This window comes from Micromonospora sp. 15K316 (genome assembly GCF_004348525.1).
GTDB lineage: Bacteria > Actinomycetota > Actinomycetes > Mycobacteriales > Micromonosporaceae > Micromonospora.
Map to the genome: position 1 here is coordinate 1 of NZ_SMKG01000018.1, position 56,456 is coordinate 56,456.

At 72.2% G+C, this 56,456-nt stretch carries 54 protein-coding genes, 1 tRNA gene and 2 pseudogenes (1 of these 57 running past the window's edge); 31 read left to right on the plus strand and 26 right to left on the minus strand.

Going from position 1 to position 56,456, the window contains the following annotated elements; translation table 11 throughout:
• The 3 genes from E1211_RS32360 to E1211_RS06910 all read left to right on the plus strand — a co-directional run.
• A partial coding sequence (locus tag E1211_RS32360) for a hypothetical protein (protein WP_165947193.1) occupies window positions 1-1,101 on the plus strand: 1,101 nt, incomplete at its 5' end.
• A gap of 296 nt (window positions 1,102-1,397) precedes the next feature.
• Entirely contained in the window at window positions 1,398-3,245 is a 1,848-nt protein-coding gene (locus E1211_RS06905; RefSeq protein ID WP_132346584.1) for a 2-oxoacid:acceptor oxidoreductase subunit alpha, read from the plus strand.
• Window positions 3,238-4,272: a 2-oxoacid:ferredoxin oxidoreductase subunit beta gene (locus tag E1211_RS06910; protein ID WP_132346586.1), complete on the plus strand. Its 1,035-nt coding sequence runs from the start codon at window positions 3,238-3,240 to the stop codon at window positions 4,270-4,272. Before E1211_RS06905 ends, E1211_RS06910 begins: the two co-directional genes overlap by 8 nt.
• 470 nt (window positions 4,273-4,742) lie before the next feature.
• On the opposite strand, the gene E1211_RS06915 is transcribed toward E1211_RS06910, so the two are convergent.
• Complete coding sequence (locus tag E1211_RS06915) at window positions 4,743-5,390, minus strand: FMN-dependent NADH-azoreductase (RefSeq protein WP_132346588.1); 648 nt, start codon at window positions 5,388-5,390, stop codon at window positions 4,743-4,745.
• A gap of 90 nt (window positions 5,391-5,480) precedes the next feature.
• Here E1211_RS06915 and E1211_RS06920 point away from each other — a divergent pair, with 90 nt between their 5' ends.
• A complete protein-coding gene (locus E1211_RS06920) occupies window positions 5,481-5,948 on the plus strand; it encodes a MarR family winged helix-turn-helix transcriptional regulator (protein WP_132346590.1) in 468 nt (155 codons plus the stop codon).
• A gap of 10 nt (window positions 5,949-5,958) precedes the next feature.
• Here the strand turns inward: E1211_RS06920 and E1211_RS06925 are convergent, their stop codons facing one another.
• Window positions 5,959-6,972, minus strand: coding sequence for a TrkA family potassium uptake protein (locus tag E1211_RS06925; protein WP_132346592.1), 1,014 nt, complete (start codon window positions 6,970-6,972; stop codon window positions 5,959-5,961).
• Window positions 6,973-7,134: 162 nt separating this feature from the next.
• On the opposite strand from E1211_RS06925, the gene E1211_RS06930 reads away from it, so the two are divergent.
• From E1211_RS06930 to E1211_RS06960, 7 genes are all read left to right on the plus strand, one after another.
• On the plus strand, window positions 7,135-7,647 hold the full coding sequence (locus tag E1211_RS06930) for a SigE family RNA polymerase sigma factor (RefSeq protein ID WP_243709385.1): 513 nt from the start codon (window positions 7,135-7,137) through the stop codon (window positions 7,645-7,647).
• Window positions 7,648-7,658: 11 nt separating this feature from the next.
• Entirely contained in the window at window positions 7,659-8,774 is a 1,116-nt protein-coding gene (locus E1211_RS06935) for a hypothetical protein (RefSeq protein WP_132346594.1), read from the plus strand.
• A 151-nt stretch (window positions 8,775-8,925) separates the two neighbouring features.
• A complete protein-coding gene (locus E1211_RS06940; protein WP_132346597.1) occupies window positions 8,926-9,417 on the plus strand; it encodes a helix-turn-helix domain-containing protein in 492 nt (163 codons plus the stop codon).
• A 132-nt stretch (window positions 9,418-9,549) separates the two neighbouring features.
• Window positions 9,550-10,152, plus strand: coding sequence for a ClpP family protease (locus E1211_RS06945; RefSeq protein WP_132346599.1), 603 nt, complete (start codon window positions 9,550-9,552; stop codon window positions 10,150-10,152).
• A gap of 507 nt (window positions 10,153-10,659) precedes the next feature.
• Complete coding sequence (locus E1211_RS06950) at window positions 10,660-11,130, plus strand: hypothetical protein (RefSeq protein WP_132346601.1); 471 nt, start codon at window positions 10,660-10,662, stop codon at window positions 11,128-11,130.
• Between the two features lie 66 nt (window positions 11,131-11,196).
• Entirely contained in the window at window positions 11,197-11,823 is a 627-nt protein-coding gene (locus E1211_RS06955; protein ID WP_132346603.1) for a Type 1 glutamine amidotransferase-like domain-containing protein, read from the plus strand.
• Between the two features lie 150 nt (window positions 11,824-11,973).
• Window positions 11,974-12,378, plus strand: coding sequence for a RidA family protein (locus E1211_RS06960; protein WP_132346679.1), 405 nt, complete (start codon window positions 11,974-11,976; stop codon window positions 12,376-12,378).
• Window positions 12,379-12,525: 147 nt separating this feature from the next.
• Here E1211_RS06960 and E1211_RS06965 read toward each other — a convergent pair whose 3' ends face one another.
• From E1211_RS06965 to E1211_RS06995, 7 genes and pseudogenes are all read right to left on the minus strand, one after another.
• Entirely contained in the window at window positions 12,526-12,990 is a 465-nt protein-coding gene (locus E1211_RS06965) for an NUDIX hydrolase (RefSeq protein ID WP_243709386.1), read from the minus strand.
• A 69-nt stretch (window positions 12,991-13,059) separates the two neighbouring features.
• Window positions 13,060-13,132, minus strand: a tRNA-Arg gene (locus tag E1211_RS06970).
• Between the two features lie 354 nt (window positions 13,133-13,486).
• The gene (locus E1211_RS06975; protein ID WP_132346605.1) at window positions 13,487-14,656 is read right to left on the minus strand and encodes a Dyp-type peroxidase; all 1,170 of its coding nucleotides are present in this window, start codon (window positions 14,654-14,656) and stop codon (window positions 13,487-13,489) included.
• 71 nt (window positions 14,657-14,727) lie between these two features.
• Entirely contained in the window at window positions 14,728-15,267 is a 540-nt protein-coding gene (locus tag E1211_RS06980; protein WP_132346607.1) for a hypothetical protein, read from the minus strand.
• Window positions 15,268-15,330: 63 nt separating this feature from the next.
• On the minus strand, window positions 15,331-16,620 hold the full coding sequence (locus tag E1211_RS06985) for an RHS repeat-associated core domain-containing protein (protein WP_132346609.1): 1,290 nt from the start codon (window positions 16,618-16,620) through the stop codon (window positions 15,331-15,333).
• Between the two features lie 69 nt (window positions 16,621-16,689).
• Window positions 16,690-16,917 (minus strand): annotated as a pseudogene (locus E1211_RS33865) (hypothetical protein); the annotation flags it as partial.
• 216 nt (window positions 16,918-17,133) lie between these two features.
• Window positions 17,134-17,448 (minus strand): CHY zinc finger protein, encoded by a 315-nt coding sequence (locus E1211_RS06995; protein WP_207915285.1) that lies wholly within the window; start codon window positions 17,446-17,448, stop codon window positions 17,134-17,136.
• A 381-nt stretch (window positions 17,449-17,829) separates the two neighbouring features.
• On the opposite strand from E1211_RS06995, the gene E1211_RS07000 reads away from it, so the two are divergent.
• The 5 genes and pseudogenes from E1211_RS07000 to E1211_RS07020 form a co-directional block, all read left to right on the plus strand.
• The gene (locus tag E1211_RS07000; protein ID WP_132346611.1) at window positions 17,830-20,835 is read left to right on the plus strand and encodes a family 16 glycoside hydrolase; all 3,006 of its coding nucleotides are present in this window, start codon (window positions 17,830-17,832) and stop codon (window positions 20,833-20,835) included.
• A 145-nt stretch (window positions 20,836-20,980) separates the two neighbouring features.
• On the plus strand, window positions 20,981-21,313 hold the full coding sequence (locus E1211_RS07005) for an amphi-Trp domain-containing protein (protein ID WP_165947196.1): 333 nt from the start codon (window positions 20,981-20,983) through the stop codon (window positions 21,311-21,313).
• A 91-nt stretch (window positions 21,314-21,404) separates the two neighbouring features.
• Window positions 21,405-22,463, plus strand: a complete 1,059-nt coding sequence (locus E1211_RS07010) for an ion transporter (protein ID WP_132346615.1) — start codon at window positions 21,405-21,407, stop codon at window positions 22,461-22,463.
• A 62-nt stretch (window positions 22,464-22,525) separates the two neighbouring features.
• Entirely contained in the window at window positions 22,526-22,747 is a 222-nt protein-coding gene (locus E1211_RS07015) for a hypothetical protein (protein WP_132346617.1), read from the plus strand.
• Window positions 22,748-22,816: 69 nt separating this feature from the next.
• A pseudogene (locus E1211_RS07020) lies at window positions 22,817-23,041 on the plus strand (response regulator transcription factor); the annotation flags it as partial.
• A gap of 27 nt (window positions 23,042-23,068) precedes the next feature.
• On the opposite strand, the gene rpsN reads toward E1211_RS07020, so the two are convergent.
• The 3 genes from rpsN to rpmB are packed head-to-tail and all read right to left on the minus strand — an operon-like array spanning window position 23,069 to window position 23,777.
• A complete protein-coding gene (rpsN, locus tag E1211_RS07025) occupies window positions 23,069-23,374 on the minus strand; it encodes a 30S ribosomal protein S14 (RefSeq protein ID WP_132346619.1) in 306 nt (101 codons plus the stop codon).
• On the minus strand, window positions 23,374-23,541 hold the full coding sequence (gene rpmG / locus E1211_RS07030) for a 50S ribosomal protein L33 (protein ID WP_120673546.1): 168 nt from the start codon (window positions 23,539-23,541) through the stop codon (window positions 23,374-23,376). Before rpmG ends, rpsN begins: the two co-directional genes overlap by 1 nt.
• Entirely contained in the window at window positions 23,541-23,777 is a 237-nt protein-coding gene (gene rpmB, locus E1211_RS07035; RefSeq protein WP_132346621.1) for a 50S ribosomal protein L28, read from the minus strand. Before rpmB ends, rpmG begins: the two co-directional genes overlap by 1 nt.
• Before the next feature lie 167 nt (window positions 23,778-23,944).
• On the opposite strand from rpmB, the gene E1211_RS07040 reads away from it, so the two are divergent.
• Window positions 23,945-25,270 carry a GTP-binding protein gene (locus tag E1211_RS07040; protein ID WP_207915286.1) on the plus strand — a complete coding sequence of 442 codons (1,326 nt, stop codon included), beginning with the start codon at window positions 23,945-23,947 and terminating at the stop codon, window positions 25,268-25,270.
• The gene (locus tag E1211_RS07045) at window positions 25,267-25,530 is read left to right on the plus strand and encodes a type B 50S ribosomal protein L31 (RefSeq protein WP_132346625.1); all 264 of its coding nucleotides are present in this window, start codon (window positions 25,267-25,269) and stop codon (window positions 25,528-25,530) included. Before E1211_RS07040 ends, E1211_RS07045 begins: the two co-directional genes overlap by 4 nt.
• Window positions 25,531-25,560: 30 nt before the next feature.
• Here E1211_RS07045 and E1211_RS07050 read toward each other — a convergent pair whose 3' ends face one another.
• Window positions 25,561-26,226, minus strand: a complete 666-nt coding sequence (locus E1211_RS07050) for a TetR/AcrR family transcriptional regulator (RefSeq protein ID WP_132346627.1) — start codon at window positions 26,224-26,226, stop codon at window positions 25,561-25,563.
• A 378-nt stretch (window positions 26,227-26,604) separates the two neighbouring features.
• Here E1211_RS07050 and ileS point away from each other — a divergent pair, with 378 nt between their 5' ends.
• Window positions 26,605-29,727 carry an isoleucine--tRNA ligase gene (gene ileS, locus E1211_RS07055; protein WP_132346629.1) on the plus strand — a complete coding sequence of 1,041 codons (3,123 nt, stop codon included), beginning with the start codon at window positions 26,605-26,607 and terminating at the stop codon, window positions 29,725-29,727.
• 51 nt (window positions 29,728-29,778) lie between these two features.
• Here the strand turns inward: ileS and E1211_RS33795 are convergent, their stop codons facing one another.
• Window positions 29,779-33,129, minus strand: coding sequence for an AfsR/SARP family transcriptional regulator (locus tag E1211_RS33795; protein WP_132346631.1), 3,351 nt, complete (start codon window positions 33,127-33,129; stop codon window positions 29,779-29,781).
• A gap of 147 nt (window positions 33,130-33,276) precedes the next feature.
• On the opposite strand from E1211_RS33795, the gene E1211_RS07065 reads away from it, so the two are divergent.
• The 3 genes from E1211_RS07065 to E1211_RS07075 all read left to right on the plus strand — a co-directional run bounded on the left by E1211_RS07065 (window position 33,277) and on the right by E1211_RS07075 (window position 35,942).
• Window positions 33,277-34,149, plus strand: a complete 873-nt coding sequence (locus tag E1211_RS07065) for an alpha/beta hydrolase (RefSeq protein WP_132346633.1) — start codon at window positions 33,277-33,279, stop codon at window positions 34,147-34,149.
• Window positions 34,150-34,332: 183 nt separating this feature from the next.
• Window positions 34,333-34,668 carry a YciI family protein gene (locus tag E1211_RS07070; RefSeq protein ID WP_132346635.1) on the plus strand — a complete coding sequence of 112 codons (336 nt, stop codon included), beginning with the start codon at window positions 34,333-34,335 and terminating at the stop codon, window positions 34,666-34,668.
• Between the two features lie 11 nt (window positions 34,669-34,679).
• Complete coding sequence (locus E1211_RS07075) at window positions 34,680-35,942, plus strand: RNA polymerase sigma factor (RefSeq protein WP_132346637.1); 1,263 nt, start codon at window positions 34,680-34,682, stop codon at window positions 35,940-35,942.
• 56 nt (window positions 35,943-35,998) lie between these two features.
• Here the strand turns inward: E1211_RS07075 and E1211_RS07080 are convergent, their stop codons facing one another.
• A complete protein-coding gene (locus tag E1211_RS07080) occupies window positions 35,999-36,907 on the minus strand; it encodes an LLM class flavin-dependent oxidoreductase (RefSeq protein WP_132346639.1) in 909 nt (302 codons plus the stop codon).
• Complete coding sequence (locus tag E1211_RS07085) at window positions 36,904-39,198, minus strand: LLM class flavin-dependent oxidoreductase (RefSeq protein WP_132346641.1); 2,295 nt, start codon at window positions 39,196-39,198, stop codon at window positions 36,904-36,906. The genes E1211_RS07080 and E1211_RS07085 overlap by 4 nt, the downstream gene beginning before the upstream one ends.
• A 134-nt stretch (window positions 39,199-39,332) precedes the next feature.
• Here E1211_RS07085 and E1211_RS07090 point away from each other — a divergent pair, with 134 nt between their 5' ends.
• Genes E1211_RS07090 through E1211_RS07100 form a run of 3 tightly spaced genes read left to right on the plus strand, consistent with a single transcriptional unit; the run spans window position 39,333 to window position 41,064 of the window.
• Window positions 39,333-39,812 (plus strand): MarR family winged helix-turn-helix transcriptional regulator, encoded by a 480-nt coding sequence (locus E1211_RS07090; RefSeq protein WP_132346643.1) that lies wholly within the window; start codon window positions 39,333-39,335, stop codon window positions 39,810-39,812.
• Between the two features lie 41 nt (window positions 39,813-39,853).
• The gene (locus E1211_RS07095) at window positions 39,854-40,111 is read left to right on the plus strand and encodes a hypothetical protein (protein ID WP_132346645.1); all 258 of its coding nucleotides are present in this window, start codon (window positions 39,854-39,856) and stop codon (window positions 40,109-40,111) included.
• Complete coding sequence (locus E1211_RS07100) at window positions 40,108-41,064, plus strand: anti-sigma factor RsbA family regulatory protein (protein ID WP_132346647.1); 957 nt, start codon at window positions 40,108-40,110, stop codon at window positions 41,062-41,064. Before E1211_RS07095 ends, E1211_RS07100 begins: the two co-directional genes overlap by 4 nt.
• A 117-nt stretch (window positions 41,065-41,181) precedes the next feature.
• Here the strand turns inward: E1211_RS07100 and E1211_RS07105 are convergent, their stop codons facing one another.
• The 3 genes from E1211_RS07105 to E1211_RS07115 form a co-directional block, all read right to left on the minus strand.
• Entirely contained in the window at window positions 41,182-41,400 is a 219-nt protein-coding gene (locus E1211_RS07105; RefSeq protein ID WP_120673560.1) for a hypothetical protein, read from the minus strand.
• Window positions 41,401-41,480: 80 nt separating this feature from the next.
• Window positions 41,481-41,939, minus strand: coding sequence for a hypothetical protein (locus tag E1211_RS07110; RefSeq protein ID WP_132346649.1), 459 nt, complete (start codon window positions 41,937-41,939; stop codon window positions 41,481-41,483).
• Between the two features lie 3 nt (window positions 41,940-41,942).
• On the minus strand, window positions 41,943-44,381 hold the full coding sequence (locus tag E1211_RS07115) for a molybdopterin oxidoreductase family protein (RefSeq protein ID WP_132346651.1): 2,439 nt from the start codon (window positions 44,379-44,381) through the stop codon (window positions 41,943-41,945).
• 140 nt (window positions 44,382-44,521) lie between these two features.
• On the opposite strand from E1211_RS07115, the gene E1211_RS07120 reads away from it, so the two are divergent.
• Both E1211_RS07120 and E1211_RS33700 read left to right on the plus strand, forming a co-directional pair.
• The gene (locus E1211_RS07120; RefSeq protein WP_132346653.1) at window positions 44,522-45,046 is read left to right on the plus strand and encodes a DUF421 domain-containing protein; all 525 of its coding nucleotides are present in this window, start codon (window positions 44,522-44,524) and stop codon (window positions 45,044-45,046) included.
• A 121-nt stretch (window positions 45,047-45,167) separates the two neighbouring features.
• Entirely contained in the window at window positions 45,168-45,299 is a 132-nt protein-coding gene (locus E1211_RS33700; RefSeq protein ID WP_256371314.1) for a hypothetical protein, read from the plus strand.
• A gap of 54 nt (window positions 45,300-45,353) precedes the next feature.
• Here the strand turns inward: E1211_RS33700 and E1211_RS07125 are convergent, their stop codons facing one another.
• Complete coding sequence (locus E1211_RS07125; RefSeq protein ID WP_132346655.1) at window positions 45,354-45,761, minus strand: four-helix bundle copper-binding protein; 408 nt, start codon at window positions 45,759-45,761, stop codon at window positions 45,354-45,356.
• Window positions 45,762-45,929: 168 nt separating this feature from the next.
• On the opposite strand from E1211_RS07125, the gene E1211_RS32365 reads away from it, so the two are divergent.
• Genes E1211_RS32365 through E1211_RS07135 form a run of 3 tightly spaced genes read left to right on the plus strand, consistent with a single transcriptional unit; the run spans window position 45,930 to window position 47,154 of the window.
• A complete protein-coding gene (locus E1211_RS32365; protein WP_165947197.1) occupies window positions 45,930-46,286 on the plus strand; it encodes a hypothetical protein in 357 nt (118 codons plus the stop codon).
• On the plus strand, window positions 46,283-46,786 hold the full coding sequence (locus E1211_RS32370; protein WP_165947198.1) for a universal stress protein: 504 nt from the start codon (window positions 46,283-46,285) through the stop codon (window positions 46,784-46,786). The genes E1211_RS32365 and E1211_RS32370 overlap by 4 nt, the downstream gene beginning before the upstream one ends.
• Window positions 46,783-47,154 (plus strand): SAV_915 family protein, encoded by a 372-nt coding sequence (locus E1211_RS07135; RefSeq protein ID WP_132346659.1) that lies wholly within the window; start codon window positions 46,783-46,785, stop codon window positions 47,152-47,154. The genes E1211_RS32370 and E1211_RS07135 overlap by 4 nt, the downstream gene beginning before the upstream one ends.
• 109 nt (window positions 47,155-47,263) lie before the next feature.
• Here E1211_RS07135 and E1211_RS07140 read toward each other — a convergent pair whose 3' ends face one another.
• From E1211_RS07140 to kdpF, 6 genes are all read right to left on the minus strand, one after another.
• A complete protein-coding gene (locus E1211_RS07140; protein WP_132346661.1) occupies window positions 47,264-47,944 on the minus strand; it encodes a response regulator in 681 nt (226 codons plus the stop codon).
• A complete protein-coding gene (locus E1211_RS07145) occupies window positions 47,941-50,493 on the minus strand; it encodes a DUF4118 domain-containing protein (RefSeq protein WP_132346663.1) in 2,553 nt (850 codons plus the stop codon). The genes E1211_RS07140 and E1211_RS07145 overlap by 4 nt, the downstream gene beginning before the upstream one ends.
• 87 nt (window positions 50,494-50,580) lie before the next feature.
• Window positions 50,581-51,462, minus strand: a complete 882-nt coding sequence (locus E1211_RS07150) for a potassium-transporting ATPase subunit C (protein ID WP_132346665.1) — start codon at window positions 51,460-51,462, stop codon at window positions 50,581-50,583.
• The gene (gene kdpB, locus E1211_RS07155; RefSeq protein ID WP_132346667.1) at window positions 51,462-53,654 is read right to left on the minus strand and encodes a potassium-transporting ATPase subunit KdpB; all 2,193 of its coding nucleotides are present in this window, start codon (window positions 53,652-53,654) and stop codon (window positions 51,462-51,464) included. The genes E1211_RS07150 and kdpB overlap by 1 nt, the downstream gene beginning before the upstream one ends.
• 21 nt (window positions 53,655-53,675) lie before the next feature.
• Window positions 53,676-55,331: a potassium-transporting ATPase subunit KdpA gene (gene kdpA / locus E1211_RS07160; protein WP_132346669.1), complete on the minus strand. Its 1,656-nt coding sequence runs from the start codon at window positions 55,329-55,331 to the stop codon at window positions 53,676-53,678.
• Window positions 55,331-55,420 carry a K(+)-transporting ATPase subunit F gene (gene kdpF / locus E1211_RS07165; RefSeq protein WP_132346671.1) on the minus strand — a complete coding sequence of 30 codons (90 nt, stop codon included), beginning with the start codon at window positions 55,418-55,420 and terminating at the stop codon, window positions 55,331-55,333. Before kdpF ends, kdpA begins: the two co-directional genes overlap by 1 nt.
• Window positions 55,421-55,861: 441 nt before the next feature.
• Here kdpF and E1211_RS07170 point away from each other — a divergent pair, with 441 nt between their 5' ends.
• A protein-coding gene (locus E1211_RS07170) for an acyl-CoA dehydrogenase family protein (protein ID WP_132346673.1) crosses the window boundary here: on the plus strand, window positions 55,862-56,456 show its 5' portion. It continues 560 nt past the right edge of the window; the window shows 595 of its 1,155 coding nt (coding positions 1-595); it begins with the start codon at window positions 55,862-55,864; its stop codon lies beyond the right edge, outside the window.

Consider the following 56,456-nt stretch of genomic DNA (forward strand, 5'->3'; position numbering starts at 1 on the left):
CCGCCGACCGCCACCGCGCCGGCGACGGTGGCGCCCACCACCGCCGCGCCGACCTCGGCCGCCCCCACCAGGCCGCCGAGGCCCCCCGTCCAGCCGTCGGCGACACACAGCGCCCCCGCGGCGCACCCGCTCGGGGTCCGCGTCGGCACCGGTGACGTGGCGCTGACCGCCGGCTACTGGAACGCGCGCAGCACGGTCACCACGTTGCGGGTCACCGTCACCAACACGGGGACCGCGACCGCGCGGGTCGCCCTGTCGTACCGGTTGCCCACCGGGCTGACCGACGCCGGCACGGCCGGCTGCGCGCCGACCGGTGGCGGCGGCTACCGCTGCGGGGAGTGGACCGCGCCCCCGGGCGCCCGGTTCAGCAGCCTGATCCGGCTCCGGGTCGCCGGCGACGCGTGGCGGCGGATGCCGCTGGGCGGTTCGGTCGCGGTCACCGCGAGCGCGCCGGGAGCGCCGGGGACGGCCGGCGACGACGAGGGGTTCGCGGTGCTCTTCCCGCCGGGACCTCCGGCGGCGGGCATCGCGCTCGACGCCGACGAGGTCACCTTCGACATCACTGGAACCGTCGCCGACCTGGCCGTCCGGCTCGCCAACACCGGCTCGGTGGACGCCACCGGCCGGTTCGACGTGCTGCTGCCCGCCGGGGTGAGCGTGCCGACGCCACCCGCCGGCTGCGTACCGCTGGAGGAGACCCGGACCCGGTGCGACCTGGGAGCGATCCGGGCCGGTCACCGCGTGGAGCTGCGCCTGCCGGTCGACGCGACGCCGGCCGCCCAGCGGGACGCGCCGCTGGCGGGCGCGGTGATCGCCCGGCTCGCGCCCGCGGGCGGAGGCGCACGGCAGGTGCAGATGAGCTTCCGGATCAGCGCCGCGGTGGCACTGGCCACGCCGGTGGCCGTGCCCGCGCCGACCGGCTCGCAGGGCGTCCTGGGCGCCGGCGCGGGGGCGCCGGTGGCACCGGCCGGCAGCCCGGTGGAGCGCATCGCGATCGTCCTCGTCGTGGTCTCGGCGCTGCTCGTCGCGCTGGCGCTCTGGCTGGCCCTCGCGGTGTTGCGCCGACGGCCGACCGGACCGGCAGCGCCGGGGCGGGAGTGACGCCGAGGCCGGATCCGCGCAGCGGGGACATCGGCCGATGGTGATCTCCATTACCGCAGCAGACGCGAAACGCCACGAAGTGGTGAATTTCACCCCCCGATCCGGTCCCAGTCGACGAACCTCCGGGGAAGGTGACGGGTCGGTCCGACGTAGGCTCTCAGGTGAGAAACCACATGCGGGCCGGACCAGCCACGGCCGGCGCGGTGCGGGGTGCGTCAGGGAGGTCACGTGGCCGGGCAGGGCGGGATCACCAGCAACTCGGGCCGCCACCGCGCGCAGCGAAGCGAGGTGCAGGCGTGAGCAAGCAGATCCGTCAACTGGACCGGGTGGTGATCCGGTTCGCCGGCGACTCCGGCGACGGCATGCAGCTGACCGGTGACCGGTTCACCTCCGAAACGGCCCAGCTCGGCAACGACATCTCCACACTGCCCAACTTCCCCGCGGAGATCCGGGCCCCCGCCGGCACCCTGCCGGGCGTGTCGAGCTTCCAGGTGCACTTCGCCGACTACGACATCCTCACGCCCGGCGACGCGCCGAACGTGCTCGTGGCCATGAACCCGGCCGCACTCAAGGCCAACCTGGCCGATCTTCCGCGCGGCGCGGACATCATCGTGAACACCGACGAGTTCACCAAGCGCAACCTTTCCAAGGTCGGCTACCAGGTGAACCCGCTCGACGACGACACGCTCGCCGGTTACGCGGTGCACCCGGTCGCGCTCACCTCGATGACGATCGGCGCCCTCGCCGACCAGGACGTGTCCAAGAAGGACGCCGAGCGGGCCAAGAACATGTTCGCCCTCGGTCTGCTCTCCTGGATGTACTCCCGCCCGTACGAGTCGACGCTGCGGTTCCTGGAGCGCAAGTTCGCACGCCGGCCGGAGCTGGTGGCGGCGAACGTCGCGGCCTTCCGGGCCGGCTGGAACTTCGGCGAGACGACCGAGGACTTCGCGGTTCGCTACGAGGTCAAGCCGGCGAAGATGCCGCCCGGCACCTACCGCAACATCACCGGCAACGCGGCGCTCTCCCTCGGCCTGGTCGCCGCGGGGGTCCGCTCCGGCCTGCCGGTCTTCCTCGGCGCCTACCCGATCACCCCGGCCTCGGACATCCTGCACGAGCTGAGCAAGCACAAGAAGTTCGGCGTGCTCACCATGCAGGCCGAGGACGAGATCGCCGCGGTCGGCGCGGCGCTCGGCGCGTCGTACGGTGGCGCGCTCGGCATCACCACCACCAGCGGCCCGGGCGTCGCGCTCAAGAGCGAGACGATCTCGCTGGCGGTGGCGCTGGAGCTGCCGCTGCTCATCGTCGACGTGCAGCGGGCCGGGCCCTCGACCGGTATGCCCACGAAGACCGAGCAGGCCGACCTGAACCTCGCGCTCAACGGCCGCCACGGCGAGGCCCCGGTGGCGGTGATCGCCCCGAAGTCGCCCGCGGACTGCTTCTACGCGGCCCTGGAGGCGGCCCGGATCGCCCTCACCTACCGCACCCCGGTGATCCTCCTGTCGGACAACTACGTCGCCAACGGCTCCGAACCGTGGCTGCTGCCCGACGTCAACTCCCTGCCCGACCTGCGGGTGGAGTTCGCGACCGCGCCCAACGGCGAGGACGGCAGCACCTTCCTGCCGTACCTGCGCGACCCGGAGACGCTGGCCCGCCCGTGGGCCATCCCCGGCACCCCCGGCCTGGAGCACCGGATCGGCGGGCTGGAGAAGGCCGACAAGACCGGCGACATCTCGTACGACCCGGCGAACCACGACTTCATGGTCCGTACCCGTGCCGCCCGCATCGAGACGATCCCGGTGCCGGACGTCGAGGTCGAGGACCCGGACGGCGACGCGCGGGTGCTGGTGCTCGGCTGGGGGTCGACGTACGGGCCGATCGGCGCCGCCTGCCGCGGCCTGCGCCAGCGCGGGCTCTCCGTGGCGCAGGCGCACCTGCGCCACCTCGCCCCGATGCCGGCCAACCTCGGCACGGTGCTCCGTTCGTACGACCGCGTGGTCATCCCGGAGATGAACCTCGGCCAGCTGGCGCACGTGATCCGCGCGAAGTACCTGGTCGACGCGATCGGCTACAACCAGGTCCGCGGTCTGCCCTTCACCGCCGCAGAGCTGGAGACGATGCTGGAAGAGGTCCTCAAGAATGTCTGAGCCCATCTCCCTCAAGCTCACCGCCAAGGACTTCAAGTCCGACCAGGAGGTGCGCTGGTGCCCCGGTTGCGGTGACTACGCGATCCTGGCGGCCGTTCAGGGCTTCATGCCGGAGCTGAACATCCCGCGCGAGCGGATCGTCTTCATCTCCGGCATCGGGTGCTCCTCGCGCTTCCCGTACTACATGAACACGTACGGGATGCACTCGATCCACGGCCGCGCCCCGGCGATCGCCACCGGCCTGTCGGCCACCCGGCCGGACCTCTCGGTCTGGGTGGTGACCGGCGACGGTGACGCGCTCTCCATCGGTGGCAACCACCTGATCCACGCGCTGCGCCGCAACGTCAACCTCAAGATCCTGCTCTTCAACAACCGGATCTACGGGCTGACCAAGGGGCAGTATTCTCCCACCTCCGAGGTCGGGAAGATCACCAAGTCGACCCCGGTCGGCTCGGCGGACGCGCCGTTCAACCCGCTCTCGCTGGCGCTCGGCGCGGAGGCGACCTTCGTGGCCCGCACCATCGACTCCGACCGCAAGCACCTGCAGTCGGTGCTCCGGGCCGCCGCCGAGCACGAGGGCTCCGCCTTCGTCGAGATCTACCAGAACTGCAACATCTTCAACGACGGCGCGTTCGACCCGCTCAAGGAGCACGGGATCCGCGACGACTACCTGATCCGGCTGGAGCACGGGCAGCCGATCACGTTCGGCAAGGACGGGCAGTTCTGCGTCGTGCACCCGCCGGGCGGCTTCGGCCTGGAGGTACGGGAGACCGCGGCGACCCGCCCGGAGGAGATCGTCGTGCACGACGCGAACGTCACCGACCCGGCGTACGCCTTCGCGCTGTCCCGGCTGCCCGGGCTGGACCTGCGCAACACCCCGATCGGGGTGTTCCGCGCGGTCGAGCGGCCGTCCTACGAGAACGTGGTGCGGGCCCAGCTCGACGCCGCCCGGGCGGAGGTCACCGAGACCCCCGAGCAGCAGCTCGCCGGCCTTCTGAGCAGCGGGGACACCTGGACGATCCTCTAGCGCCCGTTTCATGAGGCTCGTCCGAGCGAGCCGAGGCCCAGTAGTAGAGCCTGAGCGGTCGGGGTGGTAGAGACAGACCCTGTCCCCGGGTGCAGTCGGCGTTGGACCGCATGGTGACGGTGGGCAGCACCGAGACGTCGTCGAGGATCGGCGCGTAGTCGTCGGCGTACTGCTGGGCGATGTTCCAGCCCGGGTGGGTCCAGGTCGAGGCGACCTCGGCGACGCACCCGCTGGTGTTGAGGATGTTGCCGTACTCGTCGAGGATCCGGTCGTCACCGGCGATGACCCGGTGGCGCCCGGCCCGTCGGCGGTGCAGTGCGCCGCCGTCAGCACCTTGTTCCGCGAGGCCCTCACGCGAAATGTCGCGCCAGGCCCGTACCCGTGCAGCGGCCCTGGTAACCGATGGGCACGGCACGGCCGTTCCGTCTGGAGCGGCCGTGCCGCGCGTAACCGGGTGACGGACGACCGGCTCAGGCTGCCGCGCTGGCCGGCACCCAGAGCTCGTCGATGGCGCGCTCGGCCGCCGCGAGGCTCTGCTCGTGCAGCGGGACGAGCTCAGCCATGGCCGGCACCACCGGGGCTAGCGTCAGCTCGGCGGCGATGAACCTCGGCTCCAGGCCGGTCTGCGAGATGCCGTGCGGCAGCCAGGGCTCGGCGTGGTCCCAGCCCTCACGCGGGGTGCCCGGGCCGTAGCCGCCGCCGCGGCTGGTCAGCACGACGAACTCGCGCCCACCGAGGAGCCCGGCGCCGGTCGCCGGGTCGTACGCGATGCCGGGGGCGATGAGGTGGTCCACCCAGGTCTTCACGCTGCTCGGCGCGCCGTAGTTGTAGAGCGGGAGACCCAGCAGGACCGTGGTGGCCCGCTGCACCTCGCCGACCAGCTGCTCGCTCAGCTCCCAGGACGCCCGCTGCGCGGGAGTGTGCTGGTCGAGCGGCGTCATCCGGGCGAGGCCCCCCGCCTCGTCGAGGTGGGGCAGCGGCTGCTTGCCGAGGTCGCGGTAGGTCACCGTGCCGCCGGGGTGGGCGGCCCGCCAGGCCGCGGCGGCGCGGGCGGTGAGCCGGCGGCTCGTCGAGTGCTCGCCGCGGATGCTCGAGTCGATGTGCAACAGGTGCGCCATGCGCAAACCCTCCGTTGGCAACTAATGATTGGTGGACGACCAACCATTTATAGCAGGTCTATCGCAGGGGGCGGCGGTAAACTGGCTCACATGCCTGACCTGCCGGCCGTCCAGCCGGAGCGCCGCACGGGGCCGCTGCTCGACCACCTGGCTCGCCGGATGCGGCTCCGGGCGGAGTCGGTGCTGGCGCCGTTCGGGCTACGACCGCGGCACCTCATCGCGCTCACGGCGCTCCGCGACGCGGGTGGGATCAGCCAGCAGGGGCTCGCCAGCACTCTTCAGATCGACAGCACGAACGTCGTGGGGCTGCTCAACGACCTGGAGGCGGCCCAGCTGGTGGAGCGGCGCCGGTCACCGGAGGACCGTCGCCGGCACATGGTGTATCTCACCGAATCCGGTGCGAATCGCCTGAACGAGGCCGAATGTGCCCTGGAGGGCGGCGAGGCCGAGGTGCTCAGCGCACTGACTCCCGACGAGCGGGAAGCCCTCTACGAACTGCTCCGGCGGGCCACCCACGGCGGATGGCACATCACCTGCAGCGTGACCGAGGACGACTAGGGCGAGCCGGTCAGGCGGTGGTGGCGGCCTGGGGCCGGTCGTCCCGGACGTAGACCAGCATGTCGCCGGTCTCGATCTCGGCACCCGCCGGATCAGTCAGCGTGACCACCCGGCCGCGCCGGACCAGCGCGATGACCAGGCAGTCCAGCTCGCGCGGTGTGCGGCCCACCTCGCTGCGATCGGCCGACCGCATGGCCAGCGCCATCCCCTGGCCGGGAGTGAGCAGATCCTCGACGACGTCGATCAGCGGCGGCGCGGAGGTGGAGAGACCGAGCAGCCGGCCCGCCGTGGCGGAGGAGACGATCACGTGGTGCGCGCCGCTCTGCTTCAGCAGCGGCGCGTTCTCGGCCTCCCGGGCCGCCGCGATGATCCGCACCTGCCCGGCGGTGAGCTGCCGGACGGTGAGCGCCACCAGCACCGACGCGTCGTCGCTGTCGGTCGCGATGATCACGGCCTTGGCGCTCTTCACGTGGGCGTCGTTCAGCGTCGCCGACCGGGTCGCCGAACCCTCGATCGCGACGAGCCCCGCCGCCGTGGCCTGCCGTAGCGCGGTACCGCTGCGCTCGACGACGATGATCCGCGACTTGTCCAGCCCGTTCTCCAGCAGGGCGGAGACGGCGCTGCGGCCCTTGGTGCCGTAGCCGCAGATGATCACGTGGTCCTTCACGGTCTTCCTCCACCGCGTCAAGCGCCGGCCCGTCCGGTACTGCTCGGTCAGAACTTCCAGGGTGGTGCCGACCAGGATGATCAGGAAGATCACCCGGGCCGGCGTGATGTAGAGGACGTTCACCAGCCGGGCGCTGTGGCTGACCGGAGTGATGTCGCCGTAGCCGGTCGTGGAGAGGGTCACCACCGCGTAGTAGAAGCAGTCGAGGAGGGTGAGACCGTCCTCGTTGACGTCGCGGTAGCCGTCACGGTCGAGGTAGACCACCGTCACCGTGACGAGCACGAGAGCGACCGCGGCGGCCAGCCGCAGGCTGAGCGCACTGAGCGGACTGCGGCGCTGCGCGGGGAAATGGATCACCCTCGAACCTGCTCCGTCGGCTGCACGACCACAACATAGCGGGTAGGGCGAATCCCGCACGGCCGGGTGGGGGCGCTCGGGCAACCGATCGCCCCCGTGCCCACGACTACCAGTCGACGACGACGGACCGGTCGAGGCCGGCAGACGAAAGGCGGATTCCTCGTGCGAACGAGCGGCGGGCGCAGAGCCGAGGCCGACGCCGAGTTCACCGACTTCGTACGGAGCCGGATGAGGCAGTGGCGGCGGACCGCGTACCTGATGTGCGGCGACTGGGATCGCGGTGACGACATCCTGCAACGGGTGCTCACCGAGCTGTACCGCACCTGGGCCCGGGCCCGGCAGGCCGAGCATCCGGACGCGCTGGTGCGCACGATGCTGCTGCGCCGGCTGATCGACGAGCGGCGGTTGCGCTGGAGCGGCGTACTACTCGGGACGGCCCTGCCCGAACGGCGGACCGACCCGACAGACCCGACAGACCGACTCACCCTGGTCGCGGCGCTGCGTCAGGTCCCACCCCGGCAGCGGGCGGTGCTCGTTCTCCGGTACTTCCAGGACCTCAGCGTCGACGAGACCGCCCGTGCCCTGGGCTGCTCGACCGGAACCGTCAAGAGCCAGGCGGCGAAAGGCCTCGCCACCCTGCGCACCGTGCTCGACACCGCACCGATGGGCCGATGAGAGGAGCCACGATGCTGAACGAACGGGAACTCACCGACCTGATGCACGCCGAGGTGGACTCGGCGGAGCGTCCCTCCGACGTGCTCGACGTCGACCGGGCGATGGCCACCGGCCGACGACGCCGCCGCTACAGCCGCGTGGCGGGTGCCGCGCTGGCGATCGGCGTACTGGTCGCCGGCGCGGCGGTGGTCCCCGGCCTGCTGACGACCGACCAACCCTCCGTCGGCGGCCCGGCAGCCGGCGGGCCGCCCGCCGCCACCGGTCTGCCGGCCGCGCTGACCACTGTCGACCCCGGAGTGGTGTACGTCCGCTTCGGCTGGCTGCCGGACGAGGTCCGCACCCTCCAGTACCAGTCCGGGCTGCTGCTCTCCGGCCCCGGCGTCTATCTCGGCGCCGCCGTCAGCTCCGCCCGGGACCAGTGGCGCGGTGTCTCGGTGAACCTGTACCCCGAGGGGATCGGGCCACGGTCGCCCCAGCGTGACAGCGGCGTGCAGCCCACCTACACCGGCGGCCGCCCCGGGCCGGTGCTGAACGGCGGACCGAGCACCTTCGCCACGTACAGCGACCCCGACCAGCCGGAGGCGATCCTGCGCTGGCGGTACGCCCCCGACGGCTGGGCCCAGGTGCAGGTGCGCGGCGTCGCGGGGGACCCGGCCGAGACGGCGGAGCGGGTGGCGCGCACGCTCGCCTTCGGCCACGAGGTCATGCCGATGCCGGTCACCGTGCCGGGTCTCCCCGAGAGCCTGCGCCCGATCACCGGGAACGTCACGCTGGACCCCCGCGAACCGAAATCCTGGAACGCGTACACGACCTGGTCGCCGGAGCCGTCCGAGGCCGATCCGGGCCAGCAGCGGGCGCGGACGCTGACTGTCGGCTTCGCACCGTACCGGCAGGTCAACGACCCGATGGACAAGGCGTACGTGGACCCGAACATCACCCTGGACGGGCACCCGGCGCGGTTCGGCGGGCAGGACGGCGTCGAGTCGCTGATCGTCTACGACGTCGACGGCATCACGGTGTCGATCGACGACGACGGCCTGCTGCCCGCCGGGGGCACCCGGGCGCTCTTCGGGAAGCTCGACGTCGGTCCCGACGCGGCCCGGTGGCTGCCGCACCTGACGCGCTGACCCGGGCCCACTCCGCCGGAGCCCTCGCCTCGACGGCGGTGCCCGGGCCGTCACCCCCGGGCACCGGATGGTGCGCCGGGGACGCCCGCGCTCGGGCGACCGGGCATGATGGGGGTGTCCCCGGGCGACCAGGCAGGAGAGTGAGGCCGGCATGTCGTTGCTGCGACGGGTGATCGGTGGAGTCCTGCGCCGGCTCCGGCTGCGTCAGGGCCGCACGCTACGCGAGGTGGCCGAGGCCGCCGGCGTCTCCGTGCCCTACCTCTCCGAGGTGGAGCGCGGACGCAAGGAGGCCTCCTCCGAGGTGCTCGCGGCGATCTGCCGGGCCCTCGGCATCCATCTCTCGGAACTTCTCGAAGAGGCCCGGGACGACCTCCGCCAGGTCGAGCCCCGCCTACCGGCCACGCCCCGGGCGGCGACCACGCTGGCCCCGGTGCCGGCGCCCCGGCCGGAGACCGGGCCGACCGTCCGGTTCGGCCCGCGTACGCCCCGCACGCTGCTGCACCGCGGCCCGGGGGCGGGCGGCCCGACCCTGCGCGTCGGCCGGTCCGGCTCCGCACCGGCCGGGCGCCCCGGGCCGCGTACCGCCCGGCTCCTCGGCTGCGGGCGGACCCGCACGTCGCGGCGGAGCCTGACCGCCGTCTGACCCGACCGGTTCTGCCGGTGGCAGATCTGCCGCCGGCAGAATCGCTGGGACCGCCGCGGCCACCGTGCGCAGGCTGGAGGGGCCGGTCCCCCGGGCGCTCCCGCCGCCCGCCGGCACGGAGGGGCGGACGTGATGATCGGGTACGACCAGGTGCGGACGCTCACCGAAGGGCAACCCTCCTTCGGTGGCCAGGTGTTCGAGCGGTTGCTCAAGGAACGGATCGTCTTCCTCGGCACGGAGGTGACCGACGAGTCGGCGAACCAGATCTGCGCCCAGATCCTGCTGCTCGCCGCCGAGGACCCGGAGCGGGACATCCACCTCTACATCAACTCGCCGGGCGGCTCGGTGACCGCCGGCATGGCCGTCTACGACACCATGCGGTACGTCCGCAACGACGTGGTCACGCTGGCGCTCGGCTTCGCCGGCTCGATGGGTCAGTTCCTGCTCTGTGCCGGGACGGCGGGCAAGCGGTACGCGCTGCCGCACTCCCGGATCATGATGCACCAGCCCTCCGGTGGGATGGGCGGCACCGCCGCGGACATCAGCATCCAGGCCGAGAACATGCTCCACGTGAAGCGCACCATGCAGGAGCTGATCGCCCGGCACAGCGGCCGGACTTTGGAGGAGATCCAACGCGACTGGGACCGGGATCGCTGGTTCACCGCCGAACAGGCCCGCGAGTACGGGCTCGTCGACGAGGTGATCACGCGGGTCGAGCAGCTGTCGGCGGGCTGAGACGCGGCGGCGGCCGGCGATGGTCCCGCCGGCCGCCGCCGTACCCGTTCGACCTGCTCCGCGGCGGGCGAGCCGCGCGGCACAGGTGTTCGTGGCACCGGCGGACGCGCCCCCTCATCCGCGTCCGACGACTGCTCATGGGAAAACCGTGAATGTCGGATTCCGGTACGGCGCAGCCTATGCCCGCCACACCAGCGGCGCGCGCGCTCGCACCGCAGCGTCTTCCTGCCATTTCTCGTTACATCTCCGGCCGGCGGTGGCGACGCTCGGCACAGCGAGTCACCGGCGCCGGTCGGAGCAGGTTGCGGCGCTGCTGGCCGGGGCGTGGACCGTCCCTCGACCGGCCCGGCACCGGAGACTCCGCAATCGCCGGACCGGCGACCGCCGGCTCCGCGGAATCGTGATGGCGGCGTGATCGACAACCGTCTACAGTGGCGGCTCGACCATCCGGCGGCCGGCACGACGCCGGCGGGGACGGAACCCAGACGACACATACGGGGAGCCAGCATGTCCACCCTCCGCCTGCGTACGCTCGGCAGCCTCACCGTCCTCGCCGCAATCGGCGCGCTCGCCGCCGGCTGCGAGACCAGCGCCGAACCGGACGCCGCCGGCAGCGCGCCGTCCAGCGCCGCGGCCAGCCCGACGGTAAACCTCGCCGCCAACAAGAAGACGGTCTGCGAGGCCGGCCTCCAGGCGGTGAAGGCCGGCTTCGGGGGAATGGCCGACGACGCCATCGCCCAGATCGACAAGCCGGTCAGCAAGGCCGAGGAGGACCGCAAGATCCGCGAGCACTACACCACCATCGTCACCGGCCTGAAGGCGCAGGCGCCGCAGGCCGCGGACCCGGCCGTGCGCACCGCCTTCGAGAACCTCGCCGGCGCGATCGAGCAGCGGATGGCGGACAAGAAGCCGATGGAGGTCGACGAGCCCAGCCTCACGAAGCCGATCGAGGCGTTCGACACGGCCTGCGGCAACTGAGCCCGCGCCGGTCGGCCGGCGTCACGGCCGGCCGACCGGCCGACGGGTCAGGCGCATACTCGTCCCATGCGGCTGTACCTCTCCTCGTTCCGGACCGGAAGGCATGCCGACCGGCTCCTCGCCCTGGCCGACGGCCGCCGGACCGCTCTGGTGCCGAACGCGCTCGACGCGCTCCCCACCGACGTGCGTGACAGTGCGCTGCGACGCGACCTCGACGACCTCCGCGAGACAGGCCTCGACGTCACCGTGGTCGACCTGCGCGAACCGGACGCGGTGGCCCGCCTCGCCGATTACGACCTCGTCTGGGTACGCGGCGGAAACGTCTTCGTCCTACGCCGGGTACTGGCCGACACCGGTGCCGACGACGCGCTGCGGGAACTGCTGAACCAGGACGCGGTGACCTACGGCGGCTACAGCGCCGGCGCCTGCGTGCTCGCGGACGACCTTTCCGGGCTGGCGCAGGTCGACGACCCCTCCGCCGTCGCCCACCCGCTCACGACCGGGCTCGGCCTCCTCGACCGGCCCTTCGTTCCGCACGTGCGCTCACCCGGCCATCCGGAGACCCGCGCGTGCGACGCCGTGTCGGCAGCGTACGACGCCGCCGGCCAGCCGCACTGGGCGCTGCGCGACGGCGACGTGCTACTGCTCGACGGCGACCGGACCGAGCTGCTCGCCGACGGTCGGCGTCGCTGACTTGCGCCTTTTCCGCAACCCGGAGACGCTCCGCCGCGATGGTGCTTGTATGTTCACGACCGCACCTCGCCGCTCGACGAGGCCCGGAACCCACCGGGCAGCCAGGTCGGCCGTCATGCCACCGAGCAGGGTGACCCGATGGAGGTATCCGTGACCGTTCAGCCGCAGACCTTCAACTTCGGCGTGCCGTGGGAATCGCTCTACGGGTACAGCCAGGCGCTCCGCGCCGGTGACACGGTCTACGTCTCCGGCCAGCTCTCGCACGACATGGACGGCAACTTCATCGGCGCCGGCGACTTCGAACTTCAGCTGAACACCACCCTGGCCAACCTGGACCGGGTGCTGGACCACTTCGGGGCGAGCCGCACCCAGATCGTCGAGACCACCGTGCTGGTCCGGAACCTCCGGGACAACTTCGACACCCTGGCCCGCCTCCACCTGGCGTACGTCGGCGGCCACCGCCCCACCAGCACCGTGCTGGGCGTCTCCGACCTCGCCCTGCCGGAGCAGCTGGTCGAGCTCGGCGCGGTCGTCCGCCTCGACCTTCCGGCGTAGCGGGCGGTCGGTGCGCCGGCATCCTCGACCGAGGTTCCGCGGTGGACTCCCCACCGCGACCACCTGCCACCGAAGAGACAGCAGGCGCTTTCGCCTACCGCGCTCGCCGGGCTTCCCTGCTCTCGACAACAGCCGAGTGCACTTCTTCTAGATGGCGATGCCGTGCTCGGCGTACGTGGAGCCGCCGCTACGCGCGGCGATCGCGGCACGGATCCTGCGGGCGAGCCGTGCCGGTCCATGCTCTTCCAGGTCGCGGGCCGGCACGTAGCGCCAATCGGTGAGTTCGCCGTCCGCGAAGCGGATGCCGCGTTCCTGCTCGGCGGTGAGCGATCCAGCGTCGAAGATGAAGAGCAGCTTGTCGCCCTCGGGCTCGGCCGGTGCCCAGTCCACGACCAGCATGGCGCCGAGCCTGGTTGTGAGGCCGAGTTCCTCTTCCACCTCGCGCAGGCAGGCGGCTCGGGGTGACTCGCCCGGCTCGACGAAGCCGCCGGGGATCTCCCAGTGCTGCTTGTAGCCGGGACGTACGAGGAGCACGTGACCGTCGTCGTTGAGGAAGAGCGCGCCTGCGGCGACGCGGGGGGTTGCCAGGCGTGGCATCTCATCGACCGTCACCAGGGCAGCCTAGCTGCGCGGGCTTCAGGAGCATCCGTGTCGGCGGGCGGTACGGGTACGGCTTCGAGGTGCCCCCGGCAGGATTCGAACCTGCGACACACGGTTTAGGAAACCGTTGCTCTATCCCCTGAGCTACGAGGGCGCGAGTCGTCAGTCTAACGACCTGCGCGTTGACCCGCGTTGGCAGGGAGTGACCCGCGTTGACCTGCGTCGACCCGGTCGACCGGCCCGGCCGATGACCACACGTGGACCACACGGGCGGGCCGCCGTCCATGATCGTTTGACCTCGGTTGACCCGAACTGGCTCCGGTTGACCCGGAGTGGCATCCGCTGGAGAGCACACACCGCGCACATCACCCAGGCAGAAGCGCCGGCCCGAGCCGGATAAGAGCGCACGATCCGTGTAGTGGCCGGTTCACGTTCGGTCGCGGCTATCGCAGACTCGGCTCGTCGATCACGGGCGCGGTGCGTAGCGGCGCGGCGCCTCGGGCGGGTCTCACCCGGCGGCGTCGATCAGCGTACGGCCCAGGTAGTCGCCGTCTCCGCCGCTGACCCCGGGCAGGACGAAGAAGTACCCGCCGCCGACCGGCAGCACGTATCGGTCCAGGGCCTCCCCCGCCAGGCGACGCTGCATCGTCGCGAACCCCGCCTCCACATCGCGCTGAAAACAGATGAACAGCATCCCCTCGTCCCGCCGGCCCGCCGCGTCCACCCCGCCCCGGTATGAGTACCCCCGCCGCAGGATCCGACTCCCGGCTGTCTCCGGGGTGCGGGGGTTCGCGCGGCGGATGTGCGCGTCCAACGCGATCACCTGACCGGACGGATCACTGCCGTAGTCGAAGACAGCGTCTTCCCGGTCCAAGCCGAGGGGCGCGCCGTCGCTTTTGCGCCGGCCGAACACCGCCTCCTGCCGCGCCACCGACTCCCCATCCCACAGCGCGGTCGCGAACCTGATGATCCGCACCACCTGATACGAGCCGCCTACCGCCCACGCCGGCTCACCAGCGTCCGCACCGACCCACACCAGCCGCTCCATCTCCGCCGCGTCCCGCACATCCGGATTACCGGCGCCATCCCGGAATCCGAACAGGTTCCGGTCAACCGCCCGCCCGTCGCCGGTCACCGAGTTCTGATCTCGAAACCCCTCCACCCGCCACCGCGGCACCAACCCCGGCACTGCCAACTCCGCCAACACCGACCGCACCGTCTCGACGTCACCCGCACACACCTGCACCAACAGATCACCATGACACCGCGCCGGATCGAGCACATCGTTCGGAAACGACGGCATCACCACCAGAGCACGAGGCCGGTGCGAACCCAACCCGAACCGGCCGTCGAACAGTGAAGCACCCACCGCCACCATCACCTCAACCGGCCGACCAAGCCCTGCATACCGGCCAGCCAGCGCGGATATGACGGCGGTCAGCCGGCGCAACACGCCAGCAAGCGCCAGGCGATCAGCCCCCCGGACATCGAACGCTGCCTGCACAGCAGCAGCCGGCGGCAACGTCGACACACCGGGCTGGCGCAAAACCGGAGGCCTCTCGGTTGTAGCACCACGCACACGATCGCCGTCAGATACGCCAACGGAACACGCCGAGAGCGCTGCACCAGTCGCGAAAGAAGTCGCTACCACACTCGTCAGCACAGTCCGACGATTCATCAAAGGCTAATCCCTTAAATTCAGGCGGTCGCAGCATTTGCCGCACCCGGGGCGGAGAGTCACCTTATCCCCTACAAGGCTCCCCCAATTTCCAGCCAGGAGCGAATCTTGCTTTCAACCCCTTCGTCTTCGACGTGAGAAAACACCCACGGCAGAGCGGACAGGATCAACTCAACATCTTGCAATTCCGGAAACGCCACCTCACCAGCCAAAGCCACCTCACCGAAAACAGGCGCGTAAAACCCCTCGCCCGCGTTAAGGTAATCGGCCCTCCGATTTTCGGATGCCGCGATCGCGTGTTCACGCGTGAGGGGAATCTGCCGCAGGGCCCATTCGGCAGAACCATCCGGTGTAAGGATTTGCGGGAGCTCGGAAATCGGTGGCTTGAACCGCAGGGCAAGCGCTGCGATTCTGAGCATCCAGTAGGCACCGATCGCAGCCCTAACACCTCCAAGCTCGACAGCCAGCAGGATGACCTCTGCAGCAAGGTTGAGATCCTTTGTGCGCCGGCCCGGGGTTACGTCCCGGAAGGGATTGGCGCTGTTTTCTAGGGACTCGAAGATCGACAGCCACCACTGTGGCGAGGTGCCGTCCGGGAAGCGGCGGGACACCCAGTCAGCTAGCCGCCCGTCAGGGACCCTTCGCATTTCACGAAGATCCGATTCTACCCTCATTTACGGCGCCCTCCCGCCAAAGTCTCGGATAGCTGCGAGCGGTATCCTGATGCCAGCTTGACCGAAAGCATTCACCCCCTGATTGATGAACGAGGCGGCACACTGAGCGCAGGGCGGCGTGTAGTGACCCGTGAAGTTGTCGAAAGATGTAACCCTGCCGCCACTTGCGAATGCGATCTGACCAGCACCAACAACCGGAGATCCGCCACTAGCTATTGTATGGTGAATGCCAGGCAAGTCGCGAACAATATTCAGGTTCCCTTCCTCCCCTACCGTCCAGAGATATCTGCCGCCGCCTGTGGCTGCCTGCGTGAACTCGGTAGAGCCAGCCGCGATTGCGGAAACTCCCTCGAAGTCAGCTGCCATCTGCTCGAACGGTAGATCACCCGGCTTGCTATTGCCGACCACTCCATTACCGCAGTTGTGTACGAGCACCGGGGTGTCGCCGGCTACCACATAGTAGGTGTGGATATCGGCGATGGTGAGGTTGTAGACGGTGGTGTCTTGGGTGTGGGCGTGGGTGCCGGCGACGCGTACGAGGTGGCCGTCGGCGGTTTTGAGCCATTGGCCGTGGCGGAGTTCGGCGGCGTTGATCCATTGGCCGTCGGGGGTGTTCGGGTTGCCGTCGTTGTCGACCCAGAAGGGGTGTCCGTCGGTGGCGGTTAGTGGTTTCGCGTCGCTGCCGTCGTCGCCGGGTTCGAGGGTGATGTTGATGAGGGTTTTGTCGCCGTTGCCGGTGATGAGGGCGGTGACGGTCTTGGCCGCGGTCTCGCCGGTGGTCGGGTCGGTGGCTCTGACCTGGTCGCCGAGTTTGACTTCTTCGATGGGCTTGGTGGTGCCGTCGGCCATGAGCACGGGGGTGCCGGCGGTGAAACTGTTCGGCGTACCACCGCAGTCGCTGGAGCCTTGCGGTTTCAACCCGAGGGGGTCGGTGAAGGCGGTGGGTTGGTTGGCGGCGTAGGTGTAGGGGTTGGTGCCGCCGCCGGCGAGGCCGAGGGGGTCTTGGTTGAGGAACCGTCCGGTGGCGGGCTGGTAGTAGCGGTTGCGGTAGTAGTAGAGGCCGGTGCCGTCGTCCTCGCGTCCGGTGTAGCGGTACGGGTTCCCGCCGTCGTCACCGCTGACGGTGGTGGCGCCGAACGGCTGGTAGGTGTACTCGCCGGTCACCGCACCGGCGGACGGGTCCGTAACACCGAGGGTGCTGCCCAGGGCGTCGGTGAGCAGGGTGCGTGACCCTGCGCTGGTGGTGCGGGTGAATGTTTCGTCGAGACCGCCGGTGAGCAGGTTCGCCACCGGGCTGCCGCCGGTGAGTTCTTGGACGGGGTTGAGCCCGTCGAACAGGAACCCGGTCGTGGTCCCGCCGCTGGTTTTGCTGGAGCGGCGGCCGAGGCCGTCGTAGCCGTAGGAGACGGACAGGCCGGGTTTGCTGCTGGCGGTGAGCTGGTTGCGGGCGTTCCACGTGTAGGTGGTGGTGCCGTCGTTGGTGAGGTTGCCGTCCAGGTCGTAGCTGTAGTCGGTCGACCCGACGGTGTCGATCTGGTTCGCGTTTGCGTCACCTCGGGCAACGGCAGCGTCTACGGCGGCCGACAGCGTCGTAGCCGATAGAAACCGACTGGGAGCCCTTGGTTTCGGAGGTGAGCTGGTCGGCGTTGTTGTAGCCGTACACGACCTGCGGCTGCCCCGCCACCGTCATCGTCGCGCGCCGGTCGGCCGGGTCGTAGGTGTAGCCGGTGGTGCTTTCCTGGCTGCTCGGGCCGGTGGCCCCGTAACGAGGTGGGGCGGACGGCGGGGCCGGGGTGTGTCCGGTCAGCGCACCTGGAAGTAGAGGTGGGTGTGGAGCCGGCAGCGCTCGTTGAACAGCGCGTCGCACCTCGGGCAGGAGTCGACCGTGAGGTACTCGTCGATGGTCAGCTCCGTACGGCAGACGCCGCAGAGCACGGCGCGCTGCCCGCGCTGGTCGACCGGCCACTGACTCGCGGGATGGTCGGCCGTCTCCTCGTGGCAGAGGTGACACGGAAAGTAGCGCAGGCAGCAGGCGGACTTGATGGCGACGACGTCCACGGGTGTGGCGTAGTGGACGCACCGGGTCTGGTCGTCGACGGTCTTCCCGTGGATCTGCACCCCGGCAGCCTAGTTCTCGTGCAGCGTCCCTAGGTCAACTCGAGTTCCTTGATGTCGGGGCATCCACACGACCGGGACAGCCCGATTCCAAGGAAGTCGAGTCGATCAAGCGCCCGGCTCGCCGTGACTTCGGCGCACGCACCGTCGCCCCTGCCCAGGGCGACCATCAACGGAACCAGCCGACCGTGCTCGCCCACGGCAATTCAGTCGACGCCCGAACGGAAGCTTTCGCACGTTGATTCAAAAGTTTCCATGCATATATCTAAAGTGGTAACGTCGGCGATCGATCTTCCGTCCCGCGAGATCGATCTGCCCAACCCGGCGGGGGAAAGTGGGACGGCTCCTCCCCGGCCGGGAACCCGTACCCAGCTCGGAGGACCGATGACCGGACCGAACCGATGGCGGTATCGCCGTCGCGCCGTGCTCACCACCGCGGGTGCCGCGCTGGCGACCCTGCTCGCCGCAGCCCCCGTCACCCCGGCCGCGGGGGCACCCGGTACCGCCGAGGTGCCGCCGCAGGAACCGGGCGTCACCCTGCGCTCGTACGACATGGGCGTGCCACTCTCGGCACTCTGCACCCTCAAGCCCGCGCAGACGCCGAACGTCGACAAGCTGATGCCGCAGATCAACTGGACCACCACTGACGAGTTCGGCCTCTCCGACCGGTTCATCAGCCACGCCATCGGCAACCTGAGGGCCCCTGTCGACGGGACGTACACGTTCCGGCTCACCAGTGACGACGGGTCCCGGCTGACGATCGGTGACCAGGTCGTCGTCGACCACGACGGCCTGCACGGCGAGACCGCCAAGGAGGGGTCGGTCGACCTGACCGCCGGCCTGCATCCGCTCTTCGCCGAGCTCTTCGACAACGGCGGCGGCCAGGTGCTACGCCTGGAGTGGCGCGTTCCCGGCACCGACACCTTCGAGCTCGTGCCGGCCTCCGCGCTGAGCACGGACGCGGGCGTCGTGCGGGTGACCGCGCCCGGCTGGAAGTACTGCGAAGGCGCCTCCGACTCGGCGGGCGACGGCATGCCGCTCGACCGGGTGCATCCCGGCTACACCCTCACCGACCTGCGTCCCGAAGGGTTCCAGCCCCAGGTCACCGGCATGGCCTTCATGCCCGGCGGAGATCTGGTCGTCTCCACCTGGGGCGGCACCGACAACACCACCGGCGAGATCTACCTGATCGACGGGGCCACCGGGCAGACCGGCCCCGAGCAGGTGACCTACCGCCGGTTCGCGGAGGGGCTGCGCGAACCCCAGGGGGTCGCGGTGGTCGACGGCACCGTCTACGTCAGCCAGAAGCACGAGCTGACGGCGCTGCGCGACACCGACGGCGACGGCGTGGCGGACACCCGGCGGACGGTCGCCACGTGGCCGTGGGGCCAGAACTTCCACGAGTTCGCGTTCGGCCTGCTCTACCGGGACGGGTACTTCCACCTCAATCTGTCGGTCGCGATCGACCTCGGTGGGGCCACGACGGTGCCCCAACCCGCGCCGAACCGCGGCACCTCGATCAAGGTGAACGCGAAGACCGGCAAGATCACGTACGTCGCCGGCGGGCTGCGCACCCCGAACGGGATCGGGTGGGGCCCGCGCGGCGAGGTGCTCGTCACCGACAACCAGGGTGGCTGGCTGCCCGCGTCCAAGCTCGTCGAGATCAAGCAGGGGGCGTTCTACAACCACTACACCACCCCCTCCGGGCCGTTCGACGACGAGCCGGTGACCCGCCCCATCGTCTGGCTCCCGCAGAACGAGATCGGCAACTCGCCGTCGACCCCGGTGCTGCTCAAGAAGGGCCCGTACGCGGGGCAACTCGTCGTCGGCGACGTGACCTACGGTGGCCTGCAGCGCGTCTTCCTCGAGAAGGTCGAGGGGCAGTACCAGGGCGCCGTGTTCCGGCACACCCAGGGCCTGGAGGCCGGCGTCAACGAGGTCACCCTCGGCCCCGACGGCGCGATCTACCTGGGTGGCCTGGGCGCGGGCGGCAACTGGGGGCAGGAGGGGAAGCTCAGCTACGGCCTGCAGAAGCTGACCCCCAACGGCACCTCGGTCTTCGAGGTCAAGCGGATGCGCGCCTCGCACGTCGGGTTCGAGCTGGAGTACACCGAGCCGCTGTCGGCCGAGACCGCACAGGATCTTGCCGACGCGTACCAGGTGACGCAGTGGCGCTACGGCGCGACGAGCCAGTACGGCGGCCCCAAGCTCGACCTGGAGACGCTCGACGTGACCAAGGCCGAGCTCTCGGCCGACCGCCGCACCGTCAAGCTCAGGATTCCGGGCCTCAAGGAGAACCGCGTGGTGCACGTGCGCTCCCCGCGTCCGTTCTCGTCCGCCGACGGCGAGGAGCTGTGGAACACTGAGGCCTGGTACACGCTCAACGAGATCCCGGGTCGCGTGGTGCAGCCGCAGACGTTCTTCGAGGCCGAGGAGGGCCGCACGGTCGGCGTCGGCATGGCTACCGACCACGCCGCCTACTCCGGCGCCGGCTTCGCCGCCGGGTTCGCCCAGGACGGCTCGTCGACCAGGATCTCCGTGGAGGTCCGCAAGAGCGGCACGTACGACCTGGCGATGCGGTACAGCAACGGCCCGAACCCCTACTCGGGCGAGAAGCAGCTGAGTCTCTACGTCAACGGTCAACGGGTCGAGCAGACCGTCTTCCCGTCGACGGTGACCTGGGAGGAGTGGGGCACGGTCACCACCACCGTGCGCCTGCGCGAGGGTCGCAACCTGGTCGAGTATCGCAAGGAGGCCGCCGACTCCGGGCACGTGAACCTCGACGTCCTGGCTGTCCGGCCGCACGGCGAGCGCATCACGCTCTTCGACGGTGGTGACCTCACCGAGTGGCAGCACAGCGACGGCCGCGAGCCCGAGTGGGCGGTCGCGGACGGCGCCATGACGGTGCGCGGCGGCGACCTGCGTACGGTGCAGGCCTTCGGCGACTTCCGGCTGCACGTCGAGTTCAACCTGCCCCAGTACCCGCCGGACGTGACCGGACAGGCGCGCGCCAACAGTGGTGTGTACCTGCAGGACCGCTACGAGATCCAGGTGCTGGACTCGTTCGGCATCGACCCGCCGCAGACCAACGACGCCGCCGCCATCTACCAGCAGAAGGCCCCGGATGTGAACGCGGCACGGCCGCCGCTGACCTGGCAGACGTACGACATCGTCTACCGGCAGGCGCGCTACGACGCGGCCGGCAACAAGGTGGAGAACGCGCGCGTCACGGTGGTCTGGAACGGCGTCACCGTGCACGACGACGTCGAGATTCTCGGCCCGACCGGCGGCAGCCGCCCCGAGGGCCCGGCCACCGGGGCCATCCGGCTCCAGGACCACGGCAACCCGGTGCAGTACCGCGACATCTGGATCGAGCCGCTCGACCCGTAGCCCCACCTCGCCTGAACGCGGGCGGTCGGGTCCGGTCCGCCGGCCCGGCCGCCCGCACCGTTCGGCGGCATTACCATTCCCGTCCGGGGCGCGGGGACCCACCCGTCGGCGTGTCCGTCCTCTGTGGAGTGCGAGCATGGCGCGCATGGATATCTACGAGGACGCCCGTACGGTGTCACGGGCCGACCTGGCCGCCTGGCTGCGCCAGCTGGCGAACCAGCTGGAGTCCGACGGACGGGTCTACTACGGCGCCGCCGGCGCGGTCGCGGTCGCGGACGAGGTCCGGTGCGAGCTGGAGATCGAGCGCGAGAGCGACACCGAGCTCTCCGTCGAGATCGAGTTCTCCTGGACCGTGCCCGCTCCGGTGAAGGCGGCGGAGCCGGAGACCGAGGACGACGAGGAGGCCGAGGCGGCCGAGGAGCCGAAGGCCGAGGAGTCCGCGGAGGAGCCGAAGGCCGAGGAGAAGCCGAAGGCCTGACCGTGGAGCGACCGGGGGGCGGCGGCGGTGCCGGCGCCCGCCGGACGATCGTCCCGAGGCCGGTCCGCGGTCGCGGGCCCCGGAGAGAGTCATGACGCCCGCTGTTCTGAGTCGGAGACACCGGCTGGCCGATACGTGCCAGGCGCTGGTGGACGCCTCCTGGTTCGGCCTGACGAGCTTCGTCCTGATCGTCGTCAACTCGCTGGCCCTGGGCCTGGAGACGTACGGCCGGGCGGTGGTGGAGGCGGGCGCTGCACTGCGGGCGATCGAGTACGCCTGCCTCTCCTTCTTCGTGCTCGAACTGCTGGTGCGGTTCGGCGCGCACCTGCGGCGTCCGGCCGGGTTCTTCCGGGATCGCTGGAACGTGTTCGACCTGCTGATCGTCGCCACCCCGCTGCTGCCCGGCGTACGCGAGAACGTGACCCTGCTGCGCCTGCTGCGGCTGGCCCGGATCGTCCGCGCGTTCCGCCTCTTCCCCAGCCTGCGGGTGATCCTGATCGGCATCCGGCGCAGCCTGCCGGGGCTCGGCAGTTTCTTGCTGGTCACCGTGCTGGTGCTGTACGGGTACGCGATGCTCGGCTGGATGCTCTTCGGCACCGCCTTCCCGCAGCGGTACGGCACGGTCGGGCAGGCGATGCTCACGCTCTTCCTGCTGCTGTCGCTGGACGGCATCACCGACACGCTCCAGGCCGGCCGGGAGGTCACCGAGTGGGCGGTCCTGTACTACGTGTCGTACATGGTGACCGCCTGTTACCTGCTGACCAACCTGCTGGTGGGCGTGGTCCTCAACGCGCTGGAGGAGGCCCACCAGGAGGAGCGCGCGGCGACGGAGCGCACCACCGGGCGGAGGGTGCCCGACGACCTCGCCGAGCCGTCGGTCCACCAGCAACTCGCGCAGCTCCGCGCGATCATCACCGACCTGGAGCGGCGGCTCCCGGAGGCCCCGGCGATGGGTCGTCCGCCCGGCGGGCCCGTCCAGGTCGCGCCGGGCGACGGCCCGGAGGCGCGTGGTCCCGCCCCGGCGCGACGACACACCCACGGTCAGCCGGCGGGCCGCCGGGGTCGTGGCAAGCGGAAGGCCGCCTCGACGGGCACCCGATCGGGAGGCGGAAAGTCGGAGTCCTCTGTGGAGGGTGTGCGCCGCGGGTGATGTAATTCCTCCCGATCGGTCACGTCCGGGCGAGATGTCGCCCGGGTATCGAAGGAGAGCTCATGCCCGTCACCGCCGACCTCACCAAGCTGGTCGACAAGGCCTACCAGGACAAGACCCTCGCCGAGCTGGTCGACGCCCCGGTGGCAGCCCTCGCCGGCGTCAGCGAGGGTGGCGCCAAGCTGCTGAAGGAGGCGCTCGGCATCGTCACGATCGGCGACCTCGGCCGCAACCCGTACTTCCGGGCCGCCCAGGCGCTGGTCGCCCTGCACCCCGAGAAGTAGTCAGCGAGTCCGTGCTGCCCGGCGGTGACCCGAACCCGCCGGGCGTCACGCCCCGAGGGTAGGGCTGGCTGGCGGGAACGGGAGGTGCTGGGGCTGGTGACGCAGGGCCGCTCGAACGCGGCGATCGCGGCGGCGTTGCACGTCACCGAGCCCGCAGTCGGCAAGCACATCGGGAACATCCTCACCAAGCTCGGGCTGCTGCCCAGCGACGACACGAACCGTCGCGTGCTCGCGGTGCTCACCTACCTGCGCGGTGGCCCGACGTGGACCGGTCCGGCCACCGACCGGCGCTGAGGCGACCCGGACCGGCCACGTCGGAGGTCACCAGGACGCCTTGCGCACGCCCGGCAGCTCGCCCCGCAGCGCCATCTCCCGGAACCTGACCCGGGACAGGCCGAACCGGGTCAGCACGCCGCGCGGTCGTCCGTCGACGACGTCCCGGTTGCGCAGCCGCACCGGGCTCGAGTCCCGAGGCATCCGCGCCAGGTGGCGGACTGCCTCGTCGCGTACCGCCGGGTCGGTTTCGGGGTGGGCGATGGCCCGCTTCAGCGCGGCGCGGCGGTCGGCGTGCCGCGCGACCAGCTCCGCCCGGCGAACCTGGCGGTTGACGAGGCCGCTGCGGGCCATCAGCGCTCCTCCCGGAACTCGACGTGCCGGCGCACTAACGGGTCGTACTTGCGCAGGACGAGGCGATCCGGATCGTTGCGCCGGTTCTTCCGGGTGACGTACGTGTAGCCGGTACCGGCGGTGCTGCGCAGCTTGACCACCGGGCGGATGTCGGTCTGGCGAGCCATCAGATCCGCGCCCCCCGGCCGCGCAGCTCGGCGACGATCGCCTCGATGCCCTTGCGGTCGACCGTTCGCAACGCCTTCGCGGTGAGGGTGAGAGTGATCCAGCGCCGCTCGGACGGCAGCCAGTAGCGGTGACGCTGGAGGTTGGGGTTCCAGCGGCGGCGGGTGCGCCGATGGGAGTGGGACACGGCGTTGCCGAAGCCTGGTTCGGCCCCGGTGACGTCACATCGTCTGGACACGCGGACTCCTTCTCGTCGATGCTCGACCTTAGCGGTAACGGTTTTCGTTTCTACTCGGGCGGGCCAGGTGCCGCGACAGCGGGGTGCCGCCCGGCCACCCCGCGCGTCGGACCGGTTCGGCCATCACCCTATAATGACAATCGTTTTCAACAAGCGACGAGAGGATCGTGATGTCGACGTCACCACTCGCGCCCGCCGGCACCGTGGCCGGAGAGGCCGACCTGCGGCCGTCACTGACCGTGCTGAGCGGCTTCTGGCCGGCGACCACGTACGCCGTCGCCCGCGCCCTGCTCGCGGCGGACCCGTCCCTGCTGCTGGTGCGCCACGACCTCACCGAGGTGCACGTGGGCTCGGTCCAACGCATCGTCCGCGACGGCGACGGCCTGCTGGAGGACGTGCGCGTCGACCTCGCGCACGGGTGCGTCTCCTGCACGCTCCGCGAGGACGTGCTGCCCACCCTGGCCCGGCTCGCCCGGACGCACCCCGGTCGGGACCTGATCCTGATGCTCCCCGAGGTGGCCGAGCCGGAGGCGGTCGCCGCGGCCTGCGCGCACTGCCTCGTCGACGGCGCACCCGTCACCGACCTGCTGCGCGTCGACTCCTACGTCACGGTGGTGGACGCCGAACACCTGATCGACGGACTGGCCAGCACCGACGACCTCAAGACCCTCGGCATCCACGCGGCCGCCGACGACGACCGTGCCGTGGCCGACGTGGTGGTGCGCCAGATCGAGTACGCCGACACCATCGTCCTCTGGGGAGTCTCCCGCGACGGGGAGTTCGACACCAGCCGGCTCTCCGTGCTGCTGGACCGGATGGCGCCGTGGACCACTCAGGTCCGGGTCGACGCGGAACTGGTCGACACCCACGCGCTGAGCCGGCAGCTGCGCGACACCCGACGTCACCGGCCCGACACGCCGGGCGTACTGACCCGCGGCCTGGAGGGGTACGCGCTCGGTGTGCACGAGCCGCACCCGGACTGCGGGGTCGTCTCCGTGGTGTTCCGGGCGCGCCGCCCGTTCCACCCCGAGCGTCTGCACGACGTGCTGGAGGAGCTCAACGGCGAGGCGCTCCGATCACGCGGCCACCTGTGGCTGGCCAGCCAGCCGGACTCGGTGATCGCCTGGGACTTCGCCGGCGGCGGCCTCGCCCTCGGTTCGCTCGGACGCTGGCTCGCCGCGCTGCCCGACGAGCACTGGGCCGACGCCTCCGACCACCGGCGGCTCGCCGCCGCTCTCGACTGGGACCCCTACTACGGCGACCGCCACCACCATCTGGTCTTCATCGGCCTGGACCTGACCGCCGCCGAACTGCACCGCACCCTCGCCACGTGCCTGCTCACCGACGCCGAGCTGGCCGACGGCGAGGAGACCTGGCGCAGCTATCCCGATCCGTTCGTCGGCTGCTTCCCCCTCGCCACCCTCACCCCGGACGGCGGCCCCGACCCCGATCTGCCCGCCAGTCCCGCCGACACCCAAGGAGAGAGCGCATGAAGCGCGGCATCCACCCCGAATACCGGCCGATCGTCTACCGCGACCGCGCCGCCGACTTCGCCTTCCTCACCCGCTCCACCGCCACCAGCGACCAGACCGTCGAGTGGATCGACGGGAACACCTATCCGGTCGTCGACGTGCAGATCTCCTCCGCCAGCCACCCGTTCTGGACGGGCAGGCAGCGACTCGTCGACAGCGCCGGACGGGTGGAGCGGTTCCGGGCCCGCTACGCCCGGCACGGGGCACGACGGCCACGCTGAGATCGGGATCCCGTGACGGTTCGGCCGCGGTCAGTCGACCGGCGGCTCCTGCCCGGCGGGGCGCCGGTAGACGCCGTACCACCAGGTGTTGGCGAGTTCGCGGGCGGCGGCCTCGTCGCCGCTGCCGTCGTCGGTGGCCACGTGGTCGGCGAGGAAGCGCTCGCCGCCGATCACGATCAAGCGGCTCGCGGCCGGGATGTCGACGTCCCGCGGCGCCCGTGCGGCGCGCTGCTCCTCCTCCAGCACCTGGACGGTACGCGCGAGGAACTGCTCGAGCCGCTCCCGCCAGAATCGGCGGACCGCCGGCTCGTACCCGGACACCTCGTTGATGGCGGCGAGCACCCCGCTGTGCCGCCGGTAGACGGCGATGATCTCCCGGAAGCCGGCCACCAGGGTCTCCAGCCCGGCCGCGCCGCCGGCGGGCCTGCCCGTCTCCGCCGGCTGCCACTCCCCGGCTATCCCGAACGAGGCGGCGGTGAACGACTCGGCGAGCCGTAGCAGGAGCTGGGTCTTGTCCGCGAAGTGCATGTAGAAGGTCGACCGGGCGACACCCGCCTCCCGCGCGATGCGCTGCACCCCGAGCTCCGTGAAGCTCTCCCCCTCGGCGAGCAGGTGCTCGGTGGTGGCGAGGATCCGCGCCTCGACGGGGAGACGGCGGTCGGCCCCGCCGGAGGGTCGCCGCGTGATCGAAGGCATGTCCAGATCCTAGGCGTCGCCGCCGGACCCCCGGCAGGTCTTCTCGGACATGGTGTCCGAGCAGGCTGTATCACGAGGCGGCCGGCGGGCTATCACCGTCGTGGGGCCACCCCCGGCTGGGATAGGATGCGTGCGGAAGGCGCAGATGGGGACGAGTACCGTCGCACGCAGCCAGGAGCGATCCGGGGATGGTGGAAGCCCGGAGGTGTGCGCGGCGGGAAGATCACCCCGGAGCCGTCGGAAGAAAGGCCGCGAGGCCGAGTAGACCCGACCACACCCGAAACGAGAGGGCCGGACACCGGCCAAGGAGGGTGGTACCGCGGGGCCACGGCCTCGTCCCTCCGGCGGAGCTTCAGCACACGCGCCGACGGAGGAGCGATGTACCGCAGCGTACCGACGCAGGTCGATCTGCCCGACCTCGACCACCACGTCCTGCACTTCTGGCACGCGAACAGCATCTTCAGGCGCAGCCTGGAGCAGTCCGAGGGCCGGCCGGAGTGGGTCTTCTACGAGGGGCCGCCGACCGCCAACGGCATGCCCGGCGCCCACCACATCGAGGCGCGCGTCTTCAAGGACGTCTTCCCGCGCTACAAGACCATGAAGGGCTTCCACGTCGCCCGCAAGGCCGGCTGGGACTGCCACGGCCTGCCCGTCGAACTCGCCGTCGAGCGGGAACTCGGCTTCTCCGGCAAGCAGGACATCGAGAAGTTCGGCATCGCCGAGTTCAACGCCCGCTGCCGCGAGTCGGTGACCCGGCACACCGACGCGTTCGCCGAGCTCACCGAGCGCATGGGCTACTGGGTCGACATGGACGACGCCTACCGGACCATGGACCCGGAGTACATCGAGTCCGTCTGGTGGTCGTTGAAGCAGATCTTCGACAAGGGCCTGCTGGTCGAGGACTTCCGGGTCGCCCCGTGGTGCCCGCGCGACGAGACCGGCCTCTCCGACCACGAGCTCGCCCAGGGCTACGAGACCGTCGTCGACCCGTCGGTCTTCGTCCGGTTCCCGCTCACCTCCGGCCCGCTGGCCGACCGGGCCGCCCTGCTGGTCTGGACCACCACCCCGTGGACGCTGCCGTCGAACGTCGCGGTGGCGGTCCACCCCGACGTGCGGTACGTGGTCGCCAGTGACGGCAACGAGCAGCTCGTCGTCGCCGAACCGCTGCTGGCGTACGCGCTGGGTGACGGCTGGGAGCTCACCGGCGAGTCGTTCAAGGGCAAGGAGCTGGAGCGGTGGACCTACCGGCCCCCGTTCGACCTCGTCGAGGTACCCGACGCGCACTACGTCGTCCTGGCGTCCTACGTGACCACGGACAGCGGCACCGGCCTCGTCCACCAGGCGCCCGCGTTCGGCGCGGACGACCTGGCCACCGCCCGGACGTACGGGCTGCCGATGGTCAACCCGGTGCAGTCGAACGGGCGCTTCGAGCCGGACATCCCACTGATCGGCGGGCGGTTCTTCAAGGAGGCCGACCGGCCCCTGATCGAGGACCTCCAGCTGCGGGGGCTGCTCTTCAAGAACGTCCCGTACGAGCACACCTACCCGCACTGCTGGCGCTGCCACACCGCGCTCATCTACTACGCCCAGCCGTCCTGGTACGTACGGACCACCGCCGTGCGCGACGCGCTGCTGCGGGAGAACGAGCGCACCACCTGGCACCCGGGCACGGTCAAGCACGGCCGCTACGGCGACTGGCTCAACAACAACGTCGACTGGGCGCTCTCCCGGCGGCGGTACTGGGGCACCCCGCTGCCCATCTGGCGCTGCGCGAACGACCACCTGACCTGCGTCGGCTCGCTCACCGAGCTGAGCGAGCTGACCGGCACCGACGTGACCGGGCTCGACCCGCACCGGCCGTTCATCGACGAGGTCACCTTCGCCTGCCACTGCGGCGAGACCGCCCGCCGGGTGCCCGAGGTCATCGACGCCTGGTACGACTCCGGCTCCATGCCGTTCGCCCAGTTCGGCTACCCGTACCGGAACAAGGAGCTGTTCGAGCAGCGCTACCCGGCGCAGTTCATCTCCGAGGCCATCGACCAGACCCGTGGCTGGTTCTACACCCTGATGGCCGTCGGCACGCTGGTCTTCGACCGCTCCCCGTACGAGACGGTGGTCTGCCTCGGCCACATCCTCGCCGAGGACGGCCGGAAGATGTCCAAGCACCTGGGCAACATCCTGGAGCCGATCCCACTGCTGGAGCAGCACGGCGCGGACGCGGTGCGCTGGTTCATGGCCGCCGTCGGCTCGCCCTGGTCCGCCCGGCGGGTCGGGCACACCGCGCTCCAGGAGGTCGTCCGCAAGACCCTGCTGACCTACTGGAACACGGTCGCCTTCCAGTCCCTCTACGGCCGTACCGCCGGGTGGACCCCGTCGGCCGGGGACCCGGCCCCGGCCGACCGGCCGGTGCTGGACCGGTGGCTGCTCTCCGAGCTGAACACCCTGGTCCAGCAGGTCGACGCCGCGATGGCCGACTTCGACACGCACCAGGCCGGCCGGCTGCTCGCCACGTTCGTGGACGACCTGTCGAACTGGTACGTACGGCGCAGCCGGCGCCGCTTCTGGCGGGGTGACCGGGCGGCGCTCGCCACCCTGCACGAGGCGTTGCGCACCGTCACGCTGCTGCTGGCGCCGCTCACCCCGTTCATCACCGAACGGGTCTGGCAGGACATGGTCGTGCCGGTCGACCCGGAGGCGCCGCAGTCGGTGCACCTCGCCCCGTACCCGGTCGCCGACGAGTCGCTGATCGACCCGTCGCTCTCCCGGCAGATGGCGCTCGCCCGGCGGCTGGTGGAGCTGGGCCGGGCGGCCCGGGCCGACTCCGGCATGAAGGTGCGGCAGCCGCTGTCGCGGGCGCTGGCCTCGGCGGGCGGCTTCGAGGAGCTCTCGCCGGAGCTGCTGGCGGAGATCGCCGCCGAGCTCAACATCGGTTCGGTCGACCCGGTGGGTGGGGCCGGCGGGTCGCTCGTGGACACCACCGCCAAGGCGAACTTCCGCACGCTGGGCAAGCGGTTCGGCAAGACGGTGCAGCAGGTCGCGGCGGCGATCGCGGCGGCCGACGCGGCCGCGCTGAAGGACTCGCTGCGCGACACCGGATCGGCCACCGTCCAGGTCGGCGAGGAGACGGTGACGCTCGGCCCGGACGAGGTGGTGGTCACCGAGACGCCGCGTGAGGGCTGGGCGGTGGCCAGCGACGCCGGCGCGACGCTGGCGCTCGACCTGCACCTCACCCCGGAGCTGCGGCGGGCCGGCGTGGCCCGCGACGCGATCCGGCAGATCCAGGAGGCCCGCAAGAGCAGCGGCCTGGAGGTGACCGACCGGATCGAGCTGCGCTACCGCGCGGACCGCGAGGAGACCGCGCTGGCCCTGCGCGAGCACCGTGACCTGGTCGCCGAGGAGGTGCTGGCGGCCGACTGCGCCGAGGGCGAGCCGTCCTGGGCCGACGCGGAGCCGTTCACCGACGAGTCGCTGGGTCTGACCTTCTGGCTCCGGAAGTCCTGAGCCGACAGCGGGTGCTCCGGGCCGGCCACGGCCCGGAGCACCCGTGCCGCGTCACGACGCCGCCGCGAGGCGGGCCACGAGCGCCCGCGCCGTCCGGTCGTGGGCGGCGGCCTCCTCGTCCCGGCCGAGCGCGGTGGCCAGGTCGGCCAGGTGCCGGGCCACCGGGCCGAGGCTGAGCACACCGCTGCCCGCCCCGCCCAACTCGGCCGCGGCGGGCAGCAGCTCGGCGTACGCGTACCGGATCGTCGGCTCGTCCTCGACGGCGAGCGCGGCCCGGGCGGTAAGGCAGAGGCGGGCCTCCCGGAGCAGGTCGTGCGGCGATCCGGGGAGCGTGCGCAGGGCGGCGACGGCCTCGTCCCGGCCTCCGGCGGCGGCCAGCTCCAGCGCCCGCGCCCACGGCTCGTACGGACCCAGCTCCCTCGCGTCGGGCACCGGCACGGGCGCGCCCGGAGGCGTGTCGGCCAGCCGCAACGACAGCAACGCGAGCGGTAGCAGACCCTCGGCCATGCCAGGCATTCCCGCCGTCGGGGTCCGGGCCGCCGCCCGCCGGTAGGCGGCCTCCGCCTCGGCTCGGCGTCCGAGCAGGGCGAGACGGAGCGCGGCGTACCACTCGGTGAAGACGCCCACCAGGGGCAGGTCGTGCCGGTCGGCGAGCCGGTCGGCGGCGGCCGCGGCCGCGTCGGCGGCGCCGAGATCGGCGAGCGCACAGCTCGCCTGCATCACCACGAGGTGGCCGAGCACCTCGAAGGTCACCAGTTCGTGCCGGGCGGCAAGGTCGGCCAGCTCCGCGCCGAGCCGCGCGCGCTGCGGGGCCAGGCCGGTCCGCTCGAAGGAGTGCATGAAGCGGGCGTTGAGCGCGAACGCCAGCAGCGCCGGCCGGCGCAGTCGCCGCGCGATGGCCTCCGCCTCGACGGCCGCCCGGCGGCCCCGGTCTCCGGTGGTCCCCCGCAGCTCCAGAGCGAGCGTGCCGAGCAGCCGGCCGCGCAGCTCCGGGTCGTCCGCGCCGACCGTGCCCAGCGTCCGGTCGACAGCCGTCACGATTCGACCGGAGAGCTCCTCGTCGTCGTTGCGGGTCCACACCGCCGGCACGTCGAAGGCGGTGAGCACCGCGGCGACCAGGGGCGGATCGTCGAGCGTCTCGGCCGTGCCGATCGCCTCGGCGCGGTAGCGGCGGGTGTCGTCCAGGTGCCCGGTCACGGCCAGCGCCCGGCCGAGACCCATCATCGCCACCAGCCGTGCGCGCACGTCGGCGTCGCCGGCCCGGTCGTGGGCGTCGACCGCCTGCTGCCACAGGCGGACCGCCTGGTACGGGTGGGCGCGACGTTCGGCCTGCTCGGCGGCGAGCCGGGCGTACCGGCCGGCGCGCCCGGCGGTGGCCCGGTTCGCCGCTTCGCCGAAGTGGTGGGCCAGGGCCACCACGTCGTCGGGACGCAGCCGCTCGATCGCCGCACCGGCGGCGGTGTGCCAGCGGGTCCGGCGCGGCGCGGAGAGGTCGCCGTAGATCGTGTCCCGGACCAGGACGTGGGTGAACCTCAGCTCGCCGTCCTGCTCGGTGAGGAAGCCGGCCGCCAGGGCCTGGTCCAGCGCGTCGAGAACCGTCGCGTCGCCACCCGCGAGAACGGCCAGCACCTCCGGATCGACGTCCCGGCCGAGGACCGCGGCCTGCCGCAGCACGTCCTGCGCCGCCGGGGGGAGCCGGGTGAGCCGGTGCCGGATGACGTCCCGTACCCCGGCCGGCACCCGCTCCAGCGCCGCGTCACCCTCGGCCGCGAGGAGCCGGGCCAACTCCCGTACGAAGAACGGGTTGCCACCGCTGCGGCGCTGGATCGACCGCAGGGCGGGCCCGTCCGGGTCCCGCCCGGCGACGGCCCGGACCAGCTCACCGGTCGCCGGTTCGGCGAGCCCGCCCAGGTAGACGCGGAGGGGCTCGGTCCGGGCGAACCGGGCCAGCGCCGTGGTCAGCTCGGGCGTGATCTCGGTGGCCCGGTACGTGCCGACCAGCAGCACCGGGCCGGTGACCGGCTCCGGCTCGGTGAGCAGCGCGGCGAGCAGGTCGAGGGTGCCCTCGTCCGCGCGGTGCAGGTCGTCGAGGACCAGCAGCACCGGTCCGCGCCGCGCCGCCTCGGTGAGCTGCGCGGCGGCGGCGCGGTGCAGGCGGAACCGGGCCACCGCCGGATCGCTCCCGCCGCCGCCCGCGGGCTCCGGCTCGGCGGTGGGCGGCGCAGCTCCGGTCGCCGCCGTCAGCTGGTCGGCGATCTGCCGCCACGGCCAGGCCACCGGTGCGCCGTCGTACTCGGGGCTGCGGCCCCAGGCCGGAATCCAGCCGGCCGCCGCGAGCTCACCGGTCAGTGCCTCCGCGAGCGCCGACTTGCCGGCGCCCGCGTCGCCGGAGACCAGGGCGAGGCTCGGGGTGTTTCCCGCGGCCACCTGCTCGGCCGCCTGCCGGAGGCGGGCCAGTTCACCGTCCCGCCCGACGAGTGGGCGGCGCCCCGCCCCGCCGACCGGCTCGCCCGCCGCCGGCGCGGCGACCCGCGCGGATCGGGCGTCCGACCCCGCCGGGCGCGAGACGGGCGCGGGTATGGCCGGGCCGGCGGACGTGGCCGGGGCCGGCGGGCCGGCGAGGTGCGGCGCCTGGGCGAGGACGTCCGCCTCCAGCTGCCGCAGCCGGGGGCCGGGGTCGACACCGAGCCGCGCCACCAGCGTCTCCCGGGCACGGCGCAGCGCCGCCAGCGCGTCGCCCTGCCGGTCCGCGCGGTACAGGGCGAGGGCGAGCAACCGCCAGGCGTCCTCCCGCAGCGGCTGGTCGGCGACGTGCGCCCGCAGGTCGGAGGCGGCCTCGGCGGCCCGGCCGGCGGAGAGCAGCGCCTCGGCCCGTCGCTCGACCGCCAGCAGCCGCAGCTCGTCGAGCCGATCGATCTCCGCGCGGGCCCAACTCCAGCCGGCGTACTCGGCGTAGGCGGGGCCCCGCCAGAGGGCGAGCCCCTCGTCGAGGCGGGCGAGCGCGGCACCGGCGTCCCCGGCCGTGAGCAGCTCCGCCGACTCGCTGACCGCCGCCTCGAAGCGCCAGGCGTCCACCGCGCCGGCGGCGGGGTGCAGCGCGTACCCGGGCGGCACGGTCACCAGCAGGCGGGACGGTTGGCGGGGCGGCCGCTCGGGCTCCAGGGCACGGCGCAGGTCGGCCACGAAGGTGCGCAGCGCGGCCACGCCCCCTTCCGGCGGCTCCGCCCAGAGCGCGTCGAGCAGCCGGTCGACCGGTACCACCCGACCCCGGGCGACCAGCAGCCGGGCCAGCACGGCGCGTTGCCGTGCGCCCCGCAACGCCACCGGGCCGCCGGGGGCGTCGGCGCGTACCGCCCCGAGCACGCCGAAGGTCACCGCGGGCGCGGCCGGCTGGCTGGTCATGGCCCCCAATCTAGGTCGCCTCGGCCGCGCCGGAGGCGCCACTCATCCGACGCTGATCGGCTGCTGATCGCCCGGGCGCAGGCTCGACGCATACCGCCCGAGTGGGGCACCCGCCCCGCCCGGGCCGCCGAGAACGAGGGGTCAACCGTGGAGATCAAGGGCTTCGACTACCAGCGCGTCACCGTCGCGGACGGTGTGACGCTCCAGACGGCCGTGGGCGGTTCCGGCAGCCCGGTCGTCCTGTTGCACGGCTTCCCGCAGACGCATCTCATGTGGCGGCACGTCGCCGCCGACCTCGCCGCGGACCACACGGTGATCTGCCCCGACCTGCGTGGGTACGGCGCCAGCGACAAGCCCGCCGACACCGACGGTGAACGGTACGCCAAGCGGACCATGGCCGCCGACATCGTGGCGCTGGCCCGGGCGCTGGGGCACGAGCGGTTCGCCCTGGCCGGCCATGACCGCGGTGCGCTGGTCGCCGTGCGGGCCGGCCTCGACCACCCGGACGCGGTCACCCACCTCGCCGCGCTCGACGTGCTGCCCACCCTCGACATGTGGGACGTCCTGCACGGCACCACCGCCGCCGTCGGTTTCCACCTGTACCTCATGGCCCAGCCGCCGGGCCTGCCCGAGCGGCTGATCAGCGGAAGCCCGGACGCCTTCTTCGGGCATTTCCTGGACGTCTGGACCCGGAATCCGGAGGCGATCCCCGCCGACGTGCGGGCCGCCTACCTGGCGGCGTCCCGGTCGGCGGTCACCTCGATCGTGGCCGACTACCGGGCGACGGCCGGGATCGACGTCGCCCACGATCAGGCCGACCGGGCGGCCGGGAACCGGCTGCGAATGCCGGTGACGGTTCTCCAGCAGGACTGGGGCGCCGCGCTCGGCTACGACGCGGCGGAGCTGTGGCGGGCGTGGGCACCGGACCTGGAGCACCGCACCGTCTCGTCGGGCCACTTCATGGCCGAGGAGGCGCCGGCGGAGGTCGTCGAGGCGCTGCGAACGCTGCTCGCCCGGTAGCGGGCGGCCGCAGGGCGCGCAGTCACAGCGCGTGATCTCACCCGACGTGACGGTCCGTGGCGGGTCGGCCCCTGACAGCGCGCAGGAAGAAGAACGACGAGAATCTTCCGCAGGGCGTGTCGATTCGCGCCGGTCCCGTTCGTCGTCAGACCGTAAGGCAGCCGGAGACGACAGGAGTCGGACATGAAGTACATGCTGCTGATCTACAGCGGATCCGCGGACGCACCGGACGAGTGCACGGTCGAGGACTGGATGGCCTACGACAAGGAGGCGCGGGAGGCCGGTGTCGTGGTCTCCAGCCACTCACTGGCCGACCTGATCACCGCCACCACCGTCCGCGTCGGGAGCAGCGGCGAGCGGACCGTCACCGACGGGCCGTTCGCCGAGTCCCGGGAGGTGCTCGGTGGCTACTACGTCATCGACGTGCCGGATCTCGACGTCGCCGTGGACTGGGCCGCCCGCTGCCCCGGGTCACGCGGCAGCGGGGCGGTCGAGGTCCGGCCGATCGCCGAGTTCTGAGGTCGACCGGAATGGGCGAGTGGGCAGCCGGCGCGCGCGCCTCGGTCGAGGCGGTCTTCCGCGAGGAGCGCGGCCGGCTGCTCGCCGCCCTGGCGCACCGCTTCGGCGATCTCGATCTCGCCGAGGACGTCGCCTCCGAGGCGATCGAGGCGGCCCTGGTGCACTGGCCGGTCGACGGCGTACCGGCCCGGCCCGGCGCCTGGCTGCTCACCACCGCCCGCCGCCGGGCCGTCGACCGGCTCCGGCGCGACCAGGCGTACGCGGCCCGGCTGGCGCTCATCGCGGCCGAGGCGGAGCGGGCCGACACGACCGCCCCGGTGAGCGACGACGACGGCCTTCCCGACGAGCGGTTGCGGCTCTTCTTCACCTGCGCCCACCCGGCGCTGCCGGCCGCGGACCGGGGCGCGTTGACCCTGCGCTCCCTGGCCGGGCTGACCACGCCCGAGGTCGCCCGGGCCTACCTGGTGCCGACGGCGACGATGGCCCAGCGGCTGGTCCGCGCCAAGAAGAAGATCTCCGAGGCGCGCATCCCGTTCCGGGTGCCCGGGCCGAAGGAACTGCCCGGCCGCCTGCCCGGCGTGCTCCAGGCCGTGTACTCGATCTTCACCGAGGGGTACGCGGCCAGCTCCGGTCCGCGGCTGCAGCGGCTCGACCTCGCCGAGGAGGCCATCCGGCTGGCCGGGATCCTGCGCCGGCTGCTGCCCGCCCAACGGGAGGTCGCCGGCCTGCTCGGGCTCATGCTGCTCGTGCACGCCCGGCGGGACGCAAGGATCGGTCCCGAGGGCGAGCTGGTGCTCCTCGACGCCCAGGACCGCAGCCGCTGGGACCGCGACATGATCGACGAAGGGCGGGCCCTGGTGCTCGTCGCGCTGACCGGTGGCGCGCCCGGACCGTACGGGGTGCAGGCCGCGATCGCCGCACTGCACGACGAGGCGGCCGACGAGGCGTCCACCGACTGGCCGCAGGTGGTGGCGCTCTACGACGTACTCCTCGCGTTGACGCCGTCGCCGGTGGTGGCCCTGAACCGGGCCGTGGCGGTCGCGATGCGGGACGGCCCGGAGGCCGGCCTCGCGCTCCTGGACGAGCTGGCCGGCGAGGCACAGCTACGCGGCTACCACCCCTACCCCGCCGCCCGGGCCGGTCTGCTGCACCGGCTCGGCCGGCACGCGGAGGCGGCTGCCGCGTACCGGGAGGCGCTCGACCTCGCCGGCACCGAGCCGGAGCGGGAGCACCTGCGCGGCCGGCTCGCCGTCGTCGAGACGGCCGACGGGTGACCGCCGCCCGGCGGTGCCCCGATCCCGGAGCACCGCCGGAACGTCGAACGGCCGCGTCAGCGCGCGGTGCGGGCCCGCTCCTCGGCGACCAACTCCCGGGTGGCCGGGGCGACCTCGGCGGCGAAGATCTCGATCGTGGCGGGATCGTCGGCCATCAGGATGAAGGCACTCACCCCGTACTCCAGGGTCAGGCCGGCGAGATCCTCCGCCCACTGCTCCGGTGGGCCGTTGAGCAGCGACCGGCCGGTGGGCGAGAACTCGCCGCCGATGTTGAGCAACCGCCGGATCTGCGCCGGCTCCCGACCCGCCGCCGCGGCGGCCTCGTCGATCTGTGCGTTCATGCCGACCAGCTCGGCCGGCCCGTTCTTGAAGTACGGCAGGGACGGCAGCCAGCCGTCGGCCAACCGTCCGGTCAGCCGCAGCATCCGCGGCTTGTACGCGCCGACCCAGACGTTCACGTCGTGCGCCGGGGCGGGTCCCCGCTTGGCGCCGCTGACCCGGTAGTGCTCGCCGTCGACACGTACGCCGCCGGGCTTGTCGGCCGCCCAGACCTCACGGATGATCCGGATCGCCTCGTCCAGCGCGGTGATCGCCTGGCCGGCGCTGCGCCGCGGGCCGCCCATCGCCTCGATGGCGTCCCAGTAGGCGCCCGCGCCGATGCCCAGCTCGAACCGTCCGCCGCTGAGCAGGTCGAGGCTGGCCGCGCTGCGGGCGATCATCGCCGGCTGGCGCAGCGGCAGGTTGAGCACGTTGGCGCTGAGGTGCACCCGCTCGGTGCGCGCGGCCACGTAGCTCAGCAGCGTCCAGGTGTCGTGGAACCGCGGCTGGTACGGGTGGTCCTGGAAGGTGACCAGGTCCAGCCCGGCGCGGTCGGCGACCACGGCCAGGTCGACGGCGTGCCGGACGGGTTGCACGGTGGGCGTGGTGAAGGTGCCGAACAGTAGGTCGTGCCCGTAGTCGGTCATGACGTCGTCCTCGTTGCGGTGTCGGGTGTGATGGCGAAGTTGTCGCGGAAGAGGCCGTCCGGGTCGTACCGCTTCTTCAGCGTGCGCAGGCGGGCCAGCGTGCGGGGCGGGAACGCCTCGGTGAGACGTTCCGGTCGCAGGTCGGTCTCGAAGCTGAGGTAGGTGCCGTGCAGGTGCTCGGCGAGCAGGCCGTCCCAGAGCGCGTCGAGCCGGGCCCGGTGCCGCCCGAACGCGGTCACGTGGAAGTTGGCGTTCCGGTGGCTCCACGCCATCGCGTCCGGGTCCACGTCGGTGACCGCGCCGCCGATCGAGCGGAGGTGGAAGAAGTAGACGACCCCGCTGGCCAGCAGCCGGGCGGCGGCCGCCGCGAACTCGGGGGTGAGGCGGGTGAGCAGGCCGGTGCGGGAGATCGGTTCGCCCTGGGCCTGATGCGGCGCGTCGCTCGCGTTGGCCATCACCGAGGCGTACGAGGTGATGACCACCTGCTGGTCGTACCCGGGCGCGACGTCGGCGAGCGGCTGGAGCTGCGCCACGATCGTCGCGGGATCGTCCGAGTCGACCATCGCCATCACCTGCGCCACCGCCGGCTGGCCCAACCGGGGCGGACCCATGATGATCGCGCTGGTCAGGTCGCGCGGGGCGGCCTCGACCGCGGCGCCCCAGCGGGTCAGGAGGGCGGCGGGATCAGCGGCGTCCAGCGCGAACTGGGCCCAGCCGACCGGTCCGACCTCGTCCACCTCGAACTCGAAGGCGGTCACCACGCCGAAGTTGGCGCCGGCGCCGCGTACCGCCCAGAAGAGGTCGGAGTTCTCGGTGTCGCTGGCCCGGACGGCGCGCCCGTCGGCGAGGACCAGCTCGACCGCGCGCAGGTGGTCGATGGTGAGCCCGTGCTTGCGCGCCAGCCAACCGACGCCGCCCGCGGTGGCCAGCCCGCCCACGCCGACGCCGCCGTAGTCGCCGGAGGTGAGCGCCCAGCCGTGCGGGGCCAGCGCCTCGGCGACCTCCGTCCAGCGCGCCCCCGGGCCGATCCGGACCAGGCGACGTGCCTCGTCGAGCACCTCGATGCGGTTCAGGGCGCCGACGTCGATGACGATGCCGCCGTCGTTGGTCGACCGGCCGCTGATGCCGTGCCCGCCACTGCGGATACCGAGCGGCAGGTGCCGGTGCGCGCGGGCGAAGGCGAGCGCGTCGGCCACCTCGGCCGGGGTACGCGGTCGCAGGACGAGACCGGGCGCGCCGCCGCGCAGGTAGGTGGACCGTACCCGGGAGTAGGCGATGTCGCCGGGCTCCACGGCGCCGCCGGTGAGGGAGGCGGGCACCTCGTCGTACGCGATGCCGGGGCGCCGCTTGGCACGGACGGTGCCGCTGCGCTGGGCGGTGCGGGGCAGCGGCGCGGGCAGTGCCCGGTCGGCCGCCTCCCGCAGGGCCGGCGCCACCTCGCGCGCGAACCGCTCCATGGTCGCCACGTCGTCGGTGATCAGGATGAAGGTGCCGACACCGTCCTCGACGACCAGCGGCAGCAGGTCCTCGACCCAGCCGGTGGCCGGTCCGTGCAGGAATCCCTGGCGGGTCTCGGCGAACCGTCCGGAGACGTTGAGCAGGCGGCGGATCTCCGCCGGATCGCGGCCGGCCGCCCGGGCCGCCTCGTCAATGATCTTGTTGCCGGCGCGGACCGCGTCCGGACCGGCCGGGTCGAGCGTGCTGAGCCACCCGTCGGCCTTCTCGCCGACCAACCGCAGCAGCCGGGGGTCGGTTCCGCCGAGCCAGATCGGGATGTGGTGGGCCGGGAGCGGGCCGGCGGACGCGCCGTCGAGGCGGTGGTACGCGCCGCGGTAGCGAACCGGCGCCGGGTCGTCGGCGGCGAGCATGGCCCGGACGACGTCGACCGATTCGCCGAGCGCGTCGAAATCCGCACGCGCGGGGCCACCCGTCGCCCCGGCGGCGTCGAGACCGGTTCGGGGCTCGTGGTCGCCGGTGCCCAGGGCGAGTTCCACGCGGCCACCGGAGAGGAGGTCCAGGCTGGCGGTGGAGCGGGCGAGCACGGCCGGGGGCCGCGTCTCGGCGGTGAGCACGTTCGCCGCGAGGTGGATCCGCTCGGTCCGCCCGGCGACCCAGGCGAGCAAGGTCCACGTGTCCAGGTGCGCCGGCTGGCCGGGGTCGTCGGAGAAGGTGACCAGGTCGTAGCCGAGCGCCTCGCTGCGCCGGGCGAGCGCCACCGGAGTGTCGGGCGCGGCGTTCACCGGCGTGACCAACGTGCCGAACTCGAGGCGGTGGCCGTAGTTGCCTGTCACGACTGCCTCCCAAAGGTTGATGCGTCAACCAGACTACGGCGTTCACGGTCGATGTGCGTGTGATCCCGGTCATCCCCGGCCGGCCCGGGTTCCCGAGCCGGCCGGTCCGCCCCACCGCGAATTACGCTGGTCGGATGGGGGATCCCGGTAACCGGCTCGACGGGCGCGAGTACCAGAGTTGGCGCGCCTTCCACCGGATGCACGACCAGCTCTCGCTCGCCCTGAACCAGCACCTCCAGCGGGACGCGGGCATCTCCGAGCCCGACTTCCAGGTGCTCGCCGCGCTGGCCGAGGCGCCCGGCCGGGCGCTGCGCTCCCGCGAACTCCGCGAAGAGCTCCAGTGGGAGAAGAGCCGGCTCGCCCACCAGATCCGCCGGATGGAGCAGCGCGGCCTGGTCCTGCGGGACGACTGCCCGGAGGACGCCCGGGCGGCCACCGTCCGGATCACCGACGCCGGTCTGGCCGGCGTCCACGCCGCCGCCCGGGCCCACGCGGCCCTGGTGCGCGAACTCTTCTTCGACGCGCTCACCCCGGCGCAGCTCGACGCCTTCGACGAGGCCGGCGCGGCGGTGATCGAGCGACTGCGCCAGCGCTGCCCGGTCGAGGCGCCGTGATCGGGCGAGTGGGCCTAAACTGCCGGCATGAGGCCCCGGCCGTGACCGGCGAGCTGGACGACGCCGGCGAGGAGCTCTTCGTCACCGCGCTGGAGCGGGCCGACCTGCGAGCGGTCGACGGCCGGCTGGTGCTGGCGGCGCCCGGCCTGCGCTTCGTCGACCAGCGGGCGCTGACACGACTGCGCGAGTACGCCCGCCGCCGCGACTCCGCCGTGCTGCTGCGCACGCCGCACCCCGCCGCGGCGCGCCTGGCCGCCCTGCTCGATCTGCCCGGTCTCACCGCGGAGGTCACGCGATGAGGACGGGTGCCGCCGCGGGTCACCACGGCTACCTGCACGAGGCGGTCCGCTACGGCTCCGACGAGGAGCTGCTCGCCGTCGTGGTGCCGTTCCTGCGCGGCGGGGTCGAGGCCGGCGAGCCGACGTTCGTCGCCCTCGGCGAGCGCACCGGAGGGCTGGTGCGGGACGCTCTGCCCACCGGATCGGGCGTCGAGTTCCTGACCGGCGGCAGCGTCTACGCCCGCCCCACCGCCGCGATCCGCTCCTACCGGCAGTTGCTGGCCGACCGGGTGGCCGCCGGGGCCGGGCAGATCCGGATCATCGGTGAGCTGCCGCAGATCGCGTTCGGGCCGACCTGGGACTGGTGGGCCCGGTACGAGTCGGCGATCAACCACGCGTACGACGACTTCCCGCTCTGGAGCATGTGCGCGTACGACACCCGGATCACGCCACCGCACGTGCTCGAAGAGGTGGCCCGCACCCACCCGTGGTTCGCCACCCCGGGCGACGGGCACGCGCCCAGCCCGACGTACACGGAGCCGGCCGTCTACCTGCGCGAGGAGCGCGGCGCGCCGGCCGATCCGCTCCAGGCCACCGCACCCCTGATCGAGCTGACCGACCCCACGGCGGCGCAGGCCCGCGCCGCCGTGCAGGCGGTCGACCGGGGCGCGCTGCCGCGAGACGACGTCGACGATCTGGTCGTCGCCGTCAGCGAGACCGTCACCAACGCGCTGCGGCACGGGCGCACCCCGGTCCGGCTACGTCTCTGGGCCGGACCGGACCGGATCGTGGCGACCGTCAGCGACGCCGGGGACGGCCCGGAGGACCCGTTCGCCGGACTGCTCCCGGCCGGCAACGGCGCGACCGGCGGCCTCGGCCTCTGGATCACCTACCAGTCCTGCAACCACGTGAGCCTGCACCGGAGCGGCCCGGCCGGTTTCACGCTTCGGCTCACCGCCGGCAACCCGCACTGACCGGACGCTTCCCTGCCCGCCGCGCGTCGGTGGCCACCGGGCCATCGCGCCGGACGGCCCGCGTAACAGGCCGCTGAGCAGCAGCTCAGCGGCCTGGGCGGGTCGGCGCAGGCGCCGTCACTGAGGCAGCTGCCGCCAGGCCGGATGGTTGCCGCGCCAGGCACCGGCCAGGATGGCGGCCGCGGCGCGGCTCGGGCACTCCTGCACCCGGGACCGGCCGGACTCACCACCGATCTGGGCCTGGACCTCCCAGCGCTGCCCATCGGTGCGGATGTACACGTCCCGGCGTCCCCGCGCCGTCCGGTCACCGTTCCACCAGTGCTGCTCGACAATCACGTCGCTGACGCTATAGCACCGGTCCGACGGTGGTAAGGCCGCGCCCGCCTGATCGCCCCGGCCTGGCACATCGCGCGAAGTCACTCGGCCACCACGAGCGCCTGCGGAGCGGCCTGCTTCATCCGGCTACGCAGCCACTTCAGCTGCATGGCGGTCTCGCCCTCACACCGCCGGACGACCGCGAGCAGGTCCCGGTCCCGGGCGCCGTACGCGGCCTGCCCCACCACCGTCCAGCAGATGTCGCACTCGGCGGCCATCAGGTAGAGGTCCTGGAGGTCGCGCAGCAGTCCGATCCCGCCGCTGCGGGTGCCACCGAACAACTCCGAGTGCAGCCGGTCCGGCTCGGCGGGCGCCTCCTCGGCGTACCGGGCGGCGAACGGCCGCAGCAGCTCGGCGAACCCGTCGCAACGCTTCGCCTGCTGCTGACAGAGATGGAAGACGTCCGGCTCGTCCTGGTGCGCGGCGCCCACCTGCCGGAACGCGTCCGCCAGGTTGAGCTGGGCCCGGTGCAGCAGACCGAGATAGTGCGCGAGATGCACGGCTCACTCCCCTCCCGCGTGGCTGGTCGCCTCCGCCGCCGGGCCACCCACCGTCGCCGGAACCCCGGACACGACGGGCGCGCTGCCGCCCACCGTCGGCGCCGGCGACGGGACGCCCCCGCCGTCGGCGAGCCGGGACACCGCCACCGCGGCGACCTTGAAGAGCGGCTGTTTGGAGACCGGGTCCCAGGCGGTGATGGTCAGCTCGTTGGCGGCCCGCGGCGTACGGTCGGCCGGGTCCTGGTCGAACCAGCCGTAGTGGAACGGCAGGAAGACCACCCCGGGGCGGATGCCGCTCAGCCGCGCCCGGGCCTGCACGGCGCCGCGGGCCGAGGCGATACCGACCAGGTCCCCCTCGCCGATGCCGAGACGTTCGGCGTCGATCGGGTTGAGCTCCACCCAGACGTCCGGTGCGGCGGCGTTCAGCTGCGGCGCCCGACCGGTCTTCGTACGGGTGTGGAACTGGTAGACGGTGCGACCGGTGGTGAGCAGCATCGGGCGCTCCTCGTCGGGCACCTCCGGCGACGGCCGGTACTCGTCGGCGTGCAGGAACGCCCGCCCGCCCGGCTGCTTCGCCCGGTACTCGTCGGCGAGGAACTCGGCGCCGGTGGCCAGGTCCTGGCCGTAGGTCTCGCACACCTCCGGGTCGGTGGGGAAGACCCCGTCGACGTAGAGCCGTTCCGTGCCGTCGGGCTGGGCATCGGTGCACGGCCACTGGATGCCGCTGCCGCCGCGCAGCCGGTCGTAGCTGAGCCCGGTGTAGTCGCAGGGACGGCCCCGCGAGCACTCCTTCCACGCCTCGAACGCCTCCTCGGGGGTCGCCCACCCGATCAGCGGCCGGCCGTCGCGGTCGCGGAAGTCCATCCGCCGCGCGTAGTCCAGGAAGATGTCCAGGTCGGCGCGCGCCTCGCCGGGCGGGTCGACCGCCTTCTCGCTGAGGTGCACGGTCCGGTCCACGTTGGTGAAGGTGCCGGTCTTCTCCCCCCAGGTCGCGCCGGGCAGCACCACGTCGGCGAGCTCCGCCGTCTCGGTGAGGAAGAGGTCCTGCACGACCACGAAGAGCTCGGGCTGTCGCAGGATGTGCCGGATGCGGGAGAGGTCGGGCAGGGAGACGGCCGGGTTGGTGGCGCTGATCCAGAGCAACTTGATCGAGCCCTGTTCGGCGTACCGGAAGATCTGCATGGCGTGCGTGGGCGGCGCCCAGTGCGGGATGATCTCGGGTTCGACGTTCCACAGCCGGGCCAGCTCGGCGATGTGGTCGGGATTGTCCCAGTTACGCAGCCCGGGCAGGTCGCCGTCCGCACCGGTCTCCCGGGTGTTCTGCGCCGTCGGCTGGCCGTTCATCTGGTAGACGCCGGCCCCCGGACGGCCGATCATCCCCCGGATCAGGTGCAGGTTGTTGACCTGGCACGCCGCCGCGGTGGCCTGGTTGGACTGGTAGAAGCCCTGGAGCACGGTGGAGAGCAGGCGCCGCGACCCACCGAGGAGTTCGGCGGCACGGCGTACGTCCGAGGCGGGCACGTCGCAGATCTCGGCGACCCGCTCCGGCGGGTAACCGTCGACCGTACGGGACAGCTCCTCGAAGCCCAGCGTGTGCGCCGCCACGTACGCCTCGTCGTACCAGCCGTTGCGGATGACCTCCCGCAGCAGCCCGTTCAGCAACGCCATGTTGGTGCCGTTGCGGATCGGCAGGTGCACGTCCGCCTCGCGGGTCACGGCGGTGGAGCGCGGGTCGGCGGCGAGCATCGCCGGCGGGTTGGGACCACGCCGGCGGTCCAGCATCCGCATCCAGAGCACCGCCTGGGTCTCCGCGACGTTGTGTCCCCAGATCGCCAGCGCGTCGCAGTGGTCGATGTCGGCGTACGAGCCGGGCTGCCCGTCCGCGCCGAAGGTGGCCTTCAGCGCCGCCGCCGCGGTCGCCGTGCAGAGCCGGGTGTTGCCGTCCATGTGCGGCGTGCCGAGGCCCGCCTTCCCGAGCACGCCGAGGGTGTAGTACTCCTCGAGGAAGAGCTGACCGGTGGTGTAGAAGCCGAAGTGGCCCCAGCCGCCGGGACCGTCCAGCAGCTCCTTCGACCGGGCGACGATCCGCCCCATGGCGGTGTCCCAGTCGGTCTCCACCAGCTGCCCGCCCTCCCGCACCAGCGGGCGGGTCAGCCGGTCGGGGCTGTGGTTGGCCTGCCAGCCGTAGAGGTCCTTCGGGTCGAGCCGCCCCCGGTTGACCCGGTCCACCGCCCGGCCCCGTACGCCGACGATCCGGCCGTCCTTCACCGCGATGTCGAGCGCGTCGCCGTTGGAGTGCAGGATCGACGCCGACTGGACCCATCGGTCCACGTCCTCCGCTCGCAGGTCGCCGTCGAGGAAGGTGTCCACCCGTACCGGCCAGTCCTGGCCCGCCCCGTACGGGGTCCGCGGACCCCAGGGGTCGGCTATCCGGTCGACCACGTCCCACTCCCTCCGGCGCCATTGATCCGATCCTCACACCTGCCCGCTCCGAAACTGCCGAAACCGCGAACCGCGGCCGTTTTCGCCAACGGCGGGATCATGTCGAGGAATGGCACCGGGACGGACGGGTAGCCGGGTCCGTGGCCGACTGGGGACAGCTCTTCGTTCCGAGCACCCCGCTGCTGGAGACGGTCATCCGCGGAAGCGTGATGTACCTGGTGCTGTTCGGGCTGCTGCGGGTCATCCTCAAGCGGGAGAGCGGCACCACCGGCGTCACCGACCTGCTGGTCATCGTGCTGCTCGCCGACGCCGCGCAGAACGGCATGTCGGGCAACTACACGTCGATCACCGACGGCGTGCTGCTCGTCGCGGTGATCATCGGATGGTCGTACCTGCTCGACGCCGTGGCGTACGGGTGGCCGGCGGCGGCCCGGGTGATCCGGCCCAGCTCGCTGCTGCTGGTGCGCAACGGGGAGATCATGCACCGGAACATGCGCCGCGAACTCATCACGGACGAGGAGCTGCGGCAGCTGCTCCGGGAACAGGGCGTCGACGACATCTCGAGGGTGCGGGAGGCCCGGATGGAGTCGGACGGGCAGATCAGCGTCACCACCGACCACAAGCTCGACAACCCGCACCGCCGACGCAGACGACAGGCGCCCTGATCGCGGGCCGGTTTGCGCTCCCCGCCGAGGGGAAAGCGGGGGGTTGCCCGGCGCGAGGCCGCGCCTCGCGCCCGTCACACGGATGGAGGCTGAGATGACCGGCCGAGAGCAGCTGCACGAAATGCGTCAGCAGGCCCACAAGATGGGCATCGAGGGCAACTCCAAGATGACGGAGAGCCAGCTGAAGGACGCGATGAAGATGGCCGGCAAGGGCATGAGCCCGCAGGAGGCCAAGCAGAAGGCCAAGGGCTGACCCGTCATCCCGCCGGCCGTCCGGGTGGTTGCCCGGGCGGCCGGCGGTCGCGCGTCAGCTGATCGTGGCCAGCAGGTCCCGGCAGGCCCGCTCGCACTCCCGGCAGGCGTCGGCGCAGATCCGGCAGTGCTCGTGCATGTCGGCGTGCCGGGCGCACTCGTCGCCGCACGCCCGGCACGCCGTCGCGCACGCCTCCAGCAGGCTGCGGGTCACGTTGGCGTCGTAGCCGGTGTGCCGGGAGAGCACCCGGGCGGTGGTGGTGCAGACGTCGGCGCAGTCCAGGTCGGTCCGCACGCACTTGGTCAGCCCGGCCACCATGTCCTCGCTCAGGCAGGCGTCGGCGCACGCCGTGCACGCCTGGGCGCACGAGTTGATCGTGTCGATCACCGCGGCGAGCTTCGCCCGGTCCAGGTTGATCGACTTCGGGTACGCATCGAGCATCTGCCTCGTCACGCTGGCCATGCCGGCTCCTCCGATCGGCGGCGGTACGCTTCCGCTCCGCCGTACCCCCGCCCACCGCGTCCATGCCGGGGACCGGACGTGAACGGCGCGTCAAGAAACGCCCCGTCCACCGTCATATCGGCGTACAGACGCGGGTAGGGCCGCCCGGTGGCGCGTCACGATGGCGACATGACCTCACTTCGGTCGAGGTGGCCGGATCCCGAGCCGGCACCGGACGGCGTTCCCAGCGGCGACGAGCCCGTACGGCGCCACGAGGCGCTCGTCGGCGTGCGGCTGACCGCCGCCACCCCCGGCAGCCACCTCCTGGAGCACCTGCGGACCGAACCGTGCGCGGTGGCCGCCTGGTGGATCGCAGCCGACCTCGACGCCGTCGTACGACTCTCCGCCGACAGCCTGACGATGCTGCACCGCGCCGTGGCCGACCTGCGCCGGCGAGGCGGCGCGGAGGTCGTCGTCACGCTCAGCATCCTGCGCCCGCTCGATCTCTCCGAGGCCACCCCGGCGAACCTGGCGGCGTCGGCATGAGCCGTCCCACCACCGCCCGCCGCGTCGTCGTCGGCGTCGACAGGTCCTTCTGCGGTCTGCAGGCGCTGCGCACCGCCGTGAGCCTGGCGCAGCGCGAGAACGCCTGCCTGCACGCGGTACGCGCGTGGGCGTTCGTGCCGGTCTGGCGGCCGGGCACCATGCCCTGGCTCTGGCAGGGGGACCTGGCCCGCGCCGCCCGCGCGTACGTCCGAGAGGCGTTCGACGCGGCGCTGGGCGGCATGCCCCGAGACGTCGCGCTACGGATCGTCGCCGAGCAGGGGTACGCCGGCCAGGTGCTCGTCGACCACGCCTGCCGCGACGGCGATCTCCTCGTCGTGGGCAGTCCCCGCCGCGGCCGCTTCAGCGTGGCCGGCGGGCACGTGACCCGCTACTGCGTCAGCCACGCGAACGGACCCGTGGTCACGGTTCCCGCCCCCGCCTGGGCCCGCGCCGAAGCGATCCGACGCTTCGGCCGCGACCTCGAACGATTCACCCCGTGACCGGCCACCCGCCGGTCGTGCACCCGAAAGGCACCACGATGGACGAGCTCCCGGATACCTACGTCGTCCCGGTGCGCGCCACACCGGGACGGCAGGCGCTCATCGTGCGGACCGGCCGGCTACCCCAGGGGCAGCGGGTCGGTCTCGCGTTCACCGACCCGGAACGGCTCAACCGCGCTATGGGCGCGGACCAGCCGTGGACCCGGCTCTGCGAATCGGCCCTGCGGTCCATGCTGCGGCCGCTCGGCGTCGACCGGATCCAGGTCGATCCGCTCCTGGTGGCGCCCCCGGTACGCCCCGAGGCCCCCGCCGGCGCCTCCGCGCCGCAGCAGCCCATCGCCGCGCTTGCCGGAACCCGGGAGGCATAGGTGTCACAGACACCTCGCGTGATCGACTCGGGTTCCCTGACGTCGGGGTGTCCGGGCCGGCCGATACCCCGACTTCGATGATCTGGAGTCGGCCAGGAGCTCCGGCCGGTCAGGGGCGGTAGCGGTAACCCATGCCCGGCTCGGTGATGAGGTGCCGGGGACGGGCCGGATCGTCCTCCAGCTTGCGGCGCAGCTGTGCGAGGTACTGCCGCAGGTAGTTGCTCTCGTTCTCGTACTCCGGCCCCCACACCTCGTGCAGCAGCTGCCGCTGGCTGACCAGCTTGCCGGGGTGGCGCAGCAGCTTCTCCAGCACCGACCACTGGGTGGGGGTCAGCTTGATCTCCGTACCGTCGTCGCGGGTGACCGTACGGTCGGCGAGGTCGACGGTGTTGCGCCCCACCTTCAGCGTGGCGCCCGCCTCGGTCGCGGGGCCGAGCCGCCGGGTGACCGCCCTGATCCGCGCCAGCAGCTCCTCGACCCCGAACGGCTTCGTGACGTAGTCGTCGGCCCCGGCGTCCAGCGCCTCCACCTTGTCCTCGCTGCCGGCCCGCCCGGAGAGCACGATGATCGGCACGCTGGTCCAGCCTCGCAGCCCCCGGATCACCTCGACCCCGTCCAGGTCGGGCAGGCCGAGGTCGAGGACGACCAGGTCCGGCGGGTGGCTGGCGGCGGCCCGGAGCGCACCGGCGCCGGTGTCGGCCACCACGACGTCGTACCGCCGGGCGCGCAGGTTGATCCGCAGGGCACGCAGGATCTGCGGCTCGTCGTCCACGACCAGGATCCGGGTCATTCCTGTGGTCCCTCCGCCATGCCCTGGGTCGCCGCGGGCAGCCGCAGCACCATGGTCAGTCCACCACCCGGCGTCGTCTCCGGGGTGAGACTGCCACCCATCGCCTCCGCCAGGCCCCGGGAGAGCGCCAGCCCGAGCCCCACCCCGGTCTGGTTGTCCCGGTCGCCGAGGCGTTGGAACGGCAGGAACACGTGCTCCCACTGATCCTCGGGAATGCCGGGGCCGGTGTCGATGATCCGCAGCTCGACCCGGCCCGCGTGGGCGCTCGCGGTGACGTGCGGCGGCTGGCCGGGCGGGCTGTACCGCAGGGCGTTGGCGATGACGTTGACGAGCACCCGTTCGAGCAGGCCGGGATCGGCGGTGACGGCGGGCAGGTCGGCCGGGATGTCGGTGTCGACGCCGGCGGCCGGGGGCCCGAGCTCGTCGAGGGCCCGCGGCACCGCGTCCTCCAGGCCGATCTCGGCCGGCAGGACGCCGAGCGCGCCCGCCTGGAGCCGGCTCATGTCGAGCAGGTTGGCGACGAGCCGGGCCAACCGGTCCAGCGACTCCTCCGCGGTGGCCAGCAGCTCCGCCCGATCGTCCTCGTCGAAGTCGACGTCGGGGCTGCGCAGGCTGGTCACCGCCGCCTTCGCCGACGCCAGCGGGGTACGCAGGTCGTGGCTGACCGCGGCGAGCAGCGCGGTCCGCATCCGGTCCGCCTCGGCCAGCGGCCGGGCGGTGGCCGCCTCCTCGGCCAGCCGCTCCTGACGGAGCGCGACGGCTGCCTGGGCGGCGAACGCCTCGACCAGGCGACGGTCGGCCGCCTCCAGCCGGGCGCCGCAGAGCACCACGGTGATCCGTTCGTCGACCGGCACCACCGTCTCGCCCCGGTCGGGCGTGGTCGCCGGGTGGTCGCCGACGCTCGCGACCACGCACCAGGCCCGCTCCTCCCGGGCCCGGGCCGGCCGTCCGGTGGCCTCCTCGGCGAGTTCCAGCACGCTCACCGCGCGCAGCCCGAACGTCTCGCGCAACTGGTCGAGGAGCGCGATCAGCGGCCGCCCGCCCCGCAGCACCCCGCCGGCCACCGCGGCGAGGGTCTGCGCGTCGGCGGCGGCGCGGGCCGCCTCCCGGGTCCGCCGGGCGGCGACGTCGACGATCCAGCTGACCGCGACCGCGACACCGACGAAGACGGCGAGGGCGAGCAGGTTGTCGGGCTCGTTGATGGTCAGGGTGTGGAACGGCGGGGTGAAGAACCAGTTGAGGATCAGCGACCCGCCGAGCGCCGCGACCAGCGCCGGCCAGAGCCCACCGACCAGCGCCACCGCGACCACGGCGGCCAGGAAGAGCAGGATGTCGCTGGCCAGGGTGAGGTCGGGCAGGACGGTGAGCAGCAGGGTCAGCAGCGGTACGCCGAGCGCGGCGAGGGCGAAGCCGAGCAGCCGACGACGCCGGGACAGCGCCGCCGGCACCCCGGCGGCGCGCCGCCCGCGACCGGCCTCGGTGTGGGTGACCAGGTGCACGTCGATGGCGCCGGAGTGCGCGATCGTGGTCACCCCGACGCCGCGGGCGAAGAGCTGGGCGAAGCGGCCACGGCGGCTGGCGCCGAGCACGAGCTGGGTGGCGTTGACGCCCCGGGCGAAGTCGAGCAGCGCCGACGACACGTCCGCGCCGAGGACCTGGTGGTAGGTGCCGCCGAGGCTCTCCACCAGCACCCGCTGCCGGGCCAGCTGCGCCGGATCGGCACCGACCAGCCCGTCGCTGCGGGCCACGTGCACGGCGAGCAGGTCGGAGCCCTTGCTGCGGGCGGCGATCCGGGCGGCGCGCCGGACCAGCGTCTCCCCCTCGGGGCCGCCGGTCAGCGCGACCACCACCCGCTCGCGCGCCTCCCACGTCTCGGCGATGCCTTGCTGGTCGCGGTACCGGCCGAGCTGCTCGTCGACCTTGTCGGCCAGCCAGAGCAGCGCCAGTTCCCGCAGCGCGGTGAGGTTGCCGACCCGGAAGTAGTTGCCCAGCGCCGCATCGATCTTGTCGGGTCGGTAGATGTTGCCGTGGGCCATCCGTCGGCGCAGCGCCTCCGGCGTCATGTCGACCAGCTCGACCTGCTCGGCGGCGCGGACGATCTCGTCCGGCACCGTCTCCCGCTGCACGGTGCCGGTGATCTGCGCGACCACGTCGTTCACCGATTCGAGGTGCTGGACGTTGACCGTGGAGAGCACGTCGATCCCGGCGTCGAGCAGCTCCTGGACGTCCTGCCAGCGCTTGCCGTTGCGGGAGTCGGGAACGTTCGTGTGCGCCAGCTCGTCGACCACGGCGACCTCCGGCCGGCGGGCGAGCACCGCGTCGAGGTCCATCTCGGCGAACTCGCTCCCCCGGTACTCGACCGTACGGCGGGGCACCTGCTCCAGGTCGCCGATCATCGCGGCGGTGTGCTTGCGGCCGTGCGTCTCCACCAGCCCGATCACCACGTCGGTGCCGCGCTCCGCGCGCCGGTGGGCCTCTTCCAGCATCGCGTACGTCTTCCCGACGCCGGGCGCGGCACCCAGGTAGATGCGCAGCTCACCTCGTGACACGGAACCATCCTCTCCTGCGCCCTCGGACGGGCGCTCCCGCCGCGGGGCGAGACCACGTTCGTGGCCTCGCCCCAGGTGCTCGGCGGATCAGCGGGCGGGAAACTCCCGGTCCAGTGCCAGATTGAGTTCCAGCACGTTCACCCCGGGCGAGCCCATGAAGCCCAGCGCCCGGCCGGTGGTGTTCGCCTCGATCAGGCGGCGGACCGCCGCCGGGTCGGCGCCGCGCTCGCGGGCGACCCGGTTCACCTGCAACTCGGCGTAGGCCGGGCTGATCTGCGGGTCGAGGCCGCTGCCGCTGGCGGTCACCGCGTCGGCGGGTACGGCCGGCTCGGCGGGGGCGTCGCCGCGGATCGGGGTGATGATGCCGCCCTCGGCCACGTAGTCCTGGCCGGGCTCGGCCAGCTGCACCGGCACCCCCTGGTAGTTCGCCAGGAACGGGGTGGCCGGGGCGGCCTGGTTGACGCTCACCACCCGGGTGACAGCCCCGGTGAGGCCGTCGGCCCGGAACACGGCGAGCACCGCGCCGACCCCGTCCGGGGTGCAGAACGGCCGGCTGCCGTCCACGCCGTCGAGTTCACCGACCGCCTTGCTGCGCGCGCAGACCTGGGTGAGCAGGCTCTGCGAGGACTCCTCCGGGTCGGTGGCGATGGTGTCCACCACGTTCTCCGGGCCGAGGTTGCTGGCCGAGGTGGCGGTCGGGTCGTAGCCGTCGCCGGCCGCCGACGGGCGGCTCTGGAAGTAGCGGGCGATCGGGTTCCCGTCCGCGTCGGTGAAGGACTGGCCGATGAGGCCGCTGCCCACGGCACGTCCGTCGACGTTGATCATCGAACCGTTCGCCCTGCCGTGGAGGCCGGGGAGCTGGCCCACGGCGACCATGGTGAGCGGGTAGGCCAGGCCGAGCAGCACGGTGAAGACGAGCACGGCCCGCAGGGCGGCTAGGTGCTGGGTGATCCAGCTGGGTAGGCGCATCACGAGATCCCTGGGATGAACTGGATGAGCAGGTCGATGAGCTTGATGCCGAGGAACGGCACGACGAGGCCGCCCAGGCCGTAGAGCCAGAGGTTGCGGCTGAGCAGCTTCGACGCGCTGGCCGGCCGGTACCGCACGCCGCGCAGGGCGAGCGGGATCAGCACGACGATGATGATCGCGTTGAAGATGACGGCGGAGAGGATCGCCGACTCGGGGCTGGCCAGCCGCATGATGTTCAGCGCGTCCAGGCTCGGGTAGAGGCCGGCGAACATGGCCGGGATGATGGCGAAGTACTTCGCCACGTCGTTGGCGATGGAGAACGTGGTCAGCGCGCCCCGGGTGATCAGCAACTGCTTGCCGATCTCGACGATCTCGATGAGCTTCGTCGGGTCGGAGTCGAGGTCGACCATGTTGCCGGCCTCCTTCGCGGCCGACGTGCCGGTGTTCATGGCCACGCCGACGTCCGCCTGGGCGAGCGCGGGCGCGTCGTTTGTGCCGTCGCCCGTCATCGCGACCAGCCGGCCGCCCTCCTGCTCCTTCTTGATGAGGGCGAGCTTGTCCTCCGGGGTGGCCTCGGCGAGGAAGTCGTCCACCCCGGCCTCGTCGGCGATCGCCTTCGCGGTGCGCGGGTTGTCACCGGTGATCATCACGGTGCGGATGCCCATCCGGCGCATCTCGTCGAACCGCTCGCGCATCCCGGACTTGACCACGTCCTTGAGGTGGATGACGCCGAGCGCCCGGGCCGGCTCCCCGTCGACGTGCTCGGCGACCACCAGCGGGGTGCCGCCGGTACCGCTGATCGTGTCGACCAGTTCGCCGACCTGTTCGGTCGGGTGGCCGCCGTTGTCGCGTACCCACTTCATGACCGCCGCCGCAGCGCCCTTGCGGATCCGGCGCACGCCGCCGTCGACGCTCTCCGCGCCGAGGTCGACGCCGCTCATCCGGGTCTGCGCGGTGAACGGCACGAAGGTGGCGTGCGGCATGACGCCCGGCTCCCGCTCACGCAGCCCGAACTCGTTCTTCGCGAGCACCACCACCGAGCGCCCCTCAGGGGTCTCGTCGGCGAGGCTGGAGAGCTGCGCGGCGTCGGCGACCTCCGCCGGCTCGACCCCCTCGACCGGCAGGAACTCGGCGGCCTGCCGGTTGCCGAGGGTGATCGTCCCGGTCTTGTCGAGCAGCAGCGTGTTCACGTCGCCGGCCGCCTCGACGGCCCGACCGCTGACCGCGAGGACGTTGCGCTGGACCAGGCGGTCCATGCCGGCGATGCCGATCGCCGAGAGCAGCGCGCCGATCGTGGTGGGGATCAGGCAGACGAGCAGCGAGGCGAGCACCACGCCGGTGATGCCGGCGTCGGTGATCGCGCCGGTGTCCGACGCGGCCGCCTGGTAGCCCTTCGAGAAGATCGCCAGCGGCTGGAGGGTGACCACCGCGAGCAGGAAGATGATCGTGAGCGCGGCGAGCAGGATGTTGAGCGCGATCTCGTTCGGCGTCTTCTGCCGGTTCGCGCCCTCGACCAGGGCGATCATCCGGTCGATGAAGCTCTCCCCGGGCTTCTGGGTGATCCGCACGACGATCCGGTCGGAGAGCACCCTGGTGCCGCCGGTGACCGCGCTGCGGTCGCCGCCGGACTCCCGGATCACGGGCGCGGACTCGCCGGTGATGGCCGACTCGTCGACGCTGGCGATCCCCTCGACCACGTCACCGTCGCCGGGGATGATGCTCCCCGCCTCGACGAGGACGATGTCGCCCTGCTTCAGCTCGGGCGCGGCCACCGCCTCGTCCCGGTACGAGTTCGCCGGGGCGCCGGGCCGCCAGCCGATCAGCCGGGTGGCGATGGTGTCCCGCTTCGCCTGGCGCAGCGTGGCGGCCTGCGCCTTGCCCCGGCCCTCCGCCACGGCCTCCGCGAGGTTGGCGAAGATGACGGTGAGCCAGAGCCAGACGGTGATGGCCCAGGCGAACACCGACGGGTCGGCGATCGCCAGCACGGTGGTGAAGACCGCGCCGATCTCGACGATCAGCATCACCGGGGTGCGCCAGAGCGTGCGCGGGTCGAGCTTGCGCAGCGCGTCCGGCAGGGACCGGAGCATCTGCTTCGGGTCGAGCAGGCCGCCGCCGACCCGGTTGCCCTGGGTGGCGGGCGTGCCGGCGGTCGGCGCGTCGCCGGCCCCCGATGTCACCGACGTGACGGACATGTTCTCGTTCCTCATGAGAGATCAGAGCCCCTCGGCCAGCGGGCCGAGCGCGAGGGCGGGCAGGAAGGTGAGCGCGACGAGGACCACCGTGACGCCCGTGACCATCCCGATGAAGAGCGGCCGGTGGGTCGGCAGGGTGCCCTCGGACGCCGGGGTCGGCTGCTGGCGGGCCAGCGAGCCGGCGAGGGCGAGTACGAAGATGATCGGCAGGAACCGGCCGAGCAGCATGCAGAGCCCGAGCGCGGTGTCCCACCAGGTGGTGTTCACGGTGATGCCGGCGAAGGCGGACCCGTTGTTGTTGCTCGCCGAGGTGAACGCGTAGAGGACCTCGGAGAGCCCGTGCGGGCCGGCGTTGAGTGCGGTCTCGTTGTTGCCGGTGGCGAACGCCGCGGCCGTCCCGATCAGCACCAGCGCCGGCATGATCAGGAAGTACATCGAGGCGAACTTGATCTCCCGGGCACCGATCTTCTTACCCAGGTACTCCGGCGTACGGCCGACCATGAGCCCGGCCACGAAGACCGTGATCACCGCGAGGATCAGCAGGCCGTAGAGGCCGGAGCCGACACCGCCGGGGGCGACCTCGCCGAGCATCATGTTGAACATCGGCATCAGGCCGCCGAGCGGGGTGAACGAGTCGTGGAACGAGTTCACCGCGCCGGTGGAGGTCAACGTGGTCGCCGCGGCGAAGGTGGCGGAGTTCGAGACGTCGAACCTCACCTCCTTGCCCTCCAGCGCGGCGCCGACCGCCTGCGGAACGGTGCCGTGCCCGGTCAGCTCGAAGACGTTGGTCAGGGTGACGCTCGCCAGCGCCAGGATCGCCATCACGGCCGCGATGGCGTACCCCTGGCGGTTCTGGCCGACCATGCGGCCGAAGACCCGGGGCAGGCTGAACGGGATCAGCAGGATCAGGAAGATCTCGATCCAGTTGGTCCAGGACGTCGGGTTCTCGAACGGGTGGGCGCTGTTGGCGTTGTAGAAGCCGCCACCGTTGGTGCCCAACTCCTTGATCACTTCCTGGCTGGCCACCGGACCACCGGTGATCGTCTGGGTGCCGCCGGTCAGCGTGGTGACGTCGGTACCACCGGAGAGGTTCTGCACCACCCCGCCGAGCATCAGCGCGAACGCGCCGAGCACCGCGATCGGCAGCAGGATGCGCAGGGTGATCCGGGTCAGGTCGACCCAGAAGTTGCCCAGCTGCTCGGCGCGGTGCCGGGCGAAGCCGCGGACCAGGGCGATCGCGACCGCGATGCCGACCGACGCGGAGACGAAGTTCTGCACCGCGAGGCCGGCCATCTGCACGAGGTGACCCATTGTCGACTCACCCGAGTACGACTGCCAGTTGGTGTTCGTCACGAACGACACCGCGGTGTTCCAGGCGCCGTGCGGCACCACCGGATCGAAGCCCAGCGACAGCCAGAGCTTGTCCTGCACCCGCTGGAGCAGGTAGAGGAAGAGGAGCGAGACGACCGAGAAGGCCAGCACGCTGCGGGCGTAGACGCCCCAGCTCTGCTCGGCGGCCGGGTTGACCCCGACCAGCCGGTAGATCCCGCGCTCCACCCGAGACGACCGGGTGCCGGAGACCACCCGGTACATGTGGTCGCCGAACGGCTTGTAGACGGCGACCAGCGCCGCCACCAGCGACAGGACGAAGATGACGCCGGCTGTTGTCATGGTCATCAGAAGCGCTCCGGGAAGAGCAGGGCGACGACCAGGAAGATCCCCAGGCCGATCGCGAGCACCAGGCCGACGGCGTTGATCGCGCTCACAGCTTCTCCACCGCCCGGACCACCAGGGCGAGCGCCACGAAGAGCGCCACCGTCAGGACCACGAACACCACGTCAGACACGCTGACTCCTCGTACGGATAAGGTTCGTCGCGACCGCCTCCCGGTCGCGCGGGGCAATCAAAGCCCCACGGTCAGCGGTGCGACAGGGCCTATAACGGGACCGTGACGGGGGCGCGCAGCTTTTTGACGGCCTTTTCACGGGCCGCCCGGCGGCCGGTGAGCCGGCCCACCCGCCGGGCCTTCCGGACCGGCCCGGTCCCGGGTGCCGGGATCGGTTTTTTGGCGCAGTGGGTCATGCGGCGTCGAGGACGGCGTGCGTCAACCAGCGGCCCTGCGGTGCCCGCTCCGGCGTCCCGAGGCGGCGCACCCCAGCCGATCGACGCTTGTTGACACGTTGCCGGGCGGGCACGAGGGTGGGGCCATGCCGACGCCCCACCCCTCACCGTGGCGTAAGCCGGAGCACGACGACCTGGCCGACCTGGCCCGCGCCTTCTTCACCCGGGACGTGCTGCCGCACACCGACCGGCTGCTCGCGCAGGGGCACCCGGACCGGGAGCACTACCGCCGCGCGGGCGAGCTGGGCCTGCTCGGCCTCTCCGTCCCCGAGCAGTACGGCGGCGGGGGCGGCGACTTCACCCACGAGGTGGTGACGCTCCAGGAGCAGGCGTACGCCGGTGAGAGCAGCCTCGGCCTCGCCGTGCACAGCGGGATCGTCACCGGCTACCTGGTGGCGTACGGCAGCGAGGAGCAGAAGCGGCGCTGGCTGCCCGGCCTCTGCAGCGGCGAGCTGGTCGGGGCGATCGCCATGACCGAGCCCGACGGCGGCTCGGACCTCCAGGGGATGCGCACCCGGGCGGTACGCGACGGCGACGACTACCTGGTCACCGGGGCGAAGACGTTCATCAGCAACGGCGGGCTCGCCGATGTGGTCATCGTGGCCGCCAAGACCGACCCGGAGCAGCGTGCCGCCGGTATCTCGCTGCTGGTCTGCGAGGTCGGCGGCGGCCCGGAGGGCT

Excerpts from the sequence above, each read along its gene's own strand:
- E1211_RS06940 (WP_132346597.1), top strand. The coding sequence starts at position 8,926 with ATGTCGTTGCTGCGACGGGTGATCGGTGGAGTCCTGCGCCGGCTCCGG.
- E1211_RS06955 (WP_132346603.1), top strand. The coding sequence starts at position 11,197 with ATGCGGCTGTACCTCTCCTCGTTCCGGACCGGAAGGCATGCCGACCGG.
- E1211_RS33700 (WP_256371314.1), top strand. The coding sequence starts at position 45,168 with ATGCGTCAGCAGGCCCACAAGATGGGCATCGAGGGCAACTCCAAGATG.
- E1211_RS06920 (WP_132346590.1), top strand. The coding sequence starts at position 5,481 with ATGCCTGACCTGCCGGCCGTCCAGCCGGAGCGCCGCACGGGGCCGCTG.
- kdpB (WP_132346667.1), bottom strand. The coding sequence starts at position 53,654 with ATGTCCGTCACGTCGGTGACATCGGGGGCCGGCGACGCGCCGACCGCC.
- rpsN (WP_132346619.1), bottom strand. The coding sequence starts at position 23,374 with ATGGCCCGCAGCGGCCTCGTCAACCGCCAGGTTCGCCGGGCGGAGCTG.
- E1211_RS07080 (WP_132346639.1), bottom strand. The coding sequence starts at position 36,907 with ATGACCGACTACGGGCACGACCTACTGTTCGGCACCTTCACCACGCCC.
- E1211_RS06950 (WP_132346601.1), top strand. The coding sequence starts at position 10,660 with ATGTCCACCCTCCGCCTGCGTACGCTCGGCAGCCTCACCGTCCTCGCC.
- E1211_RS06910 (WP_132346586.1), top strand. The coding sequence starts at position 3,238 with ATGTCTGAGCCCATCTCCCTCAAGCTCACCGCCAAGGACTTCAAGTCC.
- E1211_RS06915 (WP_132346588.1), bottom strand. The coding sequence starts at position 5,390 with ATGGCGCACCTGTTGCACATCGACTCGAGCATCCGCGGCGAGCACTCG.
- E1211_RS07075 (WP_132346637.1), top strand. The coding sequence starts at position 34,680 with ATGGGCGAGTGGGCAGCCGGCGCGCGCGCCTCGGTCGAGGCGGTCTTC.
- E1211_RS06945 (WP_132346599.1), top strand. The coding sequence starts at position 9,550 with ATGATCGGGTACGACCAGGTGCGGACGCTCACCGAAGGGCAACCCTCC.
- E1211_RS07045 (WP_132346625.1), top strand. The coding sequence starts at position 25,267 with ATGAAGCGCGGCATCCACCCCGAATACCGGCCGATCGTCTACCGCGAC.
- ileS (WP_132346629.1), top strand. The coding sequence starts at position 26,605 with ATGTACCGCAGCGTACCGACGCAGGTCGATCTGCCCGACCTCGACCAC.
- kdpA (WP_132346669.1), bottom strand. The coding sequence starts at position 55,331 with ATGACCATGACAACAGCCGGCGTCATCTTCGTCCTGTCGCTGGTGGCG.
- E1211_RS06975 (WP_132346605.1), bottom strand. The coding sequence starts at position 14,656 with ATGAATCGTCGGACTGTGCTGACGAGTGTGGTAGCGACTTCTTTCGCG.
- E1211_RS32370 (WP_165947198.1), top strand. The coding sequence starts at position 46,283 with ATGAGCCGTCCCACCACCGCCCGCCGCGTCGTCGTCGGCGTCGACAGG.
- E1211_RS07125 (WP_132346655.1), bottom strand. The coding sequence starts at position 45,761 with ATGGCCAGCGTGACGAGGCAGATGCTCGATGCGTACCCGAAGTCGATC.
- E1211_RS07010 (WP_132346615.1), top strand. The coding sequence starts at position 21,405 with ATGACGCCCGCTGTTCTGAGTCGGAGACACCGGCTGGCCGATACGTGC.
- E1211_RS07050 (WP_132346627.1), bottom strand. The coding sequence starts at position 26,226 with ATGCCTTCGATCACGCGGCGACCCTCCGGCGGGGCCGACCGCCGTCTC.
- E1211_RS07150 (WP_132346665.1), bottom strand. The coding sequence starts at position 51,462 with ATGCGCCTACCCAGCTGGATCACCCAGCACCTAGCCGCCCTGCGGGCC.
- E1211_RS33795 (WP_132346631.1), bottom strand. The coding sequence starts at position 33,129 with ATGACCAGCCAGCCGGCCGCGCCCGCGGTGACCTTCGGCGTGCTCGGG.
- E1211_RS07100 (WP_132346647.1), top strand. The coding sequence starts at position 40,108 with ATGAGGACGGGTGCCGCCGCGGGTCACCACGGCTACCTGCACGAGGCG.
- rpmG (WP_120673546.1), bottom strand. The coding sequence starts at position 23,541 with ATGGCTCGCCAGACCGACATCCGCCCGGTGGTCAAGCTGCGCAGCACC.
- E1211_RS32365 (WP_165947197.1), top strand. The coding sequence starts at position 45,930 with ATGACCTCACTTCGGTCGAGGTGGCCGGATCCCGAGCCGGCACCGGAC.
- E1211_RS07070 (WP_132346635.1), top strand. The coding sequence starts at position 34,333 with ATGAAGTACATGCTGCTGATCTACAGCGGATCCGCGGACGCACCGGAC.
- E1211_RS06935 (WP_132346594.1), top strand. The coding sequence starts at position 7,659 with ATGCTGAACGAACGGGAACTCACCGACCTGATGCACGCCGAGGTGGAC.
- E1211_RS07090 (WP_132346643.1), top strand. The coding sequence starts at position 39,333 with ATGGGGGATCCCGGTAACCGGCTCGACGGGCGCGAGTACCAGAGTTGG.
- E1211_RS07015 (WP_132346617.1), top strand. The coding sequence starts at position 22,526 with ATGCCCGTCACCGCCGACCTCACCAAGCTGGTCGACAAGGCCTACCAG.
- E1211_RS07140 (WP_132346661.1), bottom strand. The coding sequence starts at position 47,944 with ATGACCCGGATCCTGGTCGTGGACGACGAGCCGCAGATCCTGCGTGCC.
- E1211_RS07000 (WP_132346611.1), top strand. The coding sequence starts at position 17,830 with ATGACCGGACCGAACCGATGGCGGTATCGCCGTCGCGCCGTGCTCACC.
- E1211_RS07005 (WP_165947196.1), top strand. The coding sequence starts at position 20,981 with ATGGATATCTACGAGGACGCCCGTACGGTGTCACGGGCCGACCTGGCC.